The organism is Vibrio sp. Vb1026, from assembly GCF_033338745.1.
GTDB lineage: Bacteria > Pseudomonadota > Gammaproteobacteria > Enterobacterales > Vibrionaceae > Vibrio > Vibrio alginolyticus.
Map to the genome: position 1 here is coordinate 1 of NZ_JAWOTH010000025.1, position 42,097 is coordinate 42,097.

Sequence of the window (42,097 nt, forward strand, 5' to 3'; positions counted from 1 at the left end):
AAAACTTGGTTAGACTGCGGGCACATTTGTTGTTGATAAAGATTCTCATCCATGGCTTATCTATCCGCAGTTACCCTACTTTGGGCATTCTCATTTAGCCTGATCGGCGTTTACCTCGCCGGTCAGGTTGATTCTTGGTTCTCGGTGTTCATGCGCGTGGCACTGGCGAGCCTGGTTTTCATTCCCTTTTTGAAATTCCGTGGCGTTAGCAAATCCCTAATCGCGAAACTGATGACTGTCGGTGGCTTCCAGCTCGGTTTGATGTATTGCTTCTACTACCAATCTTTTTTGCTCCTTTCCGTGCCAGAAGTATTGCTGTTCACTGTATTCACACCCATTTACGTCACGCTAATCTATGACTTCTTGAAAGGTCGCTTTTCACCTTGGTACTTAGTTACCGCTGCAATAGCCGTATTTGGTGCCGCCTGGATTAAATTTGCAGGCATTAATGAAGATTTCCTACTGGGCTTTTTGGTCGTACAAGGAGCAAACCTCTGCTTTGCCATCGGTCAGGTGGGCTACAAATATATCATGGAGAGTGAGCCCGTCGATTTGCCACAACACACCGTGTTTGGCTACTTCTACTTAGGTGCACTTTGTGTAGCAACCGTGGCTTTCGCGCTCATGGGTAACCTCGACAAACTACCAACCACTACAACGCAATGGGGCATTCTGACATACCTTGGGTTGATTGCTTCTGGTTTTGGTTACTTTGCTTGGAACAAAGGCGCGACTATGGTGAACGCAGGGGCACTGGCAGTAATGAACAATGCATTGGTTCCGGCGGGCTTGATTGTAAACATTGTGATTTGGAACCGCGATGTTGATGTCATGCGACTCGCCATTGGCGGTGCGATCATCATGCTATCCCTATGGATTAACGAAACCTGGGTGAAAAAGCGCGTAGAGATGAGTTACGCCAATAAGTAACGCAGCTAATCCTATAAACATTTCGACAATAAAAAACGCTCTCCGACTGGAGAGCGTTTTTTGTTTGATTAATGCACTTTGGCTTGTGAGATTGCGTTCATCAAAGCATTAGGTGGAGTTGGCAGCAACACTTCTAGTTTCGCATTGCGCGCTTCAAGCTTGCGCTGACGCTTAAGTAACTTTTGTTGTTTTTTCGCCACTTTTAGCAACTTCTTTTGCTGCTTATAGTGCTTTTTCAGTGTTTTTTTCGCTTTCTTGAGCGATTTTTTATCCGCTAAATCAAACCATACTGGTGCGTCGGCTCTTACTGGCTCCGGAGATTTTTCGGCTTGTTTTTTCTCTTTCACACGCTCAACAACACGCCTCACAATCGCGGCTTTTTCGTTGCTTTGTTTAGTGGTCACTGGAATCGCTTGTGCTGGCAGAGCTTCAACCAATAAGCCACATGCTTGTTGCTCACTCAATGGCTTGTCTTGGCATTTTTGTGGAGGAATTGCGGCTGGCTTACAAAGGGTATCTTTGGCCGATGAAGAGCGTGCGCAAGAACGACAAACGAATTTTGGTGCGACAACTAAACGATGGATATCACCAAGTTCTGCCGCGATCTGTTTGCGACTCATTTTACATAAACGTTTAGCCATTCTACTACTCCAGCTTCCCAGTTATCGACCGCATCACAACAAGTGAAATAATAATAATTCTTAGTTAGATATACAGTCAGGGAAGGGAATTAGCAAGAGAAAACTATCAATAGTGTTCAGGAAAGAATGGCAGCGTCACAGCACTTGGTTCAATGCTGTGACGAGAAGTTTTTGCGAGTCAGGAGGTTATGCCATCGAGGCTTTGACGTAGACGTCGAAACGATTCTTTTTGGTTTCAATCGCCATGCTTGGCTTTTGCTCGTTCAGCCAATTCGCGTAGTCCGGGCGCTTAACTACTACACGCTTTGTGGCTAACGCCATGGCTGGTCCTAGTAGGCCATCGGCGTCCAAATCAGCGCCAACCAACGATTGGAAAACGCGCATTTCTTTTTTCACGAGCGCCGACTTCTTTTTATTTTCTGGGTGCGGATACATCGGGTCAAGATACACCACATCTGGCTGGACAAAGTCTTTATCTTGCGCCAATTGTTCCAGCGCATCATGGCTAGAAGCATGGATTAGCGACATGCGCTCAGATACCCAGGTGCCGATTTCTGGGTCTTGTTTCGCTCGATCCAAGCCATCATCTAACAAAGCCGCTACGACTGGATGACGCTCGACCATCTGCACTTTACAACCTAGCGAGGCGAGCACAAACGCATCACGACCAAGACCTGCCGTGCCGTCTAACACGGTTGGCGTTGCCCCTTTGTTCAACCCCGCAGCTTTCGCAATTGCCTGGCCTTTACCACCACCGAACTTGCGACGATGACCGACCGCACCACCAATCAAATCCACAAAGATTGCACCCAGCTTTGGCTCATCCACTTTACGTAGCTCCAAACGCTCGGTGGTTAGCACCAAAGCAAAATCGCTATCGTCAGTGTGTGAAAGCTGCCAACGCGCAGCGAGTTCATCAAGATGAGATTGTTGAGACGGGTTTTCACAGATCAATTGCAGTTGCAAAAGGAGGCTCCAATAAAAATCGAGGTAACTGGCGCTGAGTGTATACCTAAGTTACCTATTAATGCTAGGTTGAGCTTGCTACGCAGAGGTTATACAGCCGTCAGTTGCTCCACTAGCTCAGAAAGCGGCTTAGGATGGCCAATACCGTAGCCTTGGCCGTAGTCCACACCGAGGTCTATCAAATGCTGCATGACCTGGTCATTTTCGACAAACTCCGCCACCGTCACTTTGCCTAGTTGCTTCGCCAAGTCATTGATTGAACGAACCATCACGCGGTCCATTTCATTTACGTTGATATCTTGCACGAAAAGACCATCAATTTTCACGATATCGACAGGAAGTTTCTTTAAGTAACCAAATGAAGACAATCCAGATCCGAAATCATCCAATGCAATCATGCAACCCAAAGACTTTAGCTTGGTAAACAACTCAATGGCTTGATCCAGATTGCTCATCGCCGCTGTCTCGGTGATTTCTAAGCAGATTTTTTCACACGGCAGAGTCGAACTTTCCAATCGCTCCAATAAGAAGTCAATAAACTCTTGATTCCCCATAGATTGACCTGAAAGGTTTATCGAACAGCGACCAAGCTGTTCAACCACCTCAGGACGCTGTTCAAACCACTCTAGTGTTTGAGTAATAACCTGCTTATCAATCCAATGGGCAATGTTGTAGCGCTCGGAAGCAGGGATAAACAGCGCAGGAGAAACATAATCACCGTACCCATTGCGAATACGCACCAAAATCTCAAAATACATTTGAGTCTCGTGCTTTTGTAAGCTTTTTATCGGTTGAGCAAACAGTTCTAAACGTTGATTCGACAATGCCTCATGCACCAAATTGACGCTCTGCATTTCCATCTGACGACGCTGCAACTCTTCGTTATCTAAGCTGAATAGATTATAGCGGTTACGGCCTTGCTCTTTAGCGGCGTGACAAGCAGAGTCTGCTTGAGCGTGCACCATTTGTGGCGTATCAGCGGTATGATCGATGATACGGATACCAATTGAGCAACTGATGAACAGGCGTGTGTCTTCCCAAATAAAGAGGTGTTCGCTTAGTGTCGAGATGATCAGTTTGGCAATATTGATGGCGCCATATTCGTCACAGTCTTTGAGTAACACCGCAAACTCATCGCCTCCCATTCGAGCCAAGATGGAATTGTACGGCAGAACGCCTTCCAGCATACTTGCGCAGAATTGAATCGCCGCATCACCTGCATCATGCCCAACCGTATCATTGAGGACTTTTAGTTGATCTAAGTCGAGGTACAACATGGCGTGGACTCGACGATGGCTGTCCACTTCGCACAGTGCGGTCTTAAGCTCTAGTTCAAAATGGTTTCTGTTGTAAGTCCCCGTCAGTAAGTCATAGCGAGCTTGGTATTCCAATTTCTCGGAGAGCAGTTTGGTTTCGGTAATATCTTCGCCCACAATCAGCAGTTGCTCAGATTCACTCAGCGGACGAATATTCTCGCGCACCCAAACACGATGACCATTTGCATGACGATACTCGACTTCACGTCGCCAAACACCATGCACTTGCTGGTTGGGTTGCAATAACACTTGGCGAGGGAACAGCACTTTGTCATCAAAATAGAACTCCCTCAGGCGATGTCCGAGCATGTCCATCGGTTTGTAGCCAAGAAGTAGTTGAGCAAATCGATTCACTTCTTGAATTCGGTTATTACTATCAAGCGTCACCATCATCACGGGCTGCTGCTCATAATAGTTGCGTAGGGTTGACTCACGTTGGTAGAGCTTGTCCTCCATCAATTTACGACTGGTAATATCGCGCGCTTCAAACAAGTATTGCTTATGATTCCCTACTTGCTGAGAAAAAGGCTTGAGCGAAACTTCTAACACCAAGGCGCCGTGTTCTTTACTCCAAATTTCAGCTTCAAACGTCGACACTTGATGGTGAGGCGCATGGAAATACTCCTCTAGCAGCGCTTGGGCTTTCTCACTCCAGTTGGGATGAAACCAAAGTGGTCGGTCTAAACGCAGTCCTTGGTGATAAAGTAAGGATTGAAGGTGATCGTTGCCCGATTTAAGCACACCGTTGGCATCCAAAATGCCCATATACTGCATGCTCTGATCGAAAATCGATTCTAGAATAGCCTGGCTTTCTCGCGCAGCGCTCTCACTGCGACGCATCCGCTGTAAATAATAACCCATCAGCAAAATGACCACCGACATCACCACAAACAGACTACCAAACAGGCGAATTTCCTTGGCAAAACGTTCAGAAAGCTTCATTGGCTTATTAAAAAATACCGCAGAAACCTCTTGTTCAGCCCCCAATCCCCAACGCGCTACCGCTTGGTAATCGAGCTTTATTTCAGAATCACTTTTTTTCACGGCAGGCAGAGGCTGATCAGGGTTATCCAAAACGAATTCAAGCATCTCTGCACTCTCAATACCATGCCGATAACCACTTTGAATAACCCCTCCAACTGCGCCATGACCCAAACCAATGTCATGCACCATAAACAGCGGCGCGTTTGAGACTTTGTTGACACCAACCCAGTCACGCTCGCTGCCAACCATACCTTGTTTATCTCGGTAATAGGTCCAGAACAAGACGACTTTATCGGAACTCAGTTTTGCGACTTGTTGTTTTAGATCGATGATGCTGTCTGGGACAAGTTGTACGATTTTGTCTCGATATTGCGGGAACTTGAGGACAAAATTGTCGATTTGATAACGCAACACCTCACCGGTCACCGAGTGGTCACTGACGATGAGAACTTGTGTGTAGTTCGGATGTAAGCGCTCAATAAGAGCGAGATTCGCTTCCAAATCGACATCTTCCATGACTCCGGTTGCATTCAGAGAACGATGTAAAGAAGGATGGTAGTTATTAATGCCGTTAAATATAACTGGGGTGTCTTTGATGATTGGGGCTAAACGCTGCATGAGTTCAAGCGCATTGTTATCGCTCACTAAAATGGCATCGAATCGCTCTTTGCGTAATTTCGTAAGATATAAGGATTTTAGTTGTGCAAAAAACTGCTCACTCTGGTTACGTTTCGAGTCTAGATAGAGCACACGCATGTCCAGCGCTCGATCGCCCAGCTGTTGCTCGATGCCTCGCTGTATGGAGTCCGTCCAGAAAAAACCCTGATGATAGGAGTGCACGACCAACACCTTCGGATCTGAGGCCGTAGCAAACGCGCTCCAACATAGCGCGGCAATAACCAGAAAACGCTGCACATTATCTCCATAGCTCGGAGTTAACCCGCAGTTACTCCTGCCAAACCTTGTGAATCCTATCCGCTATGAGTATAAAAGGGAGGTAAAACTCTATCCCTAACGGAAATCATAGTATGAATGCGAGCCTGCCGAAACTCGACGACCTTGACCGCGCAATATTAAAAACACTAATGGCTGACGCCAGAACGCCCTACGCAGAAATGGCAAAGCAGTTCGATGTCAGCCCTGCCACTATCCATGTGCGTATCGAGAAGATGAAGTCGGCTGACATCATCGAAGGAACGGAGGTGATCATCAATACTAAAAAGCTTGGCTACGATGTGTGCTGCTTTATTGGTATTAACCTCAATGCAGCTCGTGATTACCACTCCGCGTTAGAAAAACTCAACGCGCTCGACGAAGTCGTTGAAGCTTACTACACCACGGGCGCGTATAACATATTCGTCAAATTGATGTGCAAATCGATTGAAGAGCTGCAATTTGTACTGATCGACAAGCTGCAAGCCATTGATGAGGTTCAGTCCACGGAGACATTGATATCGTTGCAGAACCCGATCAACCGAAACGTAAATCCGTAAAATTTTTTATAAAAACTGTACAAAAAAGGCCAACCGAACGGTTGGCCTTGATGTTTTTTGCTCAATTTACGCCGCAATACCCGAATGGCGCAACAGTGCATCGATTTGTGGCTCGCGGCCACGGAAGCGCTTAAACAGCTCCATTGGCTCTTCACTGCCCCCCATTTCTAGGATGTTGTTCAGGAAGCTTAGACCCGTCTCTTTGTTGAAGATGCCTTCTTCTTCAAAGCGAGAATACGCGTCTGACGACAGCACTTCAGCCCACAGGTAGCTGTAGTAACCCGCACTGTAGCCACCAGCAAAAATATGGCCGAAGCTGTGTGAGAAACGCGCCCACTCAACCGCAGGAACTACCGCGACTTTCTCTTTCACTTTCGCCAGAGTTTCCAGTACACGCGCACCCACTTCAGGGTCATATTCGGTGTGAAGCGTGAAGTCGAACAAGCCGAATTCTAGCTGACGCAAAATACCCATCGCAGATTGGAAGTTTTTCGCTGCGAGCATTTTGTCTAGCATCGCTTTAGGTAGCGGCTCACCTGTCTCATAGTGACCAGAAATGAACGCCAGCGCATCCTCTTCCCAACACCAGTTTTCTAGGAACTGACTTGGTAGCTCAACCGCATCCCAAGGCACGCCATTAATACCTGAAACAGCACCTGTATCAACTTGCGTCAACATGTGGTGGATTCCATGACCAAACTCATGGAATAGCGTCACGACTTCATCGTGCGTGAACAGTGCTGGTTTGTCGCCCACTGGACGGTTGAAGTTACACGTTAGATACGCAACCGGCGTTTGCAGCTCGCCAGATAGCGTAACGCGACGACCACGACAATCATCCATCCACGCGCCGCCACGTTTGTGTTCACGAGCGTAGAGATCTAGGTAGAAGCTGCCACGGAGTGAGCCTTCAGCATCAAAGATATCGAAAAAGCGCACGGACTCATGCCAAGTGTCTACGCCTTCGCGCTCAGTAACGGTCATGCCAAACACGCGGTTTAGCACTTCAAACAGACCGCTCACGACTTTTGACTCTGGGAAGTATGGGCGCAGTTCTTCATCCGAAATTTGGAACAGGTGCTGCTTTTGTTTCTCGCTGTAGTAAGCGATATCCCAAACGTTCAGCTCTTCAACACCAAACTCACTTTTCGCAAACTGACGTAACTCTTCGACTTCACGTTCACCTTGCGGTTTCGCTCGTGTCGCTAGGTCATTCAGGAAGCCCAGCACTTGATCCGGCGTTTCAGCCATCTTTGTTGCTAACGACTTTTCACTGTAAGTATTGAAACCTAGCATACGTGAAATTTCATGGCGCAGTTTTAGCTGCTCAGTAATGATTTCTGAGTTATCCCATTTGCCTGCGTTTGGACCTCGATCAGAAGCGCGCGTCACGTACGCTTCGTACACTTCTTTACGCAACTCTTGGTTATCGCAGTACGTCATGACAGGTAGGTAAGATGGGATATCTAGCGTAATGAGGTAACCATCTAACTCTTTTGCTTCTGCGGCAGCTTTCGCTGCTGCCAGCGCCGATTCTGGCATACCTGCTAGGTCTTTCTCGTCTGTGATGTGCTTGGTCCAACCCATGGTGGCATCCAGCACATTGTTAGAGAATTTAGAGCTCAGCTCAGACATACGTTTGCTGATCTCGCCGTAACGGTGCTGCTCATCGGATGGCAAACCAATGCCTGATAACTCGAAATCACGCAGTGCATCAGTGATGGTTTTCTGCTGGGCACGAGTTAACGTTGCAAATTCTTCGCTCGCTTTGATGGTTTTGTACGCTTCGTACAACCCTTTGTGCTGACCAACCCAAGTGCCGTACTCTGACAAAATTGGTAGGCAACTTTCGTAAGCTTCACGTAGCTCTTCGCTGTTCACTACCGAGTTCATGTGACCCACTGGCGACCAGATGCGGCTTAAGCGATCATCCGCTTCTTCAATTGGCGCAATCACACTGTCCCAAGTTGGATGAGCGTTGTCTTGTAGAACTTCATCGATTTTTGCTCGGCAGTCAGCAATCGCTTGCTCAACGGCAGGCTTGATGTGTTCTGGTTTAATTTGAGAAAACGGAGGTAGGTCCGTAAACGTCAGAAGAGGATTAGACATGAATAATTCCTTTTGTGTTTTGACTCTGTGATTGCCTGTCTATTTTGTGTAGATAGGCCAACTCAATGTACAGACGAGCCAGCAACATGGATTGGGGGAGCTCCGTTCCCTTTCTCTATGCCGCGATGACCATCATATAGTCAACCAGCGCTACTCTGTCCTTGAGTCTTGTTATACCTAAATGAAATTTCACACCCTTTTGAGTGCGAGACACTCACCTAGTTCAATTCGATTACCCATAGTAAGTGTGGGTGACTTAAAGAAATTTCAATAGCGTCCCCTTATCAGAGGAACAGATTTGATTGGAAGTTCTACATCTTTAAGTTACTTGAGTATAATACCGCCATAGAGTGAAAATCACAGACCACACTCAACCAAAGAGTGTTTCGAGAGTTTAATTTGTTAAGTTACCGCCACAGCTTCCACGCTGGCAACCATGCCGACGTGGTCAAACACATCGTTCAAAGCCTCATTCTTGATGCGCTGAAACAAAAAGATAAGCCATTCGTTTATCACGATACCCACTCGGGTGTGGGCCGTTACGATCTGACTCACGAATGGTCTGAAAAAACGGGCGAATACAAACAAGGCATCGCACGTATTTGGGATAACCCAAGCATTCCCGAAGACATCAAAAGCTACATCGATGCCATTAAAGTGCTCAACAATGGCGAGAAGCTGCGTTACTACCCAGGCTCACCACGTGTGGCGCGCGCGCAAATCCGCCCACAAGATCGCATGGTGCTGACCGAGTTGCACCCGGCCGATCACCCATTGTTAGAGCAAGAATTCCATCGTGATCGCCAAGTGAGCATCTTCAAAGAAGACGGATTCCAACGCCTCAAAGCAAGCTTACCGCCACAAGAACGTCGTGGTTTGGTGCTGATTGACCCACCATACGAACTCGCGAAAGAGTACCGCGATGTGGTGCGAGCGATTCATCAGAGCCATAAACGTTGGGCAACCGGTATCTACGCGATTTGGTACCCAGTGGTAAACCGTCACGACATCGAAGATATGATCGAAGGCTTGGAAGCACTGGGCATTCGTAAAATTCTGCAAATCGAGTTAGGTGTTGCACCAGATACCAACGAGCGCGGCATGACGGCATCCGGCATGATTGTGATTAACCCGCCATGGAAACTGGAAAGCCAGATGAAAGAGATTCTGCCATTCCTGCAAGACGCGATCGCACCAGCAACTGGCCACTGGAAAGTGGACTGGATTGTGCCAGAGTAAGCACTTCAGTACTGATATCTTCAAGCGCAACGATATTCTCGTTGCGCTTTTTTATGCTCTCACCTTCTCCCTCCAATCGTGCTTATTCTTCTTTTTGTGCCTCTCATCGCTATTTGTCATAAGTATTGTCGCTTTTTCCCATTTAGGAATTAGTCGAATTCGATTTATGATAGTGGGATAACGGTGGCATTGAGTTCGGGCAAGGTCATCCCAATCTATCTATGTACCAGATAAAATTTATAAGCTCTTGGAGAAAGTAATGGCGACTCATTTTGACTATATCTGTATCGGTGGCGGCAGTGGCGGCATCGCATCTGCAAACCGTGCGGCGATGTACGGCGCGAAAGTTGCGCTAATCGAAGCTCAAGACCTTGGCGGTACCTGTGTAAACGTAGGTTGTGTACCGAAAAAAGTGATGTGGCATGGCGCGCAAATCGCAGAAGCAATGAACCTGTACGCAGAAGATTACGGTTTTGATGTCGACGTGAAAGGTTTCGACTGGAGCAAACTGGTTGAGAGCCGTCAGGCATACATCGGTCGTATTCACCAATCTTACGATCGCGTTCTTGGCAACAACAAAGTAAACGTGATTAAAGGCTTTGCTAAGTTTGTTGACGAAAAAACTGTCGAAGTAAACGGTGAACACTACACAGCAGATCACATCCTGATCGCGGTTGGTGGTCGTCCTACTATTCCAAACATTCCAGGCGCTGAATACGGCATCGATTCAAACGGCTTCTTCGACCTAGCAGAGCAACCAAAACGCGTTGCGGTTGTGGGTGCTGGCTACATCGCAGTTGAAATTGCTGGCGTACTGCACGCGCTAGGTACAGAAACGCACCTGTTCGTACGTAAAGAGTCACCACTGCGTAGCTTCGATCCAATGATCATCGATACGTTGGTTGAAGTGATGGACGCAGAAGGTCCAAAACTGCACACCCACTCTGTACCAAAAGAAGTGGTAAAAGAAGCCGATGGCAGCCTAACTCTGCACCTAGAAAACGGTGAAAGCCAAAACGTTGACCAACTGATTTGGGCAATCGGTCGTCACCCTGCGACAGACGCAATCAACCTAGCGTCAACCGGTGTGGCAACGAACGAAAAAGGCTACATCAAGGTAGACGAATACCAAGAAACCAACGTGAAAGGCATCTACTGTGTGGGTGACATCATGGAAGGCGGTATCGAGCTAACGCCAGTAGCAGTGAAAGCGGGTCGTCAACTTTCTGAGCGTTTGTTCAACAACAAACCAAACGCGAAAATGGACTACGATTTGGTACCAACTGTGGTATTTAGCCACCCACCAATCGGCACTATCGGTCTAACGACGCAAGAAGCGGAAGAGAAGTACGGCAAAGACAATATCAAAGTCTACACGTCTGGCTTTACGGCGATGTACACCGCCGTTACTAAGCACCGTCAACCATGTAAGATGAAGCTTGTATGTGCGGGCGAAGAAGAAACGGTTGTTGGTCTGCACGGCATCGGTTTCACGGTAGATGAAATGATCCAAGGCTTCGGCGTAGCAATGAAGATGGGCGCAACCAAAGCAGACTTCGACTCTGTTGTGGCTATCCACCCAACGGGCTCTGAAGAGTTCGTAACGATGCGTTAATTACGCGCTAATCGCATTGCTGATTTCAGCGAATCATTTGAAAAGGTCATCTTAGGATGACCTTTTTTTGTTATCCCATGCTTAACTCGCATTCTCTAATAATGTGCGAATAAACTCGGCTTTAATAGCACTCTCCTGCTTACCATCATGAATCAGACACAAGTCTGCACACAGTGACTCTTTCAGCTTGATAAAACGAATCCCATGCCAATGATGCTGAGAAAACGTCGACGGAACCAACGTCACGGTATTGCTGTTTGCTACATATGCCATCAAGGTGCTTGGCTCCACCACTTGTTTGCCAATATGGGGTGAAAAGCCTTCTTGCAGACAGGCATTGATGATGAAGTTTGCCGAGGCAGAATTCGCCAAACTCATAAACGCAAACTCACACGCCTTTAAATCTTGGAGCCGCAGCAAAGATTTGCTGGCTAACTCATGTTGCTCCGACACCGCCACCACAAACACATCTTTGCCCAAAGATACCGACTGATACGGATAAATGTTGAGTGCATCAGCAAAACGCACAATGCCCACATCGATTTTCTTCTCGCTCAGATGCTTCTTTTGCGTCTCTGGGTTAAGGTCAAAAATGTCGGCGTGATAAGTGTCATGCTCAGCATGGAAACGCTGTAACAGACGATCAAATCCACCCCAAAATGCGCTACTTACCACACCAACTCGCAGGATATTTCTCTGGTTCAACCCCACTTGCTGCACTTGATTGAGCGAGACATCCAAGGTCTGAAAAATCAGTTGGCATTTGGACTCCAACAATCGCCCGGCCTCCGTCAGCATGACGTTTCTTGAATCACGCTCAAACAGTTTGACGTTAAGCACTTCTTCCAACTCTTTGATGCGATTGCTCAACGGCGAATTGGTGATATTGAGGTTCTCGGCGGCCTTAGTGAAATGCTTGGTTTGTGCGACCTCGTAAAAGTAACGCAGCATCTTCAGCGTCACGCGCTCAAATGGTTCTGACTTCATGCATTGAGTCCTAGCGAATTTCATCATCCTCTTTTTAAGGATGATAGTAGCGAATAAAGCAAAGATAACCAGCGCAGAAAGTCACACAATAGAATCAACACACAACCAGAAGGTGACTAACATGAATCACGATCCAGTAATCGGTGCGCTACAAACCATTCGCGAACGCAAACCAAACTTCCAACCTAAAGCGGCGTTTATTTTAGGCTCTGGCTTGGGCGTATTGGCAGATGAACTACAAGACAAAGTGGTCATTCCATACGAAGAGCTCGAAGGCTTTCCGGTTAGCACCGTGCTAGGCCACTCTGGTGAGTTGGTACTTGGTACCATGGGTGGCGTAGACGTAGTGTGCATGAAAGGTCGCGGTCACTACTACGAACACGGCTCAATGAAGGTCATGACCACGCCCGTGCGCACCTTTAAAAAGCTGGGCTGTGAGTTTCTGCTCGTCACCAACGCGGCAGGCTCCCTTCGCCCTGAGCGTATTGATGTCGGTTCTCTGGTGGTATTTCATGACCACATCAACACCATGCCTGAATCGCCAATGATCGGTCCGAATGATGAAGAGTACGGCCCGAGGTTCTTCAGCCTCGCCAATGTCTACGACAAAGACCTGCGAGCAGAAGCGTTTGAAGTCGGCAAAGCCAATGGCATTCACCTCAATGAAGGCGTGTTTGTCTCTTACACAGGCCCCAACTTTGAGACCACAGCCGAAATCCGCATGATGCAAATCATCGGTGGTGATGTGGTGGGCATGTCGGTCGTGCCAGAAGTGATTTCTGCGGCGCATTGCGGCTTACCCGTATTGGCAGTGTGTGCGATCACCAACATGGCAGAAGGCTTGGGAGATGTAGAATTGTCTCACGCCCAAACATTGAAGTGCGCGAAGCTAGCCGAAGCAGATTTCATTCGCTTTATTAAGCGCTTTATGAAGCATCACTTCTAAAGCCGTTTCATTCCAAAAGCAAAAGGGTCATCAAGTAACTTGATGACCCTTTTTTGTATCACTTTTTCTAACGTTCGGGGTATTTCGGAGCCGTTTGTGCGTTTTACTTAACTGCGCGAACCAATTCAGCAATGCCTTCCCAATCGCCGTTGTCCATCATTGCGGTTGGCACCATCCAAGTACCGCCACAAGCCACAACCGATTTCAGCGCTAGGTAATCTTCCACGTTGGATGGGCTTACGCCACCTGTTGGCATGAATTCCACTGGGTAAACCGCCGTGAGTGCTTTCAGCATGCTTACGCCGCCTGATGGCTCAGCAGGGAAGAACTTCAACGTACGCAGACCCATTTCCATCGCTTGCTCAACCAAGCTTGGGTTGTTTACACCCGGTACGATAGTCACGCCACGTTGCTGACAGTATTTCACTGTGGTTGGGTTGAAGCCTGGGCTAACGATAAAGTCCACACCCGCTTCGATGGCGATATCCACTTGTTCTGTGGTCAAAACGGTGCCCGCGCCAATCAACAATTCTGGGTACGCTTCACGCATGATGCAAATCGACTCCGCCGCCGCTTCGGTGCGGAATGTTACTTCCGCACATGGTAAACCGTTTTCTACCAACACTTTTGCCAGTGGCAGAGCGTGTGCTACGTCGTTGATTGCGATAACTGGGACGATTTTGATATCTCTTAATCGTTGTTCAAGTGTTGTCATGTGGAACCTCTAAAGAATAAAGCTTAATGTTGCGACGATAATAAACGCGATACCGCCAAGTAACGTTTCCATTACCGTCCAAGTTTTTAATGTGGTTTTCTCATCCATCTCAAGCAAACGAGATACCAACCAGAAACCAGAGTCATTGAAGTGAGACAGTACCGTTGCACCACCCGCAATCGCGATTACGATAAAGCAAAGGTCGAGTTCACTCAAACCTGTTGATGCAGCCACAACTGGCGCGATAAGAGCTGCCGTAGTGGTTAGCGCTACCGTTGCCGAGCCTTGAGCAACACGCAGACAGGTTGAAATAACAAACGCCGCCACAATCACAGGCATACCTGTATCTGTAAGAACGTCAGCCAGTGCATCACCGATACCACTTGAACGCAGTACGCCGCCAAACATGCCACCTGCACCCGTTACTAGGATAACACCACAGATAGGAGCCAATGACTCACCACATAATTTTTCTAGTTTTGCCATGCCGTAGTCTTTGGCAAACACAGCCAGACAGACAATCAAAGTGATCAGCAACGCAACTGGGGTTTTACCTAGCATGCGTAGGAACTCAACCAGTGCCGTTTTGCCATCAATCAAACCTGCAACCGCCAGTGTGTTCAATACCGTATCCAAACAGATTAGCAGGACTGGCAGCACAAGGATGGTCATAACCGTGCCAAATTTTGGTGCGTTGCGCTCATCCACCATCGCTTCGCCATTAAAGAAGGCTTTAGATAGTGGGATATCGAATTTTTTGCCCGCGTACAAACCAAATAGGTAAGCGCCAAGGTACCAAGTTGGAATAGCAACCAAAATACCCACCACCAATAGCAGACCGATGTTTGCGCCAAGGAATTCTGCCGCTGCAACCGGACCTGGGTGTGGTGGAACAAACGCGTGCATAACCGCAAAAGCACCGGCTGCTGGCAACGCGTATTTAATTGGTGAGCCACCAAAACGAGCCGCCACACTTAGGATGATTGGCATCATCACTACAAGGCCAGCATCGAAGAAGATTGGGAAGCCAAACAGTAATGAAGCGACGCCCAAAGCAAATGGTGCGCGCTCTTTACCAAAGCGACCAATCAAAGTGTCTGCCAGCACTTTCGCACCGCCAGTCACTTCAAGAATTTTACCGATCATCGCACCAAGACCAACCAGCAATGCCACGGAAGCCAGTGTGCCGCCGAAGCCGCCCATCATGGTCGATACGACTTTCTCAGAAGGAACGCCAGTGGCGATTGCTGTGCCTAAACTCACCATAGTAAGGGAAGCAAAAGCATGGACTTTCAGTTTAATGATCAGAACGAGTAACGCTGCAATGGCAAGGCCTGCAATCGTCAGTAGGAACGTAGGATCTGGGGCTTGGGTTAATTGCTCCATAGGTTCACCTTTAAGAATTATTGTTTGTGTTATGGTTCACATTTATTTCAGTTACCGGTAACATGTTACCGATAACATGAATAAGATAAACCCATATTTTAAAGTGAATTCAAAAATTGAGATCACGCGCAAATTTGGTTATGAGGATAAGTTATGGCTGGTAGTAGTGTCATCGTTATGGGCGTTTGTGCTAGTGGTAAAAGCACAATTGGTGAGCATCTAGCGAAAAAGCTAGGGCGTAAATTCATTGATGGTGATGATCTTCATCCACGAGCGAACATTCAGAAAATGGCATCGGGCCAGCCTCTGAACGATGATGATCGCAAGCCATGGCTAGAACGCATTCGTGATGCGGCGTACAGCCTAGAAAGCAAAAACGAACACGGCATTATTGTCTGTTCAGCACTGAAAAAGATTTACCGCGATCAGATCCGCGAAGGCAACGACAACGTGACCTTCCTGTTCCTTGATGGCGATATGGAGTTGATCCTTAATCGCATGCGTATGCGCAAAGGCCACTTCATGAAAGAAAACATGGTGAAGAGCCAATTCGAGACGCTAGAGCGCCCAGACAACGAGCCTCAAACTCTGATCATCAGTATCGACGGAGACATCAGCGACGTGGTGGAACGCTCTGCCGCTGAGCTAATCAAAATGCAAGCGATCGAGGTGGCGTAATGACTCACTCTGTTGTTCTTGAGGTCACACAACGTTTGACCGAGCGCAGCCGTGAAGCGCGCGCTGCCTTTCTTACTCGCACCGAAGTGCAAGCCGAAGCGGGCAAAGGCCGCGTTGGTTTATCTTGTGGTAACTTAGCCCATGCAGTCGCCGCTTCTTGCTCTTCTGAAAAGAAAAATATTCTCGATTTTACTCATGCCAATGTCGCGCTGATCAGCGCCTACAACGACATGTTGAGCGCCCACCAGCCGTACCAAGATTACCCAGTGCAAATCAAACAAGTGCTGGCGGACTACGGCCATACGGCGCAAGTCGCAGGTTGTGTGCCAGCGATGTGCGATGGGGTGACTCAAGGTCAAGCAGGCATGGATATGTCGCTGTTTTCACGTGACTTAATTGCGCAATCAACGGCGTTGTCTTTGAGTCACAATGTCTTTGATGCCACATTACTGCTTGGTATCTGTGACAAAATCGCCCCGGGGCAACTGATGGGCGCGCTGTCTTACGCGCATCTACCGACTGCGTTTGTACCAGCGGGTCTGATGGCAACAGGCATCAGCAATGAAGAGAAAGTCGACGTGCGCCAAAAATACGCAGCGGGTGAAGTCGGCAAAGACGCTCTGCTGGATATGGAGTGTCGCGCTTACCACTCTGCGGGGACGTGTACGTTTTACGGCACAGCCAACACCAACCAGTTGGTGTTCGAAGCCATGGGCTTGATGCTGCCAGGTTCGGCATTCATCCATCCCCATACCCAACTGCGTAAAGCGTTAACCGATCACGCGGCTCTGAAAATCGCCTCAATGACGGCGGGTTCTGCACACTTCCGTCCGTTGGCAGAAGTGGTCACAGAAAAGAGCTTGGTCAACGGCATCATCGCTCTACTCGCATCTGGCGGCAGTACCAATCACACCATTCATATGATCGCCGTGGCGCGTGCTGCTGGCATCTTGCTCACGTGGCAAGACATCAGCGATCTGTCGGATGTGGTTCCTTTGTTAGCTCGCGTTTACCCGAACGGCCCAGCCGATATGAACGCGTTCCAAGACGCGGGGGGCGTGCCCGCGTTATTGCACCGCTTGAACCAATCCGAGCTTTTGCATCGCGATGTGAAACCCGTGTTTGGTGAATTTGAAGACCAAATGACGCTGCCGAGCCTTGTCGATGGCCAACTGACTTGGAGGCCGTGCCAAGGCAGCCAAGACGGTGACGTGATCGCCAAACCAGACGCCACTTTCCAAAACACCGGCGGCACTCGCGTACTTCACGGTAACTTGGGCAAAGCCGTGGTGAAAGTGTCTGCGGTGAAAGAAGAGCAACGCGTGATTGTGGCACCAGCGATCGTATTCCAATGCCAACACGAAGTGGAAGCCGCTTACAAACGTGGCGAGCTGAACAAAGACTGCATCGTTGTGGTCACACACAACGGCCCAGCGGCAAACGGCATGCCTGAACTGCATAAACTGATGCCAATCCTCGGCAACGTGCAGAAAGCGGGCTTTAAAGTGGCGCTAGTTACTGACGGTCGTTTATCTGGCGCATCCGGTAAAATTCCGTCTGCGATTCATGTTTCTCCAGAAGCCATTCGTGGTGGCTCGATTGGTTTGGTGCGCAACGGCGATTTGATTCGTCTGGATTGCCAAACGGGCGAACTGAACAACTTAAGCGACACCACTGGTCGCGAGTTGATTCATTTCGATACCGAATCGACCCAACAAACTTGGGGACGAGGCTTGTTTAGCGTGATCCGCCAAAACGTATCGAGTGCAGAAGAAGGCGCAAGCTTTATTGTTTAAGGCGAGAAGAAAGACCTCGTCATTCCGACGAGACTAAGCAAGATCAGGAATCTACTATCAACGTGCTGTGAAGTCAGAGAAAACACCTCTGCCACAGCACTTTTTGTTGGTAGATTCTGAATCACACTCGTCCCTCGCTTTTCAGAATGACGAGCTTTAGGATTGGCCTCTATTCTTTCTAAAAACGAATGAATCCGTCACTCCGACGAGCCTAGGCGAGATCAGGAATCTAATATCAACGTGCTGTGAAGCCAGAGAAAATCCCCTCTGCTACAGCACTTTTTGTTGGTAGATTCTGAATCACGCTCGTCCCTCGCTGTTCAGAATGACGAGCTTTGAGATTGGCCACCGCTCTTTCTAAAAACGAATGAATCCGTCATTCCGACGAGCCTAGGCGAGCTCAGGAATCTACTATCAACGTGCTGTGAAGCCAGAGAAAACTCCTCTGCCACAGCACTTTTTGTTGGTAGATTCTGAATCACGCTCGTCCCTCGCTGTTCAGAATGACGAGCTTTGGGATTAGCCTCAGTTCTTTCTAAAAAACGAATGAATCCGTCATTCCGACGAGCCTAAGCGAGATCAGGAATCTACTATCAACGTGTTGTGAAGCCAGAGAAAACTCCTCTGCCACAGCACTTTTTTGTTGGTAGAGCCTGAATCACGCTCGTCCCTCGCTGTTCAAAATGACGAACTTTAGGATTGGCCTCTGTTCTTTTTAAAAATGAATGAGTCCGTCATTCCGACGAGCCTAGGCGAGATCAGGAATCTAATATCAAGGTGCTGTGAAGCCAGAGAAAACCCCTCTTCCACAGCACTTTTTGTTGGTAGATTCTGAATCACGCTCGTCTCTTGCTGCTCAGAATGACGATATCTAGCATTCAGTAAATTACATCAAGCGGTCTTCATCACTACGACGGCAGCAATCACCACAAAGATACCAAACCAGCCGATTGGCTTGAGTTTCTGCTTAAACAGCAAGGCTCCACCCACTGCGGTACCCAAGATACCGATCGCACCCCAAGAGGCATAAGCAATGGCTAAGTCGATCTCTTTCACCGCTTGTGCCAACAGTGTGAATGCTGTCAGTACCAACACAATCGCCGCAATGCCCCAGCCTTTATATTTAAAGCCTTTTGAGCGTGTCAGCGCCATATTGGCCATGATATCGACCAAGGCAGCCATCACGACAAATCCAAATGACATCGTAAAAAATTGACTCATGATTCGCACCTTGTACTAGTAGAAAATGAACGTTCTTTTGCCGGTTTATCGGCATTTTTCTTGGCGTTAGGTTGACCATGTGATTCCCCTAAGGTCACACACACAATGCCAACAACGGCTAACATCAAACCAAACAATTCTTGATGGTTTAAGTTGGCATCAAAGGCGATGATCGACACCACGGTGATCAACGAGATACCTAACCCTTCCCAAACAGCGTATGCCACACCTATCGATATTTTCTTCGCGGCAAACGCGAGAAAGTAGTAAGAGATTGCGATCAGCACATACATTACGATGTAGCCCCACCACCCGTGCCCTTGTCCGATAAGAGACATAGTGCTGGTGCCAGCCACTTCGGCAACGATGGCGAGCAATAAAAATAGACGTGCAACTAGCATGATTAATCCTCCATCAGAAATTAAAAAAATGCATAACGGAGAATGGTGAATGCCGCGTACCTGTATCGACATTCAAAAAGTTAAAAAGATAAAAATGAGCCACTTCTCCTGACTATTTGAGATAAGGTTAGCGCTGGGTAGGAAAAAGAGACAGGTAATTGAGATATTCATTTTTGAATATCTTAAGAAATAAGTTGTCTATGTAATCACACAACATTGATAAGGTTAAAGCATCTGCTCTCTCATTCAGCTGATGCCATCAGGTGACGTCACTGCGTAAAAATCAGCGGCGTATTGAGGGTTTGTCGCACCACTTTATGTAGGTGTCTGTGCAAAGGATGGTTGCGGTTGGTTTGAAGGAAACCGCCAGAGACCACAAACTGACTGAACTCACGATTAACGGGTGGCATTGCGTAAGAGGCGAGTTCTGGCATCAACAATGCCGAGCTTTGACTGGCATACATAATCGCGTCGGTTTCTTGCAACATTTGGCAAGCCAAACGCAAATTATAGGACTTCAGTAACACTACTGGCTCATAACCCATGCGTCGATACTCGGACTCCACGGTACAAAGCGGTTTATATGACGCAGGCGCAGGCAAAGAGACGAGTGGTAGTTTGGACACCGTGTCCCAATCATTGCTGACTTTCGACAACGTTGGGTGGTTTTTGCGCGCCAAAATCACTCGTTTTTCTACGAATAACGGGCGCATGTAAATGTCTTTCGACAGCTCGGTCTCTTGGTCAAGAATGCAGTAATCGTGCTCGCCTTCTAACATTTCATCGTGCGAGTAAGTATTCCAGCTGGAAAAAGCAAAGTGCGCTTTGGGAAAGGCTCGATGACAACCAGTGAGCAGTCGCTGCCCTTGTTCATCCATCAAATAAGGGTCAGTTACAATCGCAATCTGCCCTTGGTATTGCAGCGGGTCGAACACTTCAAATTCTTGCACTACTTTTTCCAGTGGTGCAACCATATTGTCGAACTCGGCGGCGAGACGAATCGCCATGGGTGATGGCTCTACCCCATGTGCTTTACGCACAAAAAGCGGGTCATCAAACACTTGTTTCAACTTCATCACGCCGCGGCTGGCGCTCGGTTGAGAAATGCCAAGCTGCATTGCGGCCAGCTTGATGCTGCGGTTTTCCACCACGGCTTTTAATAAACGCATTAAGTTGAGATCCAATGCATCCAGCTGATGTGCCATACCCTAACCTACCAATACCATTGATGAGCGAATACAAAGAGCAGTTAACAATTAGTTAAACACTCTCTCCCGACGTGATCTGATAACCCATATCGAAGACTTTTTCTTCTTGCGTTTCGCCTTTCAGGCGCGCAATTAATAGCTCTGCGCTCTTTACACCAATTTGGAAACGCGGCGTATCAACGCTGGTCAGTTTCGGGCTGATGGTTTGACCGATATCCAGCGCGTTATAGCCCGCCACTGCCAATTGCTGTGGAACTTGAATGCCACGTTGCTGCGCACTCAGCATGGTGCCAATTGCGATGTCATCGTTGGTACAGAACACCCCATCGAGCGTTGGGTGCGTTTCCAGTGCGCGTTCGAGCAAATCATGCGCTAAAGAAAAACTAGAATGATCACCAGTTAATACATGTTTGGGTTCTAGCCCTGCTTCTGTCATCGCGCGATCATAACCTTGCATCCGCAATTTGGTTCGCGTATCCAGACGCGCGCCAAAATAGACGATTGTACTCTTCCCCGTATCTAGCATCTGCTTAACCACGGTGTACGACGCATCTTCATGATCGAGTCCAACCGCCATATCAATCGGCTCCGATGGCAGTTCCATGGTTTCGACCACCGGAATGCCCGCATTTTTGATCATCTGTAATGTACGCGGCGTGTGATGGCTTTCAGTTAGAATAAGCCCATCGACTTGATAAGAGAGTAATGACGCGATCTTGCGCTCTTCTTCAAGCTCATCGTAGCTAAAATGCGCTAAAAGCGTCTCATAGCCATTGGCTTTGGTCACCATCTCTATGCCCTGAACAAAGGAAGCAAAAATTTGGTTGGACAAAGACGGCAGTAAAATACCAATGGCTTTACTGGAGGACTTTGACAACATCGCCGGTGCACGGTTTTCGATGTAACCCATCTCTTCAATCGCAGTCGCAATCTTAGCACGAGTCTTTTCTGCCACCGATTCAGGGTTACGCATATAGCGTGAAACGGTCATCTTCGTGACGCCAACCTGGTCTGCGACATCCTGCAATGTCGTACGAGTTTTCTTATTCTGTTGAGCCATAAATATGTGATTTATCAGTAATGTTACAAGTAACATTATGACGAATAGACTCTCTGCCGACAAGTTCAGTGAAAATAATTCGCAAAATGAGATGAATATCAGTGGTAGAGCGTATTAGCAAACGCATCACAAAGAAACGCCACTCAAATAGCGATAATATTTGAGACCGCAAAAAAGCCCCGAACTCGGGGCTTTCTTCTATATTTTGACCACAATATCTGAGTCGTTATTTCACGCACACCACGTTCAATAATGAGGTCCCGGTGAGCTGATTGGGCTCACGATCGGCGAACAAACCTTTCTTATCTTTGCCCCAATACGGCAGTTGCAGTGGCCATTGATTTTTTTCCATCACCCCAGACGCCCTCAGCGCTTTAAACTCTGCAGGGTTGGCTAAGCTCATACCCAGTTGCTGACATACTTTGTGCGAGTTTTCGTAGTTGAGGCGGTTCCACGGCTTACCATGTTCCATGTAAAACTGATTATGGTGATCGAGTAAATATGGGACCACGTACGTTTTGCCTTGTAAGGAGGTTCTCAACCGAACTTCAATGTCATCATTCCCGCTCACAACTGGCTTCGCTTTGGTCTTAGCAACAGGCTTGGACGAAGAATTATCACGTGTATTTTTTACCTTGGTCTTTGACTTCTCTTCCGGAGCTTTAAAGGCGTCGGTATCAGCTCGCACGGCAGGAACTGGCGCGGGTTTCGGGGTCACCGTCGGTGTTGGCTTAACCGAAGATGCGGCTGATTTCGACGGCACAGCGGGTTTAGATGGTGTCGTAGACTGTTTACTCTCTTTTCCAACCACGCGGATGAACGCCTCTTTGTAATTCGACAAGGTTTTGACTCCTCGTAAGTCATCCCTCGCATCAGACAATGCCTTGTAAGGTCCAATCAAACAGCGATAGCCTTTGGATTCAGGCTTCATCCATACGTCAGTCGTGATTTTACTATAGAGAGGCTTAGCTTTCGCGAGAGACATAGGCTTGGGTAGCAATCCGCATTGAATCCAGTAAAGGTAGTTGCCCCCCTGCGGCACTTTCTTTCCCCATACTCCGTTACCAATTGGGCACGTTTTCTCAAGCATCGGTAATTCTTTCTCGCTGGCTTGAGTGGCTTGGCAAAGGAACTCCTCCGCCTCAACTGGATTAGAAAACTGGGCGCATACCAGCAACAAACCCAAAGCCAGGCTTGCTTGGAAGACGTTAGATGGGCGTTGGGCCTTCTTCATTTCCATACACTTCACTCTAAATTAGTGGGTAAGGTCATCATGGCGGAAAAGCGCCAAAAAAATGTGAACAAAGAATAACTAGCAAAAAAAGAGCCGGAATTTGCATCCGGCTCTCAGTTTAGGAAGGAATTAAGCGAATTTACAACGCTTGGTGGGAAAATTCTTATCCTTTGTACAGTTTCGGGTTGAATACATCACGTAGCCAGTCGCCCAACAGGTTGATAACCAAAACCAATGTTACTAGCACGATGCCTGGGAAAGCAGTAATCCACCATGCACCAGAGAAGATGTAGTTAAAGCCGATGCTGATTAGCGCCCCCAGAGACGGTTGATCGACTGGCAGACCTAAGCCTAGGAATGACAGCGCCGCTTCCGACATGATCGCGTTCGCTACCTGTACCGTCGAGATAACCAAGATTGGCGATAGACAGTTCGGCAGAATGTGACGGAACATGATTCGCGGAGCTTTAAAGCCCATCACACGCGCCGCTTCGACGTATTCTTTCTTCTTCTCTGCCAATACCGAGGCACGAATAGTCCGTGCGTATTGCGGCCATTCTGCCACACCGATGATCACCACCAGCATGACCACCGCATATTGGCTGTAAAAATCACTGCCAAAACTGGCTTTGAAGATAGCTGACACGATGATCGCCACCATCATGGTCGAGAACGACAACTGTACGTCTGCAAAACGCATCAAGAAGCTATCGATACGGCCGCCGAAATAACCCGCCGACAAACCAATGATGATACCCAGTACCAACTGAAGACCAACCGCCAGGAAGCCGATGGTTAGAGACAGACGAGAGCCGTAAAGAATGGTCGATAAAATATCACGGCCTTGCTCATCAGTACCAAGAACAAAACGCTCATCGCCATCTTCCATCCACGAAGGTGGCAACTCAGAATCCATGATGTCGATAGACGTCAGATCGTACGGGTCTGTTGGCGCAAGAATCGGTGCAGCCAATGCCAATACTAAGAACATCATAAAGACGGTAAAACTCGCCATCGCCACTTTGTCGCGTTTGAAATAATACAGAAAATCTGACTCTTTGAAACGCTGCCACGCTGATGGAGCAGGAGCTGGTGTTAAATTTGATTGGCTCATGATTAAGCTCCTTTTCCAGTTAGGTTCACAGTTGGGTTGATGATGCCGTACAGCAAGTCAACGATGGTATTGGTTACCACGAAAATCAGACCAACAAAGATAACGTAGGCAGTGATCAGCGGTGTATCTACACGGTTGATTGCCTCTAGGAAAAGGAAGCCAGTGCCCGGCCATTGGAAGACGGTTTCAGTAAGAATGGTGTAGGCCACCATGGTACCAATCTGCACGCCACCTACCGTCAATACTGGTAGCATGGTGTTCTTAAGTGCATGTTGGTAATAAATCTTTTGTAAGTTCAAACCTTTTGCTTTGGCGAACTTAATGTATTCCGAACTCAGAACTTCCAGCATTTCTGAACGTACCAAACGGATGAACAACGGCAGCATGATAGACGCTAGCGCAATACAAGGTAGGATGAGGTGCTTGATACCATCAATGGTAAAGAAGCCAGATTCCCAACCGAGTACGTTAGCGGTTTCACCTCGCCCATAGGAAGGCAACCAACCGAGTTCTATTGAAAAGACATACATCAGCATGATTGCGGTTAAGAACACCGGAATCGAGATACCGACACTGCTCATCGCCATCACAAATTTGGTAAAAACACTCTTAGGATGAATCGCAGAGTACACCCCAAGCGGAATAGAGAAAACAATGATGATAAGCGTCGCGCCAAACACGAGCTCTAATGTAGCCACCAGCTTGTCGAGAATCACCTCAACCGCAGGTCGCTTGAAAAAATATGAGGTACCCAAATCACCTTGCAGTGCATTACCCACAAAGCGCGTGTACTTTGTGATAAAGGGATCGTTCAGGCCCAAGTCGTCGCGTAGCGCTTGACGCTCCGATTCCGAAACCGACTGACCTACAAGCTCACGCAGCGGATCACCCAGGTTGTCCTGAATGGCAAACGCCACCAAACTGATCACAAACATCACTATCAGTGCCTGAAACAGGCGCTTGACCAGAAACGAAAACATTCCTTGCCCCTTAACTATCCATAGATCTCTAAATTAGAGAGAAAATTCAGTCTAAATAACCAACTCAATCCGACTGAAACAAAATTGAGTCGAGTGCTTTAAGTTGAGGAGGGAAATCCATCCCTCCTCAAAGTCGACTAACCGTGATTATTCAACCACTAGGTCACCGAAGTAAGGCATTACCATTGGGTTAACGATATCTGCCGCTTTCACGTTAGACTTCGCGCCCCATGCTTCACTTTGCCAGTGTAGCGGTACGAATGCTGCGTCGTTGTATAGTGTCGCTTCTACGCCCTTCAGCATTTCTGCACGTTTCGCAGGATCCGTCTCTACGTTCGCAGCTTCAACCACTTTGTCCATTTCTGGGTTTGAGTAGTAACCACAGTTGTACTGACCACGACCGGTTTCTTCGTTACGAGTCATCGTTAGGAACTCGTTGAAGTTCGCTGAGTCTTCTGTATCTGAGTGCCAACCGATCATCAGCATGTCTGCCGCACACTTGTCGAACTCAGGCCAGTACTGCGCTTTTGGCATGGTCTTCAGATCAACCTTGATACCGATCTTAGACAACATTGCCGCCGCCGCTTGTGCTACTTTCGCATCATTCACGTAACGGTTGTTTGGTGCAATCATCGTTAGCGTCAGGCCGTTTTCGTAACCCGCTTCTTTCATCAGTTCTTTCGCTTTCTTCAAATCGTAGCGAGGAACCAGTTTGTCATCGTGACCTACGTAACCTGCCGGGCTTTGCTGACCAGCGGCCGTTGCGAAGCCTTTCATGATTTTCTTCACGATACCTTCGTTATTGATTGCGTGAACAATCGCTTGGCGAACGCGAACGTCTTTCAATGCTTCGTTGCTGTTTTGGTTTAGTTGGAACGTGATAATACGAGTACCAGGCAGCGTGACTAGGTCGATGCCGTCAGCATCTTCAACGCGTTTGTGGTCGTTTGGCGCTACAGGGTGAATCATGTCAACACCGCCAGAAAGCAGCGCTGCTACACGAGTTGCGTCTTCTTTAATTGGCACAAGCGTTAGCTTATCAACATTACCTTTCGACTCTTTGTCCCAGTAATCTTTAAAGCGTTCAAATTCCACTTTTACGCCCTGTTCACGTGAAGTCACAATGAATGGACCCGTGCCAGATACGTTAGTCGATGCAAATGAGTTACCGTGCTTCACTAGCTCAGACTTGTCTTTGCCGTCCGCAGTTTTGCCCGTGTAGAACTTGCTGTCCATAGGGAAAATGTACGTTGCGGTTTGCAGCACTAGTGGGTAAGGACCTTTAGTTACAAGATCGAACGTGTTGTCGTCAACTTTGACGATTTTCTCGTACGGGTCGAAGATGTTTTTAAAGTCAGGAGAGCTTTGTAAACGCTGGAACGTCCACACGACGTCGTCAGTCGTTAGAGTATTGCCAGAATGGAATTTCACACCTTCACGCAGTTTGAAACGAACAGTCGTATCGTTTATGCGTTCCCAGCTTTCTGCTAGGCGAGGCTCGAAATCCATTTTTTGAGTAAAGCGAACCAACGGATCAAATACCATGTGTGACATTTGCAGTGTGCCACCTGATAGCTGCTCATGTGGATCAAGCGATACTGGGTCAGCTGCATAGCCAACTTTGATATCTGCTGCCATTGCGTTAAAGCTTAGGCCCGCAGCCATTAGCGCCACTGCTAATTTGCTTTTCATGGTTTTCATTTGCATAACTCCTTCATGCGGGGATACGGATCCCTTGTTGTTGTGTTTGCGTCTTTGTTATGACTAGAGGTTAGCCAAGCGAATTGCTTGGTTTATGCCGTTTCGATCTCTTCTCGCAAGCCAGTAAACTCCGGCATCAGAGAAATCAATTTTTTGCTGTATTCGTGTTGAGGTGCCGTGAATAACTGTTCTGTTGGTGCCACTTCTAAAAGTGTACCCATTTGCATCACACCCACTCGGTCACACATCTGACGAATAACAGGTAAATCGTGGCTGATAAACAACATAGTCAAGTTCAGCTCACTTTGCAGATCTTTCAGCAAGTTTAGAATTTGTGCCTGTACCGATACGTCCAGTGCAGAGGTCGGTTCATCACAAATCAAAAGTCGAGGACGAGTCGCCAACGCACGCGCAATAGAAATACGCTGACGCTGACCACCGGAGAATTCATGAGGGTACTTAAGCCCAGCCATTCGACCCAAACCAACATGATCCAATAGGTCATTCACGATTTGGCGAGTTTCCGACTCGTTTTTCGTCAATTTATGGAAACGGATTGGCTCAGCAATAATATCGAATACCTTCATACGAGGGTTCATTGAAGTATATGGGTTTTGGAACACCATCTGCATTTGACGACGCATCGGGCGGCGCTCTTTCTCAGAGGTTAAAGCGGTCAGGTCAATGCCCTCGAATTTCACCTGACCAGAGTTAGGTTGGTATAAACCAGCAATCACACGTGCAATGGTCGATTTACCTGAACCAGACTCGCCCACCAAACCAAAGGTTTCGCCTTCGTGCACTTCAAAGCTCACATTATTAGATGCTTGCACGTATTCTCGGCGGCTCTCGAACAAAGAGTCTTTGGTCACAAAGCGAAGATTGACGTTCTTCACGTCCAAAAGCGGGCCAGTGTACTCACGTTCATCTTGGCTTTGTCCTAACCAGTGGTTCTTGATATCGAGTGGCTCCATTTCCGCCGCTTCTTCGATATAGCTTACTAACGGGAAACGATCTAGCTTTCTGTCTGAACGTGGTACCGCTGAAATTAGACTGCGAGTATAAGAGTGATCAGGATCGCCCAATACTTTGGCTGTTGGTCCAAACTCCACCAAGTCACCACGATACATTACCGCCACGCGATCGGTGACGTTGGAGACTACCCCCATATCGTGAGTAACCAACATACAGCCGACATTGTTCTTGATACACAGCTCGCGGATCAAGTTGAGGATTTGGTCTTGGATAGAAACGTCTAACGCCGTAGTTGGTTCGTCCGCAATGATGAGATCAGGCTCACCAGCCAAAGCAATGGCAATGACAACACGCTGACGCATACCACCAGAGAATTGATGCGGGTACTGCTTTAAGCGGTTTTCTGGTTGAGGAATACCAACCTGCTGCATAAGAGAAAGCGCGCGCTGATACGCCTCTTCATCAGAGACCTTCATGTTGGCGTGGATCGTCTCTTTCAGCTGTTGCTCAACAGTAAAAAGTGGATTGAGCGAGGTCATCGGATCTTGGAAAATAAAACCTATTTTCGAGCCGCGAACCTTACGCATCGCTTCTGGTGATAGGCCAGAAATTTTTTCTCCATCCAGGAATACATCACCGCTAGCAACGCGACCTGGAGGGCTAAGCAAATCGATAACAGCGTTACCAACGGTGGATTTACCCGCACCTGATTCGCCAACAACACCCACGATTTCACCACGTTCAATATGAAAAGAAAGTGACTTCACGGCAGCGTGAACGCCGTGTCGGGATGGGTATTCAATACGAAGGTTTTTCACTTCTAATAGTGACATTTCAGACCTCTACTGCCTTGTCTGTGGTATCGAATCATGCCAAAGGCACCATTCATCACCTGAATGAATCCGTTCAAATTCAGAATAATACTCTGAAATCTTAATGCGGAAATAATTTGGCAAAAATCACACAAAAAAGCAACAATTAAAGTATATTCCGCCGAAAAAACATTAAATAAACGCACAATTAGCGAATAAAAATGCATTAACAAGTATTTAACCATTTTCATATCACACTATTTTTGTGCGTCATGCACCAATAAAACTAGAAAAATGCTCTAAAAGTAAACATGAGCTAAACAAGATCATTAACCATATTATTCATGTGCATTTATTAACATTTAACAAACAATATCATATGCAAAAAGTGTTTTTTCAACATAAAAAACTATTAATAAAATAGTCGGCAAATACAAAAAGCCAAACTTAGGAAGAGAAAGGATAGGTCAAAACGTGAACAAAACAGCAAAACCACACAAATCCTGCTCCAACGCAGATTATGCGCCACTTAAGCGGTTTATTGACTAAGCAAAGGAAAGTACCGCTATCCTCATTCGTACGTCATAAGAAAACTCGCCGGTTTTAACCCTTTACGACACAATTGAGAGTGGGATAATAGATGAACAGTGTCAAAGCCAAGCCGTAAATAAAAGGAGCCCCTGTGCTTAAAGCGATTTTTTTTGATATGGACGAGACTTTATGTGCAACGTCACAAGCCGATAAAGTTGCAGGACAAGCGTTTACAACTTGGATTCATAAGACCTACCCACAAGTTACCGAGCCAAAAGCGTTTTTGCAGCGCTACTTACAGGGTGTATACAAAAAGCTGAATGCTGAGTTCCCTCACCTTGTGGCTCTGCTACCCGATGAAAATGCCTTCCGTTGTGGCCTGATCCAAAACATCTTGGCGGAGCAAGGCGTCAGCATCACTGCAAAAGAGGCTCAACAAGCTCAAGACTACTTTGACTCTGCACGTATGGGCGCGTTCACCTTCTTCCCTGGTGTAAAAGAAATGCTCAGCGACCTTCGTCAACATTACAAACTCGTCGTGATCACTAACGGTCCGATTTTTTCTCAACACCCTAAATTAAACGCGACACAAATGAGCAACTGGGTGGACCATATTATTGTGGGAGGAGAAGAGCCAGAAGAGAAACCTGCTACAAGTATTTTCCAAAAAGCGCTCGACTTGGTCGAAGTAAAACCAGAAGAGGCTCTACACGTGGGCGACTCTTTACCTGCTGACATTGCTGGCGCTAACAATATGGGTATTTTGAGTGTGTGGGTGAATGCGACAGGCGCAAGTAACTCAACGGATATAACGCCAAGTTTTGAAATCCAAGAAACGGTAGAACTGAAAGAAATCCTTAAAACACTCGCCCAATAAAAGCAGCGGATTAGAAAACTACAAAACCCCAGACACTGCTCTGGGGTTTATTTTGTCAGCTCGAAAAGCATTTGGATCATAGGTGGTCAAAAGCCCCTAGAGCTGTACACTTTTGGGGAAAATTGAAATGGAATGTCGATTCTTTTCAGGAGAGATGCAAAAAAGCCCCAGTCTTTCGACTGAGGCTCTAAATAGCGGTCGGTGAAGAGCCGAATTCTAACTTCAGGCGAACCCCACTTGGGTTCAAATCCATTGATACATTACCGACTAATACAGTCCAAGCGAGATCATAAACTCTAAAACGACGAAAGCCTGCTAAAAAGCAGGCTTTCTAATAGTGGTCGGTGAAGAGGGATTCGAACCCCCGACCCTCTGGTCCCAAACCAGATGCGCTACCAAGCTGCGCTATTCACCGAACTGTATTTGCTGATTTTCTCAAATCAGACAGGACACTTCAACTAAGAAGTCACCTTAATTAATGGGGTGGCTAACGAGATTCGAACTCGCGACCACCGGAATCACAATCCAGGGCTCTACCAACTGAGCTATAGCCACCATCAATTTTTGCTGTTTACCGCTCTATTAGAGCCATAAACTAAATAGTGGTCGGTGAAGAGGGATTCGAACCCCCGACCCTCTGGTCCCAAACCAGATGCGCTACCAAGCTGCGCTATTCACCGACGATGTTTTATCTTGATTGAATCAAGATTGGGAGCAATGCTACCGCATTCAATCTAAAAAAGAAAGAATGGGGTGGCTAACGAGACTTGAACTCGCGACAACCGGAATCACAATCCGGGGCTCTACCAACTGAGCTATAGCCACCACTGATTTTTACCGATGTATCCTCCGAGGCAATGGTACGCCCGAAAGGATTCGAACCTTCGACCTTTGGCTCCGGAGGCCAACGCTCTATCCAACTGAGCTACGGGCGCATGCCCTATCGGCGGAGTGGAATAATACGGATATCACACTATGCCGTCTAGTACTTTTTTTACTTTTTTTATCGTTTGGTCTCTTTTTCGACAGTTATCTTCCGTTAAAGTGGATTTTTGATGTGATTCACGCCCTGTCATGGATAACTTGTTGTTTATTGCAACAAGTTATCGGGATATAATCACCCATTATTTACATTGATTTAACAGCTGCAACCAAGTTGTCTAATCATTCTATGCCATTCAGTGGAATTTAATGATTTCTCTGCTCGGCATTAATACTCTAACTATATAAATAGGTAAGTCACTTACCTCGGGAATGTGAAGTGGGTTTAATGGATATGTCTCGACAAATGATTAGCGTTTTGTTCGCTGCCTTAACGTTTTCTACGGCAGCTTTAGCTTCTGACATCAGCCAAACTGAATACGATGCGATCGCAGAACGCATCCAACCTGTCGGTGATGTTTATCTAGCGGGTTCTGAGCCAGTGAAAGAAGAGCCAACCGGTCCACGTGATGGCGCCACAGTTTATGGTACTTTTTGTATTGCTTGTCACGCATCTGGTGTAAACGGCGCACCTAAAACAGGTAATGCCGATGATTGGGCACCACGTATTGCACAAGGCAAAGATACGTTAGTGAAGCACGCATTAGAAGGCTTCAATGCGATGCCAGCCAAAGGAACCTGTATGGACTGTTCTGACGATGAAATCATCGCAGCAATTGACCACATGATTGAAGGTCTATAAGTAAAGACATCAACGAAAAAGGCTTGCCAGTTGGCAAGCCTTTTTGTTTTTAGTCAGTGAGAACAGGGTTACTTTACTTCTTAAACATTGCTCGAATATTGGCAATGTGTGCTTGACCTTTCGCCATACGCTCTTCTGCTGATACTGGCTTTTTGTTTACTTCCCATTCAACGTCATCAAATGGCAACTCATCCAAAAAGCGGCTTTGAGTCGGTTTGATCAACTCGCCGAACTGCCGACGCTCTTTGCACATAGTGAAAGTCAGTTCACGTTGCGCGCGAGTAATACCAACGTACATCAGGCGACGCTCTTCTTCCACGTTATCTTCATCAATACTGGTTTGGTGCGGTAAAATACCTTCTTCGGACCCAATTAAGTATACATATGGGAACTCAAGGCCTTTTGATGCGTGCAAGGTCATCAGTTGTACTGCATCACTGTCTTCATCTTCTTCACCGCGCTCCATCATGTCACGCAAGGTCAAACGTTGAACGACTTCTTTTAACGTTTTCTCTTCTTGATCGTAGTTGTCACCCTCTAGGTCCGCCACTATCCATGAATAAAGGTCAGAAACGTTCTTCATTCTCATTTCAGCGGCTTTCGGACTTGCTGAAGTTTCGTATAGCCAATCTTCATAATGGATATCACGAACTAGCGAACGAACCGCTTCGACGGTATCACCACGCTCAGCTTGATCAGCAATCGCCACTAGCCATTGGGTGAAACGACGCAAGTTTTCTAGGCCACGTCCCGTTAGGTGCTGTTCGAGCCCCATTTCAAAGCTCGATTCAAACAGGCTCTTCCCTCGCATATTGGCATAACTGCCTAATTTCTCTAACGTTACTGGGCCAATTTCACGTCGCGGAGTGTTCACAATGCGCAAAAATGCATTGTCGTCATCCGGATTAACCAAAACGCGCAAATACGCCATGATGTCTTTAATCTCTGCGCGCGCAAAAAACGAGGTGCCGCCAGAAATTTTATACGGTACACGGTTTTGCATCAGAGACTTTTCAATCAAACGTGATTGGTGGTTACCACGATATAGAATCGCATAATCTTTATATTCGGTACGGTTTAGGAACTTATGCGCAATTAGTTCACCCGTTACGCGCTCTGCTTCGTGCTCTTCATTTTTAGCCAACAACACTTTGAGTTTTTCACCGTCAGGAATTTCAGAGAACAAGGACTTCTCATAGACGTGAGGGTTGTTAGCTATCAAAATGTTGGCCGCACGCAGGATTCGACTCGTTGAACGGTAGTTTTGCTCTAGCTTAATCAAACGCAAATTCGGATAATCTTCACCCAGCAACACGAGGTTCTGAGGTTTCGCACCACGCCATGAATAAATAGACTGATCGTCATCCCCTACAACAGTCAATCGCCCACGTTCTCCGACAATTAATTTGACCAGCTCATACTGACTCGTGTTGGTATCTTGATACTCGTCAACCAGTAGGTAACGGATACGATTCTGCCAACGCTGACGAACATCTTCATGATTACGTAAGAGTAAAACGGGCATCAAAATTAGGTCATCAAAATCAAGCGCGTTATAGGCTTTCATTTGCTTTTGGTACATATCAAAACAGAACGCAAACAATTGTTGCTGTTCACCTTGCGCACGCGCTTTGGCTTGCTCTGGCGTCAACATGTCGTTTTTCCAGTTGGAAATACAACTCAGAAGCTGACGTAGCAGATCTTTATCACCATCAAGCTGCTTTTCGGTAAGTTCTTTGAGTAGCGCTAGCTGGTCTTGGTCATCAAACAGTGAGAAGCCCGCTTTCAACCCTAAATGCTTGTACTCACGCTTGATGATGTTCAATCCTAAAGTGTGGAATGTTGATACCATCAAACCTTTAGACTCACCTTTCCCTAACGTTTGACCTACACGCTCCTTCATTTCACGTGCTGCTTTGTTGGTAAACGTCACCGCCGCAATGTTACGCGCTTTGTAACCACATTGCTGAACCAGATAAGCGATTTTATTGGTAATAACACGAGTTTTGCCCGAGCCAGCACCAGCTAGCACTAGGCATGGACCAGACACGTATTTCACGGCTTCATCTTGACTAGGGTTCAGCTTCATAGAAATTCTCTGCGGGTGATGAATGTGGCGCCTATGATAAAGGGGTGGCCTCGTGAAAGCTATGCTGATTTCTTGTAATTTTCACACCAATTAAGTGCAATATTCTGTTGCATAAATGGCGGGTATTTAAGCTATAATGAATGAACGTTCATTCACTAAAGGGTGACATTATGAAGGATAACCCTGCTGTAGATAAACGAGAACAAATCTTAGTCGCTGCTGAACAACTCATTGCTGAATCTGGTTTTCAAGGGCTTTCCATGCAAAAGCTCGCCAATGAGGCAGGTGTCGCAGCAGGGACGATTTACCGTTATTTCTCAGATAAAGAACATCTTTTAGAGGAACTACGCCTTAACGTTGCTAAGCGTGTTGCTACTGCGGTGCAACTAGGTGTTAGTGAAGAGATGCCTTTAAAACAGCGTTATCGAACCATGTGGCTCAATATTTGGAATTTAGCGAGCTCGAACTTAAGTGCGATCAGCAACCGAGTCCAATATGAGTCTTTACCCTGTTCAAATAGTAGCAAAGCTCGGGAACTTGAGAGACAAATGTTTGCCCAAGTAGATCTTCTTTTTAATCAGGGTAAAGATGAGGGAGTATTCAAGCTTCTCGATAACGAAGTACTTTCTGGATTAAGTTTTGAGGCAAGTGTTGCACTTGCTCGGAAACACGCTTTGGGATTTTATCAACTGGATAAGACGGCATTAGAGGCCGCTATTGAAGCCAGTTGGGATGCAATTATTAAACACTAACTTGGAGTTCTTAATAGAATGAAAAAGTGGACTTTCTTTATGTTACTTATCGCCGTTCTCTTGTTCGGCAGCGTGATAGGTTTCAATTTATTTAAGCAACAAAAGATCGCTGAATACATGGCAAACCGTCCTGAACCTGAGTTCCCAGTAACCGTGACAGAAGTGCAAGCGGTGGATTGGGTACCAGTCATCGAGGCAATTGGTTTTATCGAGCCAAACCAAGGCGTGACGGTAGCGAACGAAACGAGCGGTGTTATCGATAAAATCGCGTTTGATTCCGGTACTCAAGTTAAATCGGGTCAGCCATTAGTGTTGCTTGATTCTGAAGTCGAAAAAGCAAATTTGAAGAGCTCGCAAGCTAAGTTGCCAGCGGCAGAAGCGAAATACAAACGCTACCAAGGCCTATTCAAAAAAGGCTCTATTTCTAAAGAAGCGTATGACGAAGCAGAAGCAAACTACTTCTCCTTAAAAGCGGATATTGAAAGCCTGAAAGCAACCATCGACCGACGCGAAATCAAAGCGCCATTTGATGGTGTGGTAGGTATTCGTAACGTGTACCTCGGTCAGTACCTACAGGCGGGCACCGATATTGTTCGCCTTGAAGATACCAGCGTGATGCGCTTGCGCTTCACCGTGCCACAAACCGATATTTCACGTATCAATATCGATCAAGAAGTGGATATCTTTGTTGACGCTTATCCAGACCAACCTTTCAAAGGGTCTATTTCTGCGATTGAACCAGCTGTAAACGTACAAAGTGGCTTGATTCAGGTTCAAGCGGATATCCCTAACAGTGACGGCAAACTACGTAGTGGTATGTTCGCGCGTGCAAACATCATTCTGCCTAAATTAGAAAATCAGGTCACGCTACCTCAAACCGCGATCACATTTACGCTGTATGGCGACAATGTTTACATCGTAACAGAAGAAGATGGCGAAAAACGCGTTAAGCAGCATGTGGTAAAAGTTGGCGAACGCTCTAAAGATATCGCACACATTCTAGAAGGCGTGAAGCCAGGTGATGTAGTGGTGACATCGGGTCAAGTCCGTTTGAGTAACCATGCGAAAGTAAGCATTGTCGAAAGCGATGCAACTACCCCACCTGCTGAAACACCAATGCTTTAAGTTGGAGGCATCATGCGCTTTACAGATGTTTTTATAAAACGTCCAGTTTTAGCGGTATCGATCAGCTTTTTGATTGCATTGCTTGGTTTGCAAGCGGTGTTCAAAATGCAGGTTCGTGAATACCCTGAAATGACGAATACGGTGGTCACCGTGACCACCAGTTACTACGGTGCAAGTGCCAACTTGATCCAAGGCTTTATTACTCAGCCATTGGAGCAAGCGGTAGCGCAAGCCGATAATATTGATTACATGACTTCGCAATCGGTACTGGGTAAATCGACCATTACTGTCAACATGAAGTTGAATACTGATCCAAATGCGGCGTTGTCTGACATTCTGGCGAAAACCAACTCGGTACGTTCACAGCTACCAAAAGAAGCCGAAGACCCAACCGTAACCATGTCGACAGGTTCGACAACGGCGGTACTGTACATCGGCTTTACGAGTGACGAGTTATCTTCAAGCCAGATCACTGACTACCTTGAGCGTGTAATCAACCCGCAGTTGTTCACCGTAAACGGTGTGTCCAAAGTTGACCTGTATGGTGGTATGAAGTACGCACTGCGCGTATGGCTAGATCCTGCCAAAATGGGCGCTTTGAAGTTGACCGCAACCGATGTGATGAGCGTTCTTAACGCCAACAACTACCAATCTGCAACCGGTCAAGCGACGGGTGAGTTCGTGCTTTATAACGGTAGCGCAGATACTCAGGTATCAAACGTTGCTGAACTTGAAGCATTGGTCGTGAAAACTGGTGAAGGGGATGTCATCCGCCTAGGTGATATCGCTAAAGTAACGCTAGAGAAGAGTCACGACGTTTATCGCGCAAGTGCAAACGGTCAAGAAGCTGTGGTTGCGGCGATCAACGCAGCGCCAAGTGCTAACCCAATCAACATTGCAGCAGACGTACTTGAACTGTTGCCTCAGCTCGAGCGCAACCTACCAAGTAACATCAAAATGAACGTAATGTACGACTCAACTATCGCCATCAACGAATCGATTCATGAAGTAGTGAAAACGATTCTTGAAGCAGCAGTAATCGTACTTGTGGTTATCACACTGTTCCTAGGTTCATTCCGCGCGGTAATCATTCCTATCGTGACCATCCCACTTTCATTGATTGGTGTGGCAATGGTGATGCAGGCAATGGGTTTCTCTTGGAACTTGATGACGCTACTGGCGATGGTGCTTGCCATCGGTCTAGTGGTGGATGACGCGATCGTTGTACTAGAAAACGTTGACCGTCACATCAAAGAAGGGGAATCGCCATTCCGAGCTGCAATCATTGGTACGCGTGAAATTGCGGTTCCAGTTATCGCGATGACATTGACGCTAGGTGCAGTGTACGCGCCAATCGCATTGATGGGTGGTATCACCGGTTCATTGTTCAAAGAGTTCGCTTTGACACTGGCAGGTTCAGTATTCGTATCCGGCATCATCGCTTTGACACTATCACCAATGATGTGTTCGAAGATGCTGAAAGCGAACGAGAAGCCAAGCAAGTTTGAGCAAAAAGTTCACCATATCCTTGATGGCATGACCACTCGTTACGAAGGCATGTTGAAAGCGGTAATGGCTCATCGTCCGGTTGTTATTGCGTTTGCAATCATTGTATTTGCAAGCTTACCGGTCTTGTTCAAGTTTATTCCTAGCGAACTAGCACCATCTGAAGATAAAGGTGTGGTCATGCTGATGGGTACCGCCCCATCAAACGCGAACTTGGACTATATCCAAAATACCATGGATGACGTAAACCAAATACTCTCAGATCAACCGGAAGTGGAATACGCACAGGTCTTTAATGGTGTACCAAACTCAAACCAAGCGTTTGGCCTAGCAACATTGAAGCCTTGGAGTGAACGAGAGGCAAGCCAATCTGAAATCACGAAACGTGTGGGTGGCCTAGTATCAAGTGTACCTGGTATGTCTGTCACTGCATTCCAAATGCCAGAGCTTCCAGGTGCAGGCTCAGGTCTACCTGTTCAGTTTGTAATTACAACACCAAATAGCTTCGAGAGCTTGTTTACTATCGCTAGCGATATTCTAACCGATGTTGCAAGTAGCCCAATGTTTGTCTATTCCGACCTGGATTTGAACTACGATTCAGCAACGATGAAGATCAAGATCGATAAAGACAAAGCGGGTGCCTACGGTGTGACTATGCAAGACATTGGCATCACCCTCAGCACGATGATGGCAGATGGTTATGTAAACCGAATCGACCTGAATGGCCGCTCGTATGAGGTGATCCCTCAAGTTGAGCGTAAATGGCGTCTAAACCCAGAATCGATGAAGAACTACTATGTACGCTCTGTGGATGGTAAAGCGGTTCCATTAGGCAGTCTGATTACCATTGATGTGGTGGCTGAGCCTCGCTCTTTGCCACACTTCAACCAGCTAAACTCAGCGACTGTGGGTGCAGTACCATCGCCTAGTGTTGCTATGGGTGACGCAATCGACTGGTTTGAGAATATTGCACAAACCAAGCTGCCTGCAGGCTATAACCACGATTACATGGGTGAATCTCGTCAGTTTGTAACGGAAGGTAGTGCCTTGTATGCAACCTTCGGTCTTGCACTTGCGATCATCTTCCTCGTTCTGGCGATTCAATTTGAATCACTCCGCGACCCTATTGTCATTATGGTATCTGTACCTCTGGCAATCTGTGGTGCCTTGATCGCATTGGCCTGGGGTACAGCCTCGATGAACATCTACTCGCAGGTTGGTTTGATCACGCTGGTCGGCCTAATAACCAAGCACGGTATCTTGATCTGTGAAGTAGCCAAAGAAGAGCAGTTACATAATAAACGGTCTCGTATTGATGCGGTGATGGAAGCTGCGAAAGTGCGTCTTCGCCCTATCCTAATGACCACTGCTGCGATGATCGCAGGTCTTATCCCGCTGATGTACGCAACAGGTGCAGGTGCCGCGCAACGTTTCAGTATCGGTATCGTCATCGTTGCTGGCCTTGCAATCGGTACACTGTTCACACTATTTGTACTACCTGTGATTTACAGCTACCTAGCTGAAAAACACAAACCTCTGCCAGTATTTGTTGAAGACAAAGACTTGGAGAAGTTAGCGCGAGTTGACGAAGCGAAAGCAGCTCATCGTGAATTAGCGGATAACAGATAAGCTATTAAGGCATTCAAAAAGGTCACTTCGGTGGCCTTTTTTATTGCCGCTCTCTTTTTTGCCATCTAAGTGGCGACTTTCACGTATCATTTACTTAAAATGAGGACAAATCAAAAGGAGTTTTAGCCACTATGTTTGACCCAAAGAAATTAGAGCAAATTGCTAAACAGATTCACGACTCAATGCCTCAACCTGTAAAAGAGTTGGGCTCTGATGTCGATCAGAAAGTTCGTCAAGTAATCCAAGGCCAGCTAAACAAGCTAGATGTTGTAAGTCGCGAAGAGTTTGATGTTCAAACTCAAGTTTTACTACGTACACGTCAAAAGCTAACAGAAATGGAACAGAAGTTGGCGCAACTTGAAGAAAAGCTTGCTGAAAAATAAGTATCAAAGCGCTCCTCACAAAGGAGCGTTTTTCTTATCGGCGCGCAGATAAATCGGCTAAAAACAAAAAGGCTTGGTCAACGGCGACCAAGCCTTTTGATTAGATGTTGTGTTTTATTTTGTATTTATCACTCCAGTCTGCCTGGAGTTTATCTACTGCGTTACTTGAGACTAAGTAAATTACGCTGTATTAAGGTTTCATTTCTAGGAGAAGGCGCGGACTTTACGATAGTAAACGAGCACCTTCGACACCGAAATGGAGCCTTAAGGCCAGTCATTTAGCCGCCCACCGCGATACGCTTCATATCAGTCATGTAACCACGTAGCTCTTCACCGATGTACTCTACAGGGTGGTTACGGATTGTTTCATTCACAGCGATAAGAGTCGCGTTATCCACTTGGTTAGACGTTTCACCTAAACCTTTACCAATTACGTCAGTATTTACGGCTGGCATAAACTTCTCACGTAGAAGCGGCGTTGCTACGTTAGCGAACAGGTAGTTACCGTATTCCGCAGTGTCTGAGATAACCACGTTCATCTCGTATAAACGCTTACGTGCGATAGTGTTTGCGATAAGTGGCAGCTCGTGTAGAGACTCGTAGTAAGCAGACTCATCGATGATGCCAGATGCCGTCATCGCTTCGAATGCTAGCTCAACACCCGCACGAACCATAGCAACCATCAAGATACCGTTATCGAAGTACTCTTGCTCAGAGATTTCTACGTCAGTTTCTGGGTAGTTTTCGAAAGCAGTTTCACCTGTTTCTGCACGCCAGCCTAGTAGATTTGCATCGTCGTTTGCCCAGTCAGCCATCATAGTGCTAGAGAAGTGACCGGTGATGATGTCATCCATGTGCTTGTTGTATAGCGGACGCATCAGTTCTTTTAGCTCTTCAGAAAGCTCAAATGCTTTCACTTTTGCAGGGTTAGTTAGGCGATCCATCATGTGAGTGATACCACCAAACTTCAGTGCTTCAGTGATGGTTTCCCAACCGTATTGAAGAAACTTACCAGCGTAGCCAGGATCGATACCATCAGCAATCATCTTCTCGTAACATACGATAGAGCCAGCCTGTAGCATGCCACAAAGGATAGTTTGCTCACCCATTAGGTCAGATTTCACCTCAGCAACAAAAGAAGACTCTAGACAGCCTGCACGGTGACCACCTGTTGCTGCAGCCCAAGCTTTCGCGATATCCCAACCTTCACCTTTTGGGTCGTTCTCTGGGTGAACAGCGATAAGAGTCGGTACACCGAAACCGCGCTTATATTCTTCACGAACTTCCGTACCTGGACATTTAGGTGCAACCATTACTACCGTTAGGTCTTTACGGATTTGCATGCCTTCTTCAACAACGTTGAAACCGTGAGAGTAACCTAGTGCTGCGCCTTCTTTCATTAACGGCATTACCGTCTCAACAACGTTTGTGTGCTGCTTATCTGGAGTAAGGTTTACTACTAGATCAGCTTGTGGAATTAGCGTTTCGTAGCTACCTACCTCAAAACCGTTGTCTTTTGCGTTTTTGAATGACTGGCGTTGCTCATCAATCGCGGCTTGGCGAAGCGCATAAGCAACGTCTAGACCAGAGTCGCGCATGTTCAGACCTTGGTTAAGACCTTGAGCACCACAACCTACAATGACTACTTTCTTACCTTTCAGATAATCCGCTTCTGAAGCGAACTCACTGCGGTCCATAAAACGACAACGACCTAATTGGTCCAACTGCTCGCGCAAGTTTAGGGTATTGAAATAATTAGCCATCTGGGTGCTCCTTTGAGATTCTTCCATTGAGGTCAGTAATTGCCTTACCGAATAACTTTATACTAAAACAGACATGAGATTGCTTAAAGTGATATATTCACAATTAGTTATTGCAATTTATGCAACGTGGAAATGAAAATTCAATGAATATCAAAAGCCTGCAACTTTTCATTCATCTCTGTGAGAGTAAAAGTTTCGCCAAGACCGCAGCGGCAATGCATATTAGCCCTTCAGCCTTAAGCCGACAGATACAAAAATTAGAGGAGGAAACCAGCCAACAATTGTTTTTACGCGACAACCGTAGCGTTGATTTAACTATCCAAGGTAAAAAGCTAGTCCCAGTTGCCTTAAAGATTCTTGGCGAATGGCAGCAGTATCAGAGTCACCTGAAGGGAACCGAGGATGAATTGAAAGGAGAAATCCGTCTCTTTTGTTCTGTTACTGCAAGCTACAGCCATCTTCCGGAGCTAATCTCTGACTTTCGTATTCAGAACCCTTTCATTGAGTTCAAACTATCAACCGGCGATCCAGCTCAAGCGATCGACAAAATATTAGCAGATGAAGCCGATATTGCCATATCAGCCAAGTCAGAACAGATGCCAAATAAAATCGCATTTGAAACGATCAGTGAAATCCCACTTTCTGTCATCGTACCTGTTGGGGTTAGTGCGTTTGCTGAAGAGCTACAAAAAGAAAAACCAGACTGGTCGGTCATTCCATTCATACTCCCAGAAGCAGGAACGGCAAGGGACAGGGCCAATACTTGGCTCAAACAAATGAAAATAAAGCCAAAGATCTACGCACAAACCTCCGGACATGAAGCCATCGTAAGTATGGTTGCATTGGGATGTGGAGTAGGTATCGCACCTGATGTTGTAATCAACAACAGTCCAGTAAGAGAAAAGATAAATCGTTTAAAAGTCTTACCAATTAAACCTTTTAAACTTGGTGTTTGCTGCAACAAAACTCAGCTGGAGAATCCGCTTGTTAAAGCCTTTTGGAAGGTTGCAGAGAGCAAGTATATCGCACCTTAGATGAACACTTTTTAGGTATAAAGTGAGCTAATTTTAAAACTCTGTAGATGCAAAAAAGCCCGCTCTTTCGAGCGGGCTTCTTAAATTTAAAGCCTGGCGATGTCCTACTCTCACATGGGGAAGCCCCACACTACCATCGGCGCTATTTCGTTTCACTTCTGAGTTCGGCATGGAAATCAGGTGGGTCCAAAACGCTATGGTCGCCAAGCAAATTCTT

At 46.8% G+C, this 42,097-nt stretch carries 32 protein-coding genes, 5 tRNA genes and 1 rRNA gene; 14 read left to right on the forward strand and 24 right to left on the reverse strand.

The genetic code is table 11. The annotated features are described in order from the left end of the window. The first annotated feature begins 51 nt into the window (after positions 1-51). Positions 52-930: a carboxylate/amino acid/amine transporter gene (locus R7E47_RS22245; RefSeq protein ID WP_025768287.1), complete on the forward strand. Its 879-nt coding sequence runs from the start codon at positions 52-54 to the stop codon at positions 928-930. Positions 931-998: 68 nt separating this feature from the next. On the opposite strand, the gene R7E47_RS22250 is transcribed toward R7E47_RS22245, so the two are convergent. The 3 genes from R7E47_RS22250 to R7E47_RS22260 all read right to left on the reverse strand — a co-directional run bounded on the left by R7E47_RS22250 (position 999) and on the right by R7E47_RS22260 (position 5,752). Beyond that, positions 999-1,571, reverse strand: a complete 573-nt coding sequence (locus R7E47_RS22250) for a hypothetical protein (protein WP_104975734.1) — start codon at positions 1,569-1,571, stop codon at positions 999-1,001. A 186-nt stretch (positions 1,572-1,757) separates the two neighbouring features. Beyond that, positions 1,758-2,537, reverse strand: a complete 780-nt coding sequence (locus tag R7E47_RS22255) for a class I SAM-dependent methyltransferase (RefSeq protein ID WP_017635032.1) — start codon at positions 2,535-2,537, stop codon at positions 1,758-1,760. A gap of 89 nt (positions 2,538-2,626) precedes the next feature. Next, positions 2,627-5,752, reverse strand: coding sequence for an EAL domain-containing protein (locus R7E47_RS22260; protein WP_053307269.1), 3,126 nt, complete (start codon positions 5,750-5,752; stop codon positions 2,627-2,629). Between the two features lie 113 nt (positions 5,753-5,865). Here R7E47_RS22260 and asnC point away from each other — a divergent pair, with 113 nt between their 5' ends. Further along, positions 5,866-6,330: a transcriptional regulator AsnC gene (gene asnC, locus R7E47_RS22265; RefSeq protein ID WP_005389595.1), complete on the forward strand. Its 465-nt coding sequence runs from the start codon at positions 5,866-5,868 to the stop codon at positions 6,328-6,330. Between the two features lie 66 nt (positions 6,331-6,396). On the opposite strand, the gene prlC is transcribed toward asnC, so the two are convergent. Next, positions 6,397-8,439: an oligopeptidase A gene (gene prlC / locus R7E47_RS22270; protein WP_318085066.1), complete on the reverse strand. Its 2,043-nt coding sequence runs from the start codon at positions 8,437-8,439 to the stop codon at positions 6,397-6,399. Positions 8,440-8,838: 399 nt separating this feature from the next. Here prlC and R7E47_RS22275 point away from each other — a divergent pair, with 399 nt between their 5' ends. Together R7E47_RS22275 and gorA are read left to right on the forward strand one after the other, a co-directional pair. Then, a complete protein-coding gene (locus R7E47_RS22275) occupies positions 8,839-9,678 on the forward strand; it encodes a 23S rRNA (adenine(2030)-N(6))-methyltransferase RlmJ (RefSeq protein ID WP_005379158.1) in 840 nt (279 codons plus the stop codon). A gap of 259 nt (positions 9,679-9,937) precedes the next feature. Next, positions 9,938-11,293 (forward strand): glutathione-disulfide reductase, encoded by a 1,356-nt coding sequence (gene gorA, locus R7E47_RS22280; RefSeq protein ID WP_005379157.1) that lies wholly within the window; start codon positions 9,938-9,940, stop codon positions 11,291-11,293. An 81-nt stretch (positions 11,294-11,374) separates the two neighbouring features. On the opposite strand, the gene R7E47_RS22285 is transcribed toward gorA, so the two are convergent. Beyond that, positions 11,375-12,280 carry a LysR family transcriptional regulator gene (locus R7E47_RS22285; RefSeq protein ID WP_017635035.1) on the reverse strand — a complete coding sequence of 302 codons (906 nt, stop codon included), beginning with the start codon at positions 12,278-12,280 and terminating at the stop codon, positions 11,375-11,377. Positions 12,281-12,401: 121 nt separating this feature from the next. On the opposite strand from R7E47_RS22285, the gene xapA reads away from it, so the two are divergent. Continuing rightward, positions 12,402-13,226 (forward strand): xanthosine phosphorylase, encoded by an 825-nt coding sequence (gene xapA, locus R7E47_RS22290; protein ID WP_213972335.1) that lies wholly within the window; start codon positions 12,402-12,404, stop codon positions 13,224-13,226. A gap of 103 nt (positions 13,227-13,329) precedes the next feature. On the opposite strand, the gene R7E47_RS22295 is transcribed toward xapA, so the two are convergent. Then, positions 13,330-13,941: a bifunctional 4-hydroxy-2-oxoglutarate aldolase/2-dehydro-3-deoxy-phosphogluconate aldolase gene (locus R7E47_RS22295; RefSeq protein WP_053349769.1), complete on the reverse strand. Its 612-nt coding sequence runs from the start codon at positions 13,939-13,941 to the stop codon at positions 13,330-13,332. 9 nt (positions 13,942-13,950) lie between these two features. After that, complete coding sequence (locus R7E47_RS22300) at positions 13,951-15,327, reverse strand: GntP family permease (protein ID WP_005478622.1); 1,377 nt, start codon at positions 15,325-15,327, stop codon at positions 13,951-13,953. 153 nt (positions 15,328-15,480) lie between these two features. Here R7E47_RS22300 and R7E47_RS22305 point away from each other — a divergent pair, with 153 nt between their 5' ends. Beyond that, the gene (locus tag R7E47_RS22305) at positions 15,481-16,005 is read left to right on the forward strand and encodes a gluconokinase (protein ID WP_005478642.1); all 525 of its coding nucleotides are present in this window, start codon (positions 15,481-15,483) and stop codon (positions 16,003-16,005) included. Continuing rightward, the gene (gene edd, locus R7E47_RS22310) at positions 16,005-17,801 is read left to right on the forward strand and encodes a phosphogluconate dehydratase (RefSeq protein ID WP_115385639.1); all 1,797 of its coding nucleotides are present in this window, start codon (positions 16,005-16,007) and stop codon (positions 17,799-17,801) included. Before R7E47_RS22305 ends, edd begins: the two co-directional genes overlap by 1 nt. 891 nt (positions 17,802-18,692) lie before the next feature. On the opposite strand, the gene R7E47_RS22315 is transcribed toward edd, so the two are convergent. The 9 genes from R7E47_RS22315 to R7E47_RS22355 all read right to left on the reverse strand — a co-directional run bounded on the left by R7E47_RS22315 (position 18,693) and on the right by R7E47_RS22355 (position 28,528). After that, on the reverse strand, positions 18,693-19,022 hold the full coding sequence (locus tag R7E47_RS22315; protein WP_005478614.1) for an SMR family transporter: 330 nt from the start codon (positions 19,020-19,022) through the stop codon (positions 18,693-18,695). Then, the gene (locus tag R7E47_RS22320; protein WP_005379135.1) at positions 19,019-19,423 is read right to left on the reverse strand and encodes an SMR family transporter; all 405 of its coding nucleotides are present in this window, start codon (positions 19,421-19,423) and stop codon (positions 19,019-19,021) included. The genes R7E47_RS22315 and R7E47_RS22320 overlap by 4 nt, the downstream gene beginning before the upstream one ends. Positions 19,424-19,692: 269 nt before the next feature. After that, the gene (locus R7E47_RS22325) at positions 19,693-20,628 is read right to left on the reverse strand and encodes a LysR family transcriptional regulator (protein ID WP_005379132.1); all 936 of its coding nucleotides are present in this window, start codon (positions 20,626-20,628) and stop codon (positions 19,693-19,695) included. Positions 20,629-20,683: 55 nt separating this feature from the next. Further along, positions 20,684-21,691 (reverse strand): substrate-binding domain-containing protein, encoded by a 1,008-nt coding sequence (locus R7E47_RS22330; protein WP_165401610.1) that lies wholly within the window; start codon positions 21,689-21,691, stop codon positions 20,684-20,686. 226 nt (positions 21,692-21,917) lie between these two features. Further along, on the reverse strand, positions 21,918-22,931 hold the full coding sequence (locus R7E47_RS22335; RefSeq protein ID WP_053307264.1) for an SPOR domain-containing protein: 1,014 nt from the start codon (positions 22,929-22,931) through the stop codon (positions 21,918-21,920). Between the two features lie 157 nt (positions 22,932-23,088). Further along, positions 23,089-24,039: an ABC transporter permease gene (locus R7E47_RS22340; RefSeq protein WP_033907403.1), complete on the reverse strand. Its 951-nt coding sequence runs from the start codon at positions 24,037-24,039 to the stop codon at positions 23,089-23,091. A 2-nt stretch (positions 24,040-24,041) separates the two neighbouring features. Beyond that, positions 24,042-25,019 carry an ABC transporter permease gene (locus R7E47_RS22345; protein WP_005379110.1) on the reverse strand — a complete coding sequence of 326 codons (978 nt, stop codon included), beginning with the start codon at positions 25,017-25,019 and terminating at the stop codon, positions 24,042-24,044. Positions 25,020-25,166: 147 nt separating this feature from the next. Next, a complete protein-coding gene (locus tag R7E47_RS22350; protein WP_054579526.1) occupies positions 25,167-26,720 on the reverse strand; it encodes an ABC transporter substrate-binding protein in 1,554 nt (517 codons plus the stop codon). 92 nt (positions 26,721-26,812) lie between these two features. Then, positions 26,813-28,528: a dipeptide ABC transporter ATP-binding protein gene (locus R7E47_RS22355; RefSeq protein ID WP_005379108.1), complete on the reverse strand. Its 1,716-nt coding sequence runs from the start codon at positions 28,526-28,528 to the stop codon at positions 26,813-26,815. Between the two features lie 661 nt (positions 28,529-29,189). On the opposite strand from R7E47_RS22355, the gene R7E47_RS22360 reads away from it, so the two are divergent. Then, positions 29,190-29,915, forward strand: a complete 726-nt coding sequence (locus R7E47_RS22360) for an HAD family hydrolase (protein WP_005379107.1) — start codon at positions 29,190-29,192, stop codon at positions 29,913-29,915. A gap of 338 nt (positions 29,916-30,253) precedes the next feature. Here R7E47_RS22360 and R7E47_RS22365 read toward each other — a convergent pair. The 5 genes from R7E47_RS22365 to R7E47_RS22385 all read right to left on the reverse strand — a co-directional run bounded on the left by R7E47_RS22365 (position 30,254) and on the right by R7E47_RS22385 (position 30,850). Then, positions 30,254-30,330: transfer RNA gene (locus R7E47_RS22365), tRNA-Pro, on the reverse strand. A 64-nt stretch (positions 30,331-30,394) separates the two neighbouring features. Beyond that, positions 30,395-30,470, reverse strand: a tRNA-His gene (locus R7E47_RS22370). Positions 30,471-30,518: 48 nt separating this feature from the next. Further along, a tRNA-Pro gene (locus R7E47_RS22375) sits at positions 30,519-30,595 on the reverse strand. Between the two features lie 69 nt (positions 30,596-30,664). Continuing rightward, a tRNA-His gene (locus R7E47_RS22380) sits at positions 30,665-30,740 on the reverse strand. Between the two features lie 33 nt (positions 30,741-30,773). Further along, positions 30,774-30,850, reverse strand: a tRNA-Arg gene (locus R7E47_RS22385). Positions 30,851-31,185: 335 nt separating this feature from the next. Here R7E47_RS22385 and R7E47_RS22390 point away from each other — a divergent pair. After that, positions 31,186-31,599: a c-type cytochrome gene (locus R7E47_RS22390; protein ID WP_005384252.1), complete on the forward strand. Its 414-nt coding sequence runs from the start codon at positions 31,186-31,188 to the stop codon at positions 31,597-31,599. Positions 31,600-31,672: 73 nt separating this feature from the next. On the opposite strand, the gene rep is transcribed toward R7E47_RS22390, so the two are convergent. After that, a complete protein-coding gene (rep, locus tag R7E47_RS22395) occupies positions 31,673-33,688 on the reverse strand; it encodes a DNA helicase Rep (protein ID WP_005379104.1) in 2,016 nt (671 codons plus the stop codon). Between the two features lie 170 nt (positions 33,689-33,858). Here rep and R7E47_RS22400 point away from each other — a divergent pair, with 170 nt between their 5' ends. From R7E47_RS22400 to ubiK, 4 genes are all read left to right on the forward strand, one after another. Continuing rightward, on the forward strand, positions 33,859-34,440 hold the full coding sequence (locus R7E47_RS22400; protein ID WP_005384254.1) for a TetR/AcrR family transcriptional regulator: 582 nt from the start codon (positions 33,859-33,861) through the stop codon (positions 34,438-34,440). 18 nt (positions 34,441-34,458) lie between these two features. After that, the gene (vmeC, locus tag R7E47_RS22405) at positions 34,459-35,565 is read left to right on the forward strand and encodes a multidrug efflux RND transporter periplasmic adaptor subunit VmeC (RefSeq protein ID WP_005379101.1); all 1,107 of its coding nucleotides are present in this window, start codon (positions 34,459-34,461) and stop codon (positions 35,563-35,565) included. 12 nt (positions 35,566-35,577) lie between these two features. Further along, complete coding sequence (vmeD, locus tag R7E47_RS22410) at positions 35,578-38,700, forward strand: multidrug efflux RND transporter permease subunit VmeD (RefSeq protein WP_005384257.1); 3,123 nt, start codon at positions 35,578-35,580, stop codon at positions 38,698-38,700. 131 nt (positions 38,701-38,831) lie between these two features. After that, positions 38,832-39,083: a ubiquinone biosynthesis accessory factor UbiK gene (gene ubiK / locus R7E47_RS22415; RefSeq protein ID WP_005379099.1), complete on the forward strand. Its 252-nt coding sequence runs from the start codon at positions 38,832-38,834 to the stop codon at positions 39,081-39,083. A 278-nt stretch (positions 39,084-39,361) separates the two neighbouring features. Here the strand turns inward: ubiK and ilvC are convergent, their stop codons facing one another. Beyond that, the gene (gene ilvC, locus R7E47_RS22420; RefSeq protein WP_318085067.1) at positions 39,362-40,846 is read right to left on the reverse strand and encodes a ketol-acid reductoisomerase; all 1,485 of its coding nucleotides are present in this window, start codon (positions 40,844-40,846) and stop codon (positions 39,362-39,364) included. Between the two features lie 143 nt (positions 40,847-40,989). Here ilvC and ilvY point away from each other — a divergent pair, with 143 nt between their 5' ends. Then, the gene (gene ilvY, locus R7E47_RS22425) at positions 40,990-41,880 is read left to right on the forward strand and encodes an HTH-type transcriptional activator IlvY (protein WP_005379097.1); all 891 of its coding nucleotides are present in this window, start codon (positions 40,990-40,992) and stop codon (positions 41,878-41,880) included. A gap of 91 nt (positions 41,881-41,971) precedes the next feature. Here ilvY and rrf read toward each other — a convergent pair. Continuing rightward, positions 41,972-42,088 (reverse strand): 5S ribosomal RNA (gene rrf / locus R7E47_RS22430). Between the last annotated feature and the right edge of the window lie 9 nt (positions 42,089-42,097).

Coding starts and splice junctions, on each gene's coding strand:
- R7E47_RS22295 (WP_053349769.1), bottom strand. CDS start 13,941: ATGACAACACTTGAACAACGATTAAGAGATATCAAAATCGTCCCAGTT.
- R7E47_RS22245 (WP_025768287.1), top strand. CDS start 52: ATGGCTTATCTATCCGCAGTTACCCTACTTTGGGCATTCTCATTTAGC.
- R7E47_RS22330 (WP_165401610.1), bottom strand. CDS start 21,691: ATGGCTCAACAGAATAAGAAAACTCGTACGACATTGCAGGATGTCGCA.
- rep (WP_005379104.1), bottom strand. CDS start 33,688: ATGAAGCTGAACCCTAGTCAAGATGAAGCCGTGAAATACGTGTCTGGT.
- vmeC (WP_005379101.1), top strand. CDS start 34,459: ATGAAAAAGTGGACTTTCTTTATGTTACTTATCGCCGTTCTCTTGTTC.
- R7E47_RS22285 (WP_017635035.1), bottom strand. CDS start 12,280: ATGAAGTCAGAACCATTTGAGCGCGTGACGCTGAAGATGCTGCGTTAC.
- R7E47_RS22355 (WP_005379108.1), bottom strand. CDS start 28,528: ATGTCACTATTAGAAGTGAAAAACCTTCGTATTGAATACCCATCCCGA.
- edd (WP_115385639.1), top strand. CDS start 16,005: ATGACTCACTCTGTTGTTCTTGAGGTCACACAACGTTTGACCGAGCGC.
- R7E47_RS22300 (WP_005478622.1), bottom strand. CDS start 15,327: ATGGAGCAATTAACCCAAGCCCCAGATCCTACGTTCCTACTGACGATT.
- R7E47_RS22335 (WP_053307264.1), bottom strand. CDS start 22,931: ATGGAAATGAAGAAGGCCCAACGCCCATCTAACGTCTTCCAAGCAAGC.
- ilvY (WP_005379097.1), top strand. CDS start 40,990: ATGAATATCAAAAGCCTGCAACTTTTCATTCATCTCTGTGAGAGTAAA.
- R7E47_RS22325 (WP_005379132.1), bottom strand. CDS start 20,628: ATGGCACATCAGCTGGATGCATTGGATCTCAACTTAATGCGTTTATTA.
- prlC (WP_318085066.1), bottom strand. CDS start 8,439: ATGTCTAATCCTCTTCTGACGTTTACGGACCTACCTCCGTTTTCTCAA.
- R7E47_RS22345 (WP_005379110.1), bottom strand. CDS start 25,019: ATGTTTTCGTTTCTGGTCAAGCGCCTGTTTCAGGCACTGATAGTGATG.
- ilvC (WP_318085067.1), bottom strand. CDS start 40,846: ATGGCTAATTATTTCAATACCCTAAACTTGCGCGAGCAGTTGGACCAA.
- R7E47_RS22305 (WP_005478642.1), top strand. CDS start 15,481: ATGGCTGGTAGTAGTGTCATCGTTATGGGCGTTTGTGCTAGTGGTAAA.
- R7E47_RS22315 (WP_005478614.1), bottom strand. CDS start 19,022: ATGAGTCAATTTTTTACGATGTCATTTGGATTTGTCGTGATGGCTGCC.
- ubiK (WP_005379099.1), top strand. CDS start 38,832: ATGTTTGACCCAAAGAAATTAGAGCAAATTGCTAAACAGATTCACGAC.
- vmeD (WP_005384257.1), top strand. CDS start 35,578: ATGCGCTTTACAGATGTTTTTATAAAACGTCCAGTTTTAGCGGTATCG.
- R7E47_RS22250 (WP_104975734.1), bottom strand. CDS start 1,571: ATGGCTAAACGTTTATGTAAAATGAGTCGCAAACAGATCGCGGCAGAA.
- R7E47_RS22400 (WP_005384254.1), top strand. CDS start 33,859: ATGAAGGATAACCCTGCTGTAGATAAACGAGAACAAATCTTAGTCGCT.
- asnC (WP_005389595.1), top strand. CDS start 5,866: ATGAATGCGAGCCTGCCGAAACTCGACGACCTTGACCGCGCAATATTA.
- R7E47_RS22320 (WP_005379135.1), bottom strand. CDS start 19,423: ATGCTAGTTGCACGTCTATTTTTATTGCTCGCCATCGTTGCCGAAGTG.
- xapA (WP_213972335.1), top strand. CDS start 12,402: ATGAATCACGATCCAGTAATCGGTGCGCTACAAACCATTCGCGAACGC.
- R7E47_RS22390 (WP_005384252.1), top strand. CDS start 31,186: ATGGATATGTCTCGACAAATGATTAGCGTTTTGTTCGCTGCCTTAACG.
- gorA (WP_005379157.1), top strand. CDS start 9,938: ATGGCGACTCATTTTGACTATATCTGTATCGGTGGCGGCAGTGGCGGC.
- R7E47_RS22340 (WP_033907403.1), bottom strand. CDS start 24,039: ATGAGCCAATCAAATTTAACACCAGCTCCTGCTCCATCAGCGTGGCAG.
- R7E47_RS22350 (WP_054579526.1), bottom strand. CDS start 26,720: ATGAAAACCATGAAAAGCAAATTAGCAGTGGCGCTAATGGCTGCGGGC.